The organism is Pseudomonas quasicaspiana, from assembly GCF_021147825.1.
In the GTDB taxonomy this organism is placed as follows: Bacteria; Pseudomonadota; Gammaproteobacteria; order Pseudomonadales; family Pseudomonadaceae; genus Aquipseudomonas; species Aquipseudomonas quasicaspiana.
Map to the genome: position 1 here is coordinate 1 of NZ_JAGTPI010000046.1, position 47,789 is coordinate 47,789.

General features: G+C 57.3%; 42 protein-coding genes, 4 tRNA genes and 1 riboswitch. Of the genes, 29 read left to right on the top strand and 17 right to left on the bottom strand.

The features are described from left to right. Window positions 1-170 precede the first annotated feature (170 nt). The 3 genes from KDX30_RS21730 to KDX30_RS21740 form a co-directional block, all read right to left on the bottom strand. On the bottom strand, window positions 171-2,648 hold the full coding sequence (locus KDX30_RS21730) for a type III effector HrpK domain-containing protein (protein WP_231677466.1): 2,478 nt from the start codon (window positions 2,646-2,648) through the stop codon (window positions 171-173). A gap of 185 nt (window positions 2,649-2,833) precedes the next feature. Continuing rightward, on the bottom strand, window positions 2,834-4,174 hold the full coding sequence (locus KDX30_RS21735; RefSeq protein ID WP_231677467.1) for a PipA/GogA/GtgA family type III secretion system effector: 1,341 nt from the start codon (window positions 4,172-4,174) through the stop codon (window positions 2,834-2,836). A 132-nt stretch (window positions 4,175-4,306) separates the two neighbouring features. Then, window positions 4,307-5,086, bottom strand: a complete 780-nt coding sequence (locus KDX30_RS21740; RefSeq protein WP_122396619.1) for a hypothetical protein — start codon at window positions 5,084-5,086, stop codon at window positions 4,307-4,309. 73 nt (window positions 5,087-5,159) lie between these two features. Here KDX30_RS21740 and KDX30_RS21745 point away from each other — a divergent pair, with 73 nt between their 5' ends. Further along, window positions 5,160-7,322, top strand: coding sequence for a hypothetical protein (locus KDX30_RS21745; RefSeq protein ID WP_231677468.1), 2,163 nt, complete (start codon window positions 5,160-5,162; stop codon window positions 7,320-7,322). 46 nt (window positions 7,323-7,368) lie between these two features. Here the strand turns inward: KDX30_RS21745 and KDX30_RS21750 are convergent, their stop codons facing one another. Together KDX30_RS21750 and KDX30_RS21755 are read right to left on the bottom strand one after the other, a co-directional pair. Continuing rightward, complete coding sequence (locus tag KDX30_RS21750) at window positions 7,369-7,779, bottom strand: PA2817 family protein (protein ID WP_095094636.1); 411 nt, start codon at window positions 7,777-7,779, stop codon at window positions 7,369-7,371. A gap of 90 nt (window positions 7,780-7,869) precedes the next feature. Then, window positions 7,870-10,317 carry an acyl-CoA dehydrogenase gene (locus KDX30_RS21755; protein WP_231677469.1) on the bottom strand — a complete coding sequence of 816 codons (2,448 nt, stop codon included), beginning with the start codon at window positions 10,315-10,317 and terminating at the stop codon, window positions 7,870-7,872. Between the two features lie 494 nt (window positions 10,318-10,811). Between KDX30_RS21755 and KDX30_RS21760 the strand changes: the two genes are divergently transcribed. The 4 genes from KDX30_RS21760 to arfB all read left to right on the top strand — a co-directional run bounded on the left by KDX30_RS21760 (window position 10,812) and on the right by arfB (window position 13,815). Beyond that, a complete protein-coding gene (locus KDX30_RS21760; protein ID WP_231677470.1) occupies window positions 10,812-11,435 on the top strand; it encodes a glutathione S-transferase family protein in 624 nt (207 codons plus the stop codon). Window positions 11,436-11,590: 155 nt separating this feature from the next. Beyond that, window positions 11,591-12,523 carry an ABC transporter ATP-binding protein gene (locus KDX30_RS21765; RefSeq protein ID WP_027897901.1) on the top strand — a complete coding sequence of 311 codons (933 nt, stop codon included), beginning with the start codon at window positions 11,591-11,593 and terminating at the stop codon, window positions 12,521-12,523. Then, entirely contained in the window at window positions 12,520-13,311 is a 792-nt protein-coding gene (locus tag KDX30_RS21770) for an ABC transporter permease (protein ID WP_027897900.1), read from the top strand. Before KDX30_RS21765 ends, KDX30_RS21770 begins: the two co-directional genes overlap by 4 nt. A gap of 90 nt (window positions 13,312-13,401) precedes the next feature. Continuing rightward, window positions 13,402-13,815, top strand: coding sequence for an alternative ribosome rescue aminoacyl-tRNA hydrolase ArfB (gene arfB, locus KDX30_RS21775; RefSeq protein ID WP_231677471.1), 414 nt, complete (start codon window positions 13,402-13,404; stop codon window positions 13,813-13,815). Here the strand turns inward: arfB and KDX30_RS21780 are convergent, their stop codons facing one another. The 5 genes from KDX30_RS21780 to phhA all read right to left on the bottom strand — a co-directional run bounded on the left by KDX30_RS21780 (window position 13,816) and on the right by phhA (window position 17,066). After that, window positions 13,816-15,024 (bottom strand): MFS transporter, encoded by a 1,209-nt coding sequence (locus KDX30_RS21780; RefSeq protein ID WP_095094626.1) that lies wholly within the window; start codon window positions 15,022-15,024, stop codon window positions 13,816-13,818. It lies immediately after the preceding gene. A gap of 165 nt (window positions 15,025-15,189) precedes the next feature. Then, on the bottom strand, window positions 15,190-15,372 hold the full coding sequence (locus tag KDX30_RS21785; protein ID WP_122704439.1) for a hypothetical protein: 183 nt from the start codon (window positions 15,370-15,372) through the stop codon (window positions 15,190-15,192). Between the two features lie 78 nt (window positions 15,373-15,450). Further along, window positions 15,451-15,591, bottom strand: a complete 141-nt coding sequence (locus KDX30_RS21790; RefSeq protein ID WP_164706047.1) for a hypothetical protein — start codon at window positions 15,589-15,591, stop codon at window positions 15,451-15,453. A 284-nt stretch (window positions 15,592-15,875) separates the two neighbouring features. After that, a complete protein-coding gene (locus tag KDX30_RS21795) occupies window positions 15,876-16,232 on the bottom strand; it encodes a 4a-hydroxytetrahydrobiopterin dehydratase (protein WP_231677472.1) in 357 nt (118 codons plus the stop codon). A 15-nt stretch (window positions 16,233-16,247) separates the two neighbouring features. Then, window positions 16,248-17,066, bottom strand: a complete 819-nt coding sequence (phhA, locus tag KDX30_RS21800) for a phenylalanine 4-monooxygenase (protein ID WP_231677473.1) — start codon at window positions 17,064-17,066, stop codon at window positions 16,248-16,250. Between the two features lie 264 nt (window positions 17,067-17,330). Between phhA and KDX30_RS21805 the strand changes: the two genes are divergently transcribed. Next, the gene (locus KDX30_RS21805; RefSeq protein WP_231677474.1) at window positions 17,331-18,899 is read left to right on the top strand and encodes a sigma-54-dependent transcriptional regulator; all 1,569 of its coding nucleotides are present in this window, start codon (window positions 17,331-17,333) and stop codon (window positions 18,897-18,899) included. 230 nt (window positions 18,900-19,129) lie between these two features. On the opposite strand, the gene KDX30_RS21810 is transcribed toward KDX30_RS21805, so the two are convergent. Next, window positions 19,130-19,396: a DUF2790 domain-containing protein gene (locus tag KDX30_RS21810; protein WP_087273874.1), complete on the bottom strand. Its 267-nt coding sequence runs from the start codon at window positions 19,394-19,396 to the stop codon at window positions 19,130-19,132. A 374-nt stretch (window positions 19,397-19,770) separates the two neighbouring features. Between KDX30_RS21810 and acs the strand changes: the two genes are divergently transcribed. From acs to astE, 14 genes are all read left to right on the top strand, one after another. Next, entirely contained in the window at window positions 19,771-21,726 is a 1,956-nt protein-coding gene (acs, locus tag KDX30_RS21815; protein ID WP_027898010.1) for an acetate--CoA ligase, read from the top strand. 643 nt (window positions 21,727-22,369) lie between these two features. Then, window positions 22,370-23,146 carry an ABC transporter substrate-binding protein gene (locus KDX30_RS21820; protein ID WP_099267398.1) on the top strand — a complete coding sequence of 259 codons (777 nt, stop codon included), beginning with the start codon at window positions 22,370-22,372 and terminating at the stop codon, window positions 23,144-23,146. A gap of 85 nt (window positions 23,147-23,231) precedes the next feature. Continuing rightward, a complete protein-coding gene (locus KDX30_RS21825; protein ID WP_231677475.1) occupies window positions 23,232-23,921 on the top strand; it encodes an ABC transporter permease in 690 nt (229 codons plus the stop codon). Further along, complete coding sequence (locus tag KDX30_RS21830; RefSeq protein WP_231677476.1) at window positions 23,918-24,616, top strand: ABC transporter permease; 699 nt, start codon at window positions 23,918-23,920, stop codon at window positions 24,614-24,616. The genes KDX30_RS21825 and KDX30_RS21830 overlap by 4 nt, the downstream gene beginning before the upstream one ends. Before the next feature lies 1 nt (window position 24,617). Next, a complete protein-coding gene (locus KDX30_RS21835; RefSeq protein WP_122396612.1) occupies window positions 24,618-25,730 on the top strand; it encodes a succinylglutamate desuccinylase/aspartoacylase family protein in 1,113 nt (370 codons plus the stop codon). Between the two features lie 22 nt (window positions 25,731-25,752). Then, on the top strand, window positions 25,753-26,517 hold the full coding sequence (locus KDX30_RS21840; protein ID WP_027900073.1) for an ABC transporter ATP-binding protein: 765 nt from the start codon (window positions 25,753-25,755) through the stop codon (window positions 26,515-26,517). A 161-nt stretch (window positions 26,518-26,678) separates the two neighbouring features. Further along, window positions 26,679-27,659: a transcriptional regulator ArgR gene (argR, locus tag KDX30_RS21845; RefSeq protein ID WP_231677477.1), complete on the top strand. Its 981-nt coding sequence runs from the start codon at window positions 26,679-26,681 to the stop codon at window positions 27,657-27,659. Window positions 27,660-28,171: 512 nt separating this feature from the next. After that, window positions 28,172-29,392: an aspartate aminotransferase family protein gene (locus KDX30_RS21850; RefSeq protein ID WP_027900075.1), complete on the top strand. Its 1,221-nt coding sequence runs from the start codon at window positions 28,172-28,174 to the stop codon at window positions 29,390-29,392. Between the two features lie 147 nt (window positions 29,393-29,539). Continuing rightward, on the top strand, window positions 29,540-30,571 hold the full coding sequence (gene aruF, locus KDX30_RS21855) for an arginine/ornithine succinyltransferase subunit alpha (RefSeq protein ID WP_027900076.1): 1,032 nt from the start codon (window positions 29,540-29,542) through the stop codon (window positions 30,569-30,571). A 74-nt stretch (window positions 30,572-30,645) separates the two neighbouring features. Further along, window positions 30,646-31,671, top strand: a complete 1,026-nt coding sequence (astA, locus tag KDX30_RS21860; RefSeq protein WP_027900077.1) for an arginine N-succinyltransferase — start codon at window positions 30,646-30,648, stop codon at window positions 31,669-31,671. Continuing rightward, the gene (astD, locus tag KDX30_RS21865) at window positions 31,668-33,137 is read left to right on the top strand and encodes a succinylglutamate-semialdehyde dehydrogenase (protein ID WP_231677481.1); all 1,470 of its coding nucleotides are present in this window, start codon (window positions 31,668-31,670) and stop codon (window positions 33,135-33,137) included. The genes astA and astD overlap by 4 nt, the downstream gene beginning before the upstream one ends. Before the next feature lie 207 nt (window positions 33,138-33,344). Beyond that, complete coding sequence (gene astB / locus KDX30_RS21870) at window positions 33,345-34,691, top strand: N-succinylarginine dihydrolase (protein WP_122704459.1); 1,347 nt, start codon at window positions 33,345-33,347, stop codon at window positions 34,689-34,691. 63 nt (window positions 34,692-34,754) lie between these two features. Then, window positions 34,755-35,039: a hypothetical protein gene (locus KDX30_RS21875; RefSeq protein ID WP_027900080.1), complete on the top strand. Its 285-nt coding sequence runs from the start codon at window positions 34,755-34,757 to the stop codon at window positions 35,037-35,039. A gap of 32 nt (window positions 35,040-35,071) precedes the next feature. Then, entirely contained in the window at window positions 35,072-36,079 is a 1,008-nt protein-coding gene (gene astE, locus KDX30_RS21880; protein WP_231677478.1) for a succinylglutamate desuccinylase, read from the top strand. Window positions 36,080-36,269: 190 nt separating this feature from the next. On the opposite strand, the gene KDX30_RS21885 is transcribed toward astE, so the two are convergent. Continuing rightward, window positions 36,270-36,779, bottom strand: coding sequence for a 6,7-dimethyl-8-ribityllumazine synthase (locus tag KDX30_RS21885; protein WP_095094594.1), 510 nt, complete (start codon window positions 36,777-36,779; stop codon window positions 36,270-36,272). A gap of 126 nt (window positions 36,780-36,905) precedes the next feature. Then, a riboswitch (FMN riboswitch) is annotated at window positions 36,906-37,051 on the bottom strand. 181 nt (window positions 37,052-37,232) lie between these two features. Between KDX30_RS21885 and ltaE the strand changes: the two genes are divergently transcribed. The 7 genes from ltaE to KDX30_RS21920 all read left to right on the top strand — a co-directional run bounded on the left by ltaE (window position 37,233) and on the right by KDX30_RS21920 (window position 43,181). Next, window positions 37,233-38,237 carry a low-specificity L-threonine aldolase gene (gene ltaE, locus KDX30_RS21890; protein WP_231677479.1) on the top strand — a complete coding sequence of 335 codons (1,005 nt, stop codon included), beginning with the start codon at window positions 37,233-37,235 and terminating at the stop codon, window positions 38,235-38,237. Window positions 38,238-38,381: 144 nt separating this feature from the next. After that, window positions 38,382-41,006 (top strand): alanine--tRNA ligase, encoded by a 2,625-nt coding sequence (alaS, locus tag KDX30_RS21895; RefSeq protein ID WP_231677480.1) that lies wholly within the window; start codon window positions 38,382-38,384, stop codon window positions 41,004-41,006. 96 nt (window positions 41,007-41,102) lie between these two features. Then, window positions 41,103-42,335: an aspartate kinase gene (locus KDX30_RS21900; RefSeq protein WP_027900085.1), complete on the top strand. Its 1,233-nt coding sequence runs from the start codon at window positions 41,103-41,105 to the stop codon at window positions 42,333-42,335. Between the two features lie 170 nt (window positions 42,336-42,505). Next, a complete protein-coding gene (gene csrA / locus KDX30_RS21905; protein ID WP_002554426.1) occupies window positions 42,506-42,694 on the top strand; it encodes a carbon storage regulator CsrA in 189 nt (62 codons plus the stop codon). A 62-nt stretch (window positions 42,695-42,756) separates the two neighbouring features. Further along, a tRNA-Ser gene (locus KDX30_RS21910) sits at window positions 42,757-42,847 on the top strand. 108 nt (window positions 42,848-42,955) lie between these two features. Next, window positions 42,956-43,032 (top strand) — tRNA-Arg (locus tag KDX30_RS21915). Window positions 43,033-43,104: 72 nt separating this feature from the next. After that, window positions 43,105-43,181: transfer RNA gene (locus KDX30_RS21920), tRNA-Arg, on the top strand. Between the two features lie 43 nt (window positions 43,182-43,224). On the opposite strand, the gene bamE is transcribed toward KDX30_RS21920, so the two are convergent. Beyond that, entirely contained in the window at window positions 43,225-43,743 is a 519-nt protein-coding gene (bamE, locus tag KDX30_RS21925; RefSeq protein WP_122396608.1) for an outer membrane protein assembly factor BamE domain-containing protein, read from the bottom strand. A 318-nt stretch (window positions 43,744-44,061) separates the two neighbouring features. Between bamE and mgtE the strand changes: the two genes are divergently transcribed. Beyond that, the gene (gene mgtE, locus KDX30_RS21930) at window positions 44,062-45,504 is read left to right on the top strand and encodes a magnesium transporter (RefSeq protein ID WP_027900087.1); all 1,443 of its coding nucleotides are present in this window, start codon (window positions 44,062-44,064) and stop codon (window positions 45,502-45,504) included. Window positions 45,505-45,659: 155 nt separating this feature from the next. On the opposite strand, the gene KDX30_RS21935 is transcribed toward mgtE, so the two are convergent. The 3 genes from KDX30_RS21935 to KDX30_RS21945 form a co-directional block, all read right to left on the bottom strand. Beyond that, entirely contained in the window at window positions 45,660-45,989 is a 330-nt protein-coding gene (locus KDX30_RS21935; protein ID WP_027900088.1) for an Arc family DNA-binding protein, read from the bottom strand. A gap of 421 nt (window positions 45,990-46,410) precedes the next feature. Then, window positions 46,411-46,596 carry a PA3371 family protein gene (locus KDX30_RS21940; RefSeq protein WP_027900089.1) on the bottom strand — a complete coding sequence of 62 codons (186 nt, stop codon included), beginning with the start codon at window positions 46,594-46,596 and terminating at the stop codon, window positions 46,411-46,413. Between the two features lie 49 nt (window positions 46,597-46,645). Continuing rightward, complete coding sequence (locus tag KDX30_RS21945) at window positions 46,646-46,897, bottom strand: hypothetical protein (RefSeq protein WP_099267518.1); 252 nt, start codon at window positions 46,895-46,897, stop codon at window positions 46,646-46,648. Window positions 46,898-47,212: 315 nt separating this feature from the next. Between KDX30_RS21945 and KDX30_RS21950 the strand changes: the two genes are divergently transcribed. After that, window positions 47,213-47,289, top strand: a tRNA-Arg gene (locus KDX30_RS21950). A gap of 84 nt (window positions 47,290-47,373) precedes the next feature. Here the strand turns inward: KDX30_RS21950 and KDX30_RS21955 are convergent. Beyond that, window positions 47,374-47,697, bottom strand: coding sequence for a hypothetical protein (locus KDX30_RS21955; RefSeq protein WP_231677482.1), 324 nt, complete (start codon window positions 47,695-47,697; stop codon window positions 47,374-47,376). Between the last annotated feature and the right edge of the window lie 92 nt (window positions 47,698-47,789).

Sequence of the window (47,789 nt, forward strand, 5' to 3'; positions counted from 1 at the left end):
AGTGGTGGGGCAAGAGCGCTTTGGTTACTTTCGCGCTCTTCGAAAGTGACGCGCTGTAAAAGCGCAACCAATATCAGCCGTTACCGCAATAACGGATATGTACACAAACATCCCTCCCCATGGAGAAGGAAAAGTTGTGCTGATACCTACGCCGTCACCGCCTCAGAAGATCAATGCGCCTTGGGAATACCGAACTGGTCCAGCGTTGGATCGACATTGTGATCGAAAGCCTTCTGATCCTGTTTTTTGTGCACCGCATCGATAATCGCTTTGATGCCGAAACCTATCGCCATGGCCGCATCGGCGATCCAGCCAACGACCGGCACGGCGCTTGCGACGGCGCTGGCAGCCGCCATGCCTGCAACACGGCCGGCAACCGCGCCAACGGCACGCCCCGCGATTTTACCGGCGATCTCCCCACCAGCAGTGCTTGATTTGGTTGCCAGGTCATAGCCAACCCGCGCAGCGGTGCCCGCGCCACGGATACTGTCGTAGATCGCTTTACCTGCCTCGGCATCCTTACCCTGAGCCAGCAATCCGGAAACGGACGTCATGGCATACACACCGCCAGCCGCGCCCAGAGCGCCACCCGCCATGCCCTTGCCGTCAAGGGCAGTATTGGCACGCTTTTCAGCTTCGGCTTTCAAGTCCTTTGCGGTGATGCTTTGTGGATCTTTATTGCCCAGCCCGGCAGTGGCGTCCTTGAAGTCGGTAATCATGTCGACGCCAGCCTTGGTGGTCTTCAAGGCGGCCAGCGTGGCCTCGGTGTAGGCGTCCTGGCTGGCGGCGGTAATTTCTGGCGGCAACACAGCGTCGTAGGCTGCTTTCTGGCCGTCGACGTCGGCCAGTACTTTTTCCGGCTTGGCGTCCTTCGACTTCATTTGCTCGTTCATTTTGCCGCCCTGGCCAAAATTCTGTTGGTAAGAGAGTTGCAGTTCGGCGCTCAAATCCGGACGGTTCGCCACTACATCGCTGGCTGTGGGAACACCTGCGTCAGGGCCGCGCAAATCTTTTTGCATTTGCAATTCGGCGCTCAGGTTGCCGACCGAAGCACTGTAATCAGGAGAGGATGGATCCTTGATCGGCTTGCCGTCTTTGTCTTTGGTCACCGCATCAAAATCGCCCCGCATATCGGTTTCCAGTGAGTTACCCGAGGTCAGGCTTTGGTAACGCTGATTGACCGCTTGTTTCAGAGCAGGGTCGTTGCTGATCAACTTCCTCTGCTGTTCGGGAATCGATTTGTCGAGGAAGGCTTGTACGTCTTTATCGCCTTGCAACTGTGCGATTTTTTCCTTCAGAGCCGTTTCAGTCTTCTCGGTCTTGCGCAGACTTTGTCCGGCTTCCACGCTCTCCAGGGTTTTCTGCAGTTTGACCATGACCGCTGCTTTCTGGTCGCCGCTGTATTTGTCAGGATTGGCAAAAACGTCTTCGTTCAGCGCGCTGATATCAACGCCTGCTGTAGCGTTGAGCGTCGCGGCGCTGCTCATCATGGCCGCGAATTCGCCGCCGTTTGTAGGGGCCTGTTTCTTGATCCAGTCTTCTATGTTCCGGGTGCTGATATCGCCGTCGGCGCTTTTCTTCGCCAGTGCCTTGCCTTCCAGTCCGCCCTGGTCGAGCAAGTCAGAGAAGCCTGGCTGGGCAAACGTTTTCGCTGAGGTTGTCAGCAGGCTGGACAAGCCAGGGTTGCCAGAGGACAACGCCTTGAGGTCATCGACCGTGGTGTACTTGCCAACTTTTTCATCACCCCCAGCAGCTTTTTTCGGATCGGCGCATTTGGTAATGGGTTCGTTGGCCCGCAGCAGCGCCGCATTGGTCACCATCTGCAGCGACTGCGGATCAGCCGTGGGATTGGCTTTCACGTACTCATTGACGGATTTCGCCCCTGCGTCCCGTGCTTTCTCGAGATTTTTTGCCAGCGACTTGTAATCACCATCAGTGGTTTTTCCGTCAGCCTGACCACCGCGCTTGCCGACATCCGCTGCGGTCTTGAGCACCGGATTGGCATCGATGAATGCTTTGGCTTTTTCTGCGTCCGGACCGCCCGCAGCGGCCATCTTCGCTGCCGCGATGGGGCGGTTGAGTTCTTTCGCAGCCTGCTCTTGCTGCGCGGGCGGCAAGTTGGCCACCATCGGCCCGAATTTCTCCAGATCTTTTGGTGTGGAGTATTTGGAGTTATCGAGAAACTCGGCATCCTGACCCGTTCTGGCCGTGGGAGCTGCGCCTGTGGGGGCATGAGTAGCCTTGGGGGCTGTCACACCGAAGGTTCTGTCAACGCCGTCTGGTTTACCGGTGCGCTGCGCACCTGTGCCTTGCGGCTGAGCTGGCTTACCGAATGCTGTTTCCTCAGGTTGATCACCGCCGGGTGTGCTGAGGCGTTCCAGTACTTCCTTGAACAACGAGATGAGCGCCGAGGGCGAGGGCGCGTCTTGAGTCTTGCCGGCTGCAAATTGGCTGTTTGGCTGGCGGGGCACTTGTGTGGTGTTGCCTTGGCCGAAGGAGATGCCGCCACCGCCATTACCGGCCACGAAGGCTTTCATCGGCACTACCGCGCCTTTGACTCCCTGGGCCGGAGCGTCGTTTGAATGCATCCCCTCCTGACCGTTGAGAGGGATCTGGCTGGGCATATCAGGGGAGACGCGCATATTCATGTTCATTGCCTTCTGTGTGACAACTATTGATACATCTGTGTGGCGAAGCAGTTGAAACGGTTCCACTGAGCGTGATTTTCAAGCAGCGTTGCCCACGGCTTACCGGTCCAACGATGCAATCTCTGGATGAGATTCAGACTACCGAGGCGCTGCAGGCTGCGTAGCCAGGGTGTCGGCGCTTTCGGTCAGGTACGCATCAGGTAGCGGTTCTGGTCTATGCCATACCAGGCCGGGTTCACTTGTTGCCCGAACACCGGGTCGAAGTATTCGCGTTGTTCGCCTTCGCCGCGTTGCAGGATGGTATGGCGAGCCATCATTAGCGCTGCGCCAGGCTTCGCCCCGGCTATTTCCGGACTTTGCGAAGAAAGCTGCACATGCATCTCGCCGTCCATGCTGAGCAGTTCCAGCCCTGTTATTCCCGCTGCTTCGCCTAGCAGCGAAAACAATCTGGCAAATGATGTGCAGTCGCCGTCGCGGCTGTTGATCATTTCCAAAGGGCTACGTTGCTTATCGATCCGGTAGGCAAATAGCTGTTGTCTGTGATTTTGCGCAGCGATCTTTTCCAGCAGTGCCATAGGTTTTTCATCCCCACGGACCTGGCCAAACAGGCGCATCAATATTTCCGGTAGTTGTTTGCTCGCCTGGGTTTCCTCGCGCACCAGTGCTGTGAGCTGACGCCGATTGGGGCGTTGGGCGATGAGTTCCAGATGCCTGCCGGCGAAAGCATTCAAGTGTGTTCTGACACTGTCCTTGAAAGTCTTTCCAGTCGTCGAGGGGCTGGGCCCTGAGTCGATGTTCAGCATCAAACGGTTGAGCGAGGTTTTAGCGCTGACGTCCTGAGCTGAATTTTTGATGACTGCCGGTTGGTTGGGCAGGGCAATCTGTGCAGGGTCGCGCTTGCCCATTTCTTTGAGAATGATGTTCACATATTCCGGATTGGGCCCGCGGGGGTGCCCCGGCTCTTGCTCGGGTAGCTGAGTGAGTTGGCTGACCACCTGACCGAGCAGGATTCGCTCCTGGGAAGCTCTCTCCGGGCCATGCGCTGCGGGATATTTCGGTCTTGGGCCGCGGGTGAGTACATCGGGTAACCGCAGGACAGACTCTTGAGTGTTCGTTAGATCGCCCTCGATCTCAACCAGGCAGCGCTCCGACGGAGTACGCAGGCGTGTAGCCCAGCTATGGTTGAAAAGCCTGCGGAACGTCGCGCTCTTCTGGTACGCCGTCGTGATCGTCTCGTTAAGCGCTCCCAGCGCGGCTCTGTGTTCAGCAGATTTCCCCTTTGTGTCCAGTGCACCTTGCCTGAGTAGATAATCGCGCAGTTGACTCAAGGGCAGGTGTCCACGCTCATCAATGGCATGGTTATCATGGGTTTTGCGCAAAGAGCTGGGGTTTTTGAATTGCGCGACCATATCCCGATGTTTCCCTGCCAGAAACTGGTCCGGGCTAGCGTTGCCAGTAGTCGGGGCATTCACGCTCGCCGTGGTCTGGCCCGGGCGGGGGAGAATGGCAGAAGTATTAAATATCACGGACAGGGACCTGGGTGGGTTCTGGAACCTTTGAGTGGTTTCAGGCCGAAATACGGTTCCTTTGACGCGAGACCTGGCGATGCTTCTGGTTTAAATCCAGGCAGGATGGATAGGTTAAAAAGACTGATATCGCTATCGATCTGGCTGCCCTGTTTGAGTGGCGCTGTTCTTCGACAGTTCTGTCGAAGGCTTTCGGCGGCTCGTGCCCGTCTCCGTCGTCGCAGGGGGATGCGGTGCTTCAACTCGCGGACCCTGGGAATCGACGTCTGAGTTGACATTGGCACTGGCATCTTCAAGGGGCGCACGAGTTGGTAGCCGCTGCGCTGTGGCAGAGCTCTGTTGTGGCTGGTTCATGGCGTTATTCACCCCGGTGTTTTGCCGACCGTGACTCGAGGTTTTATTTAGCAAGTTTCCCAGAATCGTAGCGCTCAGGTTTCCGCTCTTCAGAAAGTCCTTGTGCGTGGACTTCGCAGGGCTTTCAGGCTGTGGAGGGGTAGGCGGAGGGGATACGGCATTTGCCATCTTCGTGCCCAACGTCAGCAGGGCTCTACCTTTGCCGTCACTCATGCCCAGATAGTCCAGCACCTCGGACATGGGTTTTTCCAATCCGATACTGAGAGTGGTTGCACCATGGGCTGGCCGATCCAGCTCGATCTCGCGACCAGTTTCAGAGGCCCGGACGGACTTTGGGCGTTCTTCGCCGCTCAATACCTTCAAGGCCACGTCGAACATTTTTTGCTGCAAAGGGCTGAGTGATGCCCGTTTCTTATCCAGCCATGGGCCGGGAAAATGCATCTTCGCGCCCATGGAAATGTTATCGGCTACGTGAAGATTGGCCGACACTGAGGGCTTGTCCGGTTTACCGACTTTCAAGGCGACCGATGTCAGGGATGGATGAGAAATATTGATCATGAGGTGTACTCAGCAGAACGGTATCTACCTGAGTGGCCCGTGTGCTTATCCAGTTCCCTGGCGTTGTGGCAGGGTGTCCGTCACGGCAAGGAACCGGGCAGGCTGGAATCACCACAGAGGGGAATGCCATTCAGAGGATTTCATCCCCATGCCGTTAAATCATTTTCTTGGTTTGCCCCTTCGCCCGGTTGTAAGGCCGCGCCCTGAGAGTAGTAGCCATACACGCCAGCCGGAGACCTCTTCTTCCAGGACGCGTCGTCCGAAGGCCAGCGGATCAAGGCCTCAGCCTCGTAACAGGCAGGACCCGATCAAACCCGGCAAGGATGAAGTCTATCTCTCCAGTAAACGTGGCCCCATTGTTGATTTGAATATGGAAGTCACTCGGCCACTGGCGGTATGTCGTCATCTCGCTTTCAACTATCTGTTTGGTGACGAGCCTGCCGACATGCGCGGTGGCAAGGATTTCCTGGACCGGGCGGCCAAATCCAAAGCCCACTTGCAGGCGTTCTACGATCACCCCAGCAACCCCCATGCACGCGCTGACTCTGGAACAGACGCGTTGGAGCTCATCGTCGGGCGTAACAACCCACTCCTTATTCCGGACAAGTTTGGACGCTGGCTGGACGACACGTTCCGTCAGGTGGTCGACAAACGGCTTCCTGAGGCGCGAATCATGCTGCGCACCCATAACCATGATTTGCCCATACATATTCAAAATAAAGGGGGTCGCATTACCCTGGCTTTTTACGACCCCAACGATTCCAACGTTCACCGTCGGCTTGAGCGTTATCCGGATCAGAGCGTCGCGGATATCACCTTTGATAAAGCCTTTCCCGACAACAGTGCTTACTTTGAACAAGGCCGTTATCCGTTCATACAAGCCGTCAGCAGGGATGTTGGGCATCCCGCAGACGACATGAAGTACTTCCGCAAGGGTTCCAGATTGCCCATGGAGGCTGACAGGTCACTGCTCAATACGCTTTGGGCAGTTAGTTCTCTGCAAGCGTTTTTGGGGCTGTGCGACTACATGAAGCGCAAGGGGCTGGTTGGCAGCAAGGCCACGCCTTATCTAAGCGCACCTAAAAAACGGCTCAGAGATTTTGCGCAAGGTGTCGATCCGAAAGGCTTGAACCATGAAAATCAGCGCTTGAGTTTGCGGGTTTTTGTAACCGGCATGGCGAAGTTGAAAGTACCCAGTTCAAGTGCCAGAAAATTGCTGGCGCCCAGTATTGAAAAACATCGCAAACCACTGGGGTATTCCCTGCATTTGCCGTCCCGGAACCCTGATTTCGTCGCCGATTACCTTGCGTTACTAGAGACTGCTCGTTTGAACGACGCCGATTTTTTCGATGTTATCCGTGGCGACCCTAACGATAATAATCTGACTGTGGCGATGGAGAATCAGAACGCCGAAGATTTCCATCTTCTTTTTGATCAGTTGGAAACCCTGCAGCCTGGTAAAGGAAGGCTGGCGAGACTGCTTGGCGCCACCACTGCAAATGGCCAGACCGCGATGGCGGATGCTGCTTCTTTCGGCCATGCCGACATGATTTCGGCCTTCATCGCGCGCGTCAGCAAATGTGATTTGCTCGATACGCAGGAGAAATACCGGCTGCTGCAAGGCAAGGACTCTGAGGGCGACACTTGCCTGCAGGGCGCGGCCAGGTATGAAGAACCTGCCTGCATCAAGGCCTACCTCGATGCGTTGGCAAGCAGTGGCCTGCGCTCGCGTGAGGTGGTCAAACTGCTTGGCAACCCCGAGCAGGACCAGCCCAATATCATCCCGGACATTTGCGTGCCCCCTGATGGTGGCTGGACAGCAACATCCATCGCCGTCTGCAATGCCATGCTTGCAGGTTACTTTGAAGGTATTGCAGCACTGAACCTGAGCCCGGCTTCGTTACGCAAGGTGCTTGCACCGGAACAGGGAAATGCCCTTGCAGCCTCTCGTGTCATCTTTGCTGGCGATCTGCAGGTCACCGTTGCGTTCAATAAAATCCTCGACGGAATTCCGGCGGCGGACGCTATCGAGCTGATCAAGGGGCCTGCGAGTCCAGGCCATAGCACACTGGAAAGGCTGCGCAGTTCCAACCACCCGCAACCGGATCACGAGGCGCTTTACTTCCGCTTGCTCGACCGCCAGCGACGACGAACCCCTCCCGTGCCAGCGCAGCGCAGCGGCAGTCAGCAATACGCCCAGTACCAGTCAGATCGATTCAGACGTCAGCACGGTTGAGTGCGTGGCGTCAGGGGGATCGATGTCTGGCGATTGTGAATCACGATCAGTGCTTACTGCCCTGAGAAGGCATGGCCAGCAGTTGCTTTTCCATGTTCCAGTCAAACGGCTCGTCGTTCTGCTCGGCTTCGTAGCGACGCTCTTCCAGCGATTGGTACAGCTCGATTTCTTCGTCAGGCATGAAGTGCAGGCAGTCACCGGCGAAGAACCACAGCAGGTCGCGTGGCACCAGATGGGCGATTTGCGGGTAGCGCTGGATCACCTGACACAGAATGTCCTGGCCCAGATACTGGCTTTCGATAGGGTCTTGCGGCAGCAGGGTCAGCAGCTCGTCGAAGCGCTCCATGAACAACGCATGGCTTTCTTCGGGAACCTGCTCGGCCTCGCCCAGTGCGACCAGGATGCTGCGCAGGTGCGCCAGCAGGTTCAGTTGGTGGTCGAGATTGGCGTCGGCCATGGGGCAATCCTCAAAGACAAAAAAACAGGCGCGAGAGTATAAAGCTCTGCGCGCCTGCTGTGGGGTTGAACTGAACAGTTCCGCCAGTCGTTAGCGAATTTTACCTTCGCTCAGAGTCAGCTCTTCCTTGGCAAAATCATCCACGTCGATGACTTTGCGTCGTGCCGCCTCGGCTGCCCGCAGCGTCTCGGCCTCGGCCGGTTGAAGCACACTGGCGTTGAGCGCTGCGTCGATCACGTGCTCGCCTGCGGCCGGTTTGAACTGGCCGCCCTTGAAAGCCACATGCAGCTTTTTGTGCAGTGGTTTCGCGGCGTTCAACAGATCGCTGGCATGTTGCAGGGCGCCAACAGCGTCGTCCGGCGATTGCGGGCGGTAGCAGCCCGCCAGCAATTCTTCCAGGGTCGGATCGCCTTTGGCGCGGCCCAGTACAGCGGCAACCTGTGCATCCAGCGCATCGGACGGGCCTTTGTGGCGACGTCCGAACGGAAACACAACAACGCGCAACAGAGCGCCCAGCACACGGTTCGGGAAGTTGCTCAGCAGCTCGTCCAGTGCGCGTTCGGACTCACCCAGTGCTTCTTCCATTGCCCAGCGGAACACCGGTTGCAGATGTTCAGGGTAGTTCAGGTCGTGGTAGCGCTTGAGGGCTGCCGACGCCAGATACAGGTGGCTCAATACATCGCCTAGTCGCGCAGACAGACGCTCGCGACGCTTCAGTTCGCCGCCGAGCAACATCATGCTCAGGTCGGCCAGCATGGCGAAGGCCGCGGCCTGGCGATTCAGCGCGCGGTAGTATCCCTGACTCAGGCTGTCCCCCGGAGCTTTCTCGAAGTGACCGAAGCCCAGGTTGAGGATGAACGTGCTGGCAGCGTTGCTCACGGCAAAACCGATGTGCTTGAGCAGCAGGCTGTCGAACTCGAGCAGTGCCTGGTCATGGTCTGCGCGACCGGCCAAGGCCATTTCCTTGAGGACGAACGGATGGCAGCGAATCGCGCCCTGGCCAAAGATCATCAAGTTGCGCGACAGGATGTTTGCGCCTTCAACGGTGATGAAGATCGGCGCACCTTGCCAGTTGCGGCCCAGATAGTTATTTGGGCCCATGATGATGCCCTTGCCCCCATGTACGTCCATGGCGTGGGTGATGCATTCGCGGCCGCGTTCGGTCAGGTGGTATTTGAGGATTGCCGAGAGCACTGACGGTTTTTCGCCAAGGTCCACAGCGTTAGCGGTGAGCATGCGGGCGCTGTCCATCAGCCAGGCGTTGCCGCCGATCCGCGCCAGGGATTCCTGAATACCTTCGAAGGCCGACAGCGGTACGTTGAACTGTTCACGTACCTGGGCGTATTGGCCTGTGACCAGACTGGTGAACTTGGCGGCGCCGGTGCCCACAGCTGGCAAGGAGATGGAGCGTCCCACCGACAGGCAGTTCATCAACATCATCCAGCCTTTGCCGAGCATTTCCTGACCACCGATCAGGTACTCCAGCGGGATAAATACGTCCTTGCCAGAGTTGGGGCCGTTCATGAACGCGGCGCCTAGCGGCAGGTGGCGACGGCCGATTTCAACGCCCGGTGTTTCAGTCGGGATCAGTGCCAGGCTGATGCCCAGATCGACTTCTTCGCCCAGCAAGTGCTCCGGGTCGTAGGCCTTGAACGCCAGGCCGAGTAGGGTGGCGACGGGGCCGAGGGTGATGTAGCGCTTTTCCCAATTCAGGCGCAGACCGATCACTTCTTCGCCCTGCCATTCGCCTTTGCAGATAATGCCGGTGTCCGGCATGGCGCCTGCGTCGGAGCCTGCCAGCGGCCCGGTGAGCGCAAAACACGGAATGTCATCGCCGCGAGCCAGACGCGGAAGGTAGTGATTGCGTTGCTCGTCGGTGCCGTAATGCAGCAGCAGTTCCGCAGGACCGAGTGAGTTGGGGACCATAACCGTCGAGGCCAGGTCGCCGCTGCGGGTAGCCAGTTTCATCGCTACTTGTGAGTGGGCGTAGGCCGAGAAACCTTTACCGCCGAACTCTTTAGGGATGATCAGGGCGAAGAAACCGTGTTGTTTGATGTGCTCCCAAGCGCGGGGCGGCAGGTCCATGGCCTGGCCGATTTCCCAATCGGTGACCATCGCGCACAGCTCTTCGGTCGGGCCGTCGATGAATGCCTGTTCTTCGTCGGTCAGTTGGACTTTCGGATAGCTGAGCAACAAGTCCCAGTCAGGACGGCCGCTGAACAGCTCGCCATCCCACCAGACCGTGCCCGCGTCGATGGCATCGCGCTCGGTTTCCGACATGGGCGGCAACACTTTCTTGAACCAGGTGAACATCGGCGCAGTGAAATGTTTGCGCCGCAGGTCCGGCAGCGCCAGCGGCAATGCCACGGCCAGCAGCAGGATCCAGAAGATCACCATCAACCAGGTCGGCGCATGGCTGATGATGCCCATCGCCAGCAGGTAAGCAGCCACCACGCCCAGCGCAGGCATAGGTGCAACGCGGCGGTGCGCCAGCCAGGCGATGCCTACGACCAGAACCACAATCCACAACAACAGCATAAGTAATCCTCCGTGATGACAGCAGCGAGAAGCCACTATCATGAGCCGGGGCGTGTTTCGTCAAGAAGGTCGCCCGAGCGGGTGCATGGATAGTGACCCTGGCGGGGGGAGGGAGTTTCACGGCTAGAACGCGATCCCTTGAGGGATTCAATGCTGGCCTGCAACCCAATTCCCCGTGGGAGCGAATTCATTCGCGAAGGAGCCGGTACAGACAACACATATTTAGGTTATAGCAATAAGTTTCCCCGAATGGAGTGGAGCGCCACTCCCGGTCGGCTCCGCAGATGAAGCGCGTTTCCCCTGTGTGCGAGGCTTGGTATAGGCGGCATTTGCAGTGTGTCAGTTAAACCGGGTCGAATTCATCGCGAGCAAGCTCAGCTCCTACAGGGCCGTGCCCAACCATTGCGCTTGCGGGCCAACATAGAATGTCCCACATGAAGCCCGCGTTTCGCTGTAAATGGCCTATCCTGTCGGCCATCTTCAAGGAGAAAACAATGCTTAAAATCTGGGGTCGGAAAAACTCTTCCAATGTGCGCAAGGCACTCTGGATCGCTGAGGAACTGGGTCTGCCGTACGAGGCGCTGGACGCAGGCGGGGCGTTCGGGCTGGTGGATGGCGCTGAATATCGAGCGAAGAACCCCAACGGGCGTATTCCGATGATCGAAGATGGCGATTTTGTGTTGTGGGAATCCAACGCCATCGTGCGTTATCTGGCGGCCCGTCATGCGCCTGACTCAGCGCTGTATCCCTCCGATGTTCAGAAGCGCGCAACCGCAGACAAATGGATGGACTGGACCACCTCGACCTTTGCCGGTCCTTTTCGCGATGTGTTCTGGGGCGTATTACGCACCCCGGCCGAGCAGCAGGACTGGGTGCAGATCAACGGCGCGATCAAAACCCTGCAGAGCCTGTTGATCGTTGTCGATGAAGCGCTGCAGAAGCAGCCTTATCTGTCCGGTGCCGAATTCGGCATGGGTGACATCCCGCTGGGCAGCTTTATTTACGCCTGGTTCGAAATGCCGATTGAACGACCTGCCATGCCGCACCTCGAAAGCTGGTATGAGCGGCTTAAAGCCCGGCCTGCTTATCAGGCGGCGGTCATGACCGCGCTCACCTGACCGAGTTAGATGAGCCGCGTCGATAGGTACTATCAATAGATCGCGCTGTACTTGAACGGTCCGGCCGAGCACCATTGCGGTGCTGGCTGGAGTTGTAATCATGTGTGTCAGCCCTCATCTACATCCCCTATTTCTTCACTGGTAATTTTTCCGACATGAGTTCTGCTCTATCCATCCGGCAGCTAACCAAAACCTACGGCAACGGTTTCCAGGCCCTGAGTGGTATCGATCTGGACGTCGCTGAAGGTGATTTTTTTGCTTTGCTCGGCCCGAACGGCGCCGGCAAATCCACCACCATCGGCATCATCTCGACGCTGGTCAACAAAACCAGCGGCACGGTGAATATCTTTGGCCATGATCTTGACCGCCAGCCCGCTGCGCTGAAGCGCTGTATCGGCGTGGTGCCTCAGGAATTCAACTTCAACCAGTTTGAAAAAGCCTTTGATATCGTCGTGACCCAGGCCGGTTACTACGGCATCCCGATGAAGATCGCCAAGGAACGCGCCGAGCAATACCTGACCCAGCTAGGGCTGTGGGATAAGCGCGACGTGCCTTCACGTTCGCTGTCTGGCGGCATGAAGCGACGTCTGATGATCGCCCGGGCTCTGATTCACCAGCCACGTCTGCTGATCCTTGATGAGCCAACGGCCGGGGTTGATATCGAGCTGCGTCGCTCCATGTGGTCGTTCCTCACCGAGCTGAACGAGCAGGGCACCACCATCATTCTGACCACGCACTACCTGGAAGAGGCCGAGCAGTTGTGTCGCAACATCGGCATCATCGACCACGGGGTGATCGTGGAAAACACGGGCATGAAGCAATTGCTCAACAAGATGACCGTGGAAACCTTTCTGCTGGATCTCAAGCACGAACACCATGTCGCGCCACAGCTGATGGGTTATCCATGCACGCTGATCGACAGTCATACCCTGGAAGTGCAAGTCGACAAGAACGTTGGCATCACCGCACTGTTCAGCCAGTTGGCGGCGCAGAATATTGAAGTGCTGAGCCTGCGCAACAAAACCAATCGCCTTGAGGAGTTGTTCGTGTCACTGGTGGAAAAAAATCTGGCGAAGGTGGCGGTATGAGCAACGAAACGACTTCCGAACTGCGCCCCAATCTGGTTGCCCTGAACACTATTGTCTATCGCGAAATACGTCGTTTCATGCGCATCTGGCCGCAAACCTTGCTGCCGCCAGCGATCACCATGGTTTTGTATTTCGTGATCTTCGGCAACCTGATCGGCCGACAGATTGGCGACATGGGCGGCTTCACCTACATGCAATACATCGTGCCGGGTTTAATCATGATGTCGGTGATCACCAACTCGTATGGCAACGTGGTGTCGAGTTTCTTTGGTGCCAAGTTCCAGCGTTCGGTTGAGGAACTGATGGTTTCCCCGGTCTCGCCCCACACCATCCTGATCGGCTACGTGCTGGGCGGTGTGCTGCGCGGTCTGGCGGTGGGCTTTATCGTGACACTGCTGTCGATGTTCTTCACTGATCTGCAGGTTCACCATCTGGGTGTGACCATTGTGGTGGTGTTGCTGACGGCGACGATCTTCTCGCTATTGGGCTTCATCAACGCTGTATTTGCGCGCAACTTCGACGATATCTCTATCATCCCGACGTTCGTGCTGACCCCGCTGACTTATTTGGGGGGCGTGTTCTACTCCATCAGCCTGCTGCCACCGTTCTGGCAAACCGTGTCGCTGGCCAACCCGGTTCTGCACATGGTCAACGCTTTCCGTTACGGCATCCTGGGTGTCTCCGACATCCGCATCAGCATTGCCATGGCGTTCATGGTGATCGCGACCATCGTGCTGTATATCGGCTGCGCGCGGTTGCTGGTCAGCGGGCGCGGGATGCGCTCTTAATAGACTCGGGATTGAAGCATTTTTTTGTGGGAGCAGACCAGGCTCTGCTCCCACAGGGTATGCATCGTTCCAAGGTAATGTGAAAACACCATGCTGGTAATCTCCAACAACGTGCACCTTCCCGATGCCGAAATCGAATTGACTGCCATCCGTGCCCAGGGCGCGGGTGGGCAGAACGTCAATAAGGTTTCCAGTGCGGTGCACCTGCGTTTCGACATCAACGCTTCATCGCTGCCGCCTTTCTACAAAGAGCGGTTGCTGGCGTTGCGCGACAGCCGGATCACCAGTGAAGGCGTGCTTGTGCTCAAGGCCCAGCAGTACCGCACTCAGGAACAGAACCGCACCGATGCGCTTGAGCGGTTGGCCGAACTGATCGTCAACGCGGCCAAGGTCGAGAAGAAGCGTCGGCCGACCAAGCCGACGCTGGGTTCAAAGACCCGCCGTCTGGAATCCAAGACCAAGCGTGGCTCGATCAAGGCGGGTCGCGGCAAAGTGGATTTCTGATCAAGCGCTCTGTTGGCGCGCTGCTTTCGCTTGCTTGTATAGCCAGACGCTCAGGGCCAGACCGCTGAGAGAGGCTAGCGCTGCAAACAGGAAGATTGAGGCAAAGCCAAAGCCTGCCGCCACCGCTCCGGCCACAGGACCGGTGATCCCCAGCGACAAGTCAATGAACAGGGAATAAGCGCCTACCGCTGCGCCTCTGCTCGAGGCGGGCACCAGATTTACGGCTTCTACACCCAGGGCCGGGAATACCAGCGAAAAGCCAAAGCCAGTCAACGCCGCGCCTGCCAATGCCAGCTCCGGGGACGGGGCCATCCACAACAGCAGCAAGCCAAGGCTTTCAACACTCAGGCAACCGATTGCCACTTTGAAGCCGCCAATCCGGTTGATCATGTTGCCGAACAACAGCCGCGCCCCGATGAATGACGCGCCGAACAGACTCAGACACAGCACGGCGTTCGGCCAGTTATGGCTGTTGTAATACAGCGTGATGAACGTAGCGATGGTGCCGAATCCGATAGACCCCAGCGCCAGACCCATGCCGTGGGGAAATACTTTGCCCAGCACGTGAATGAACGGCATGCGCTCGCCATGGACGATCGGCACTGCTTCTTTGTTCCAGCCCAGTTTCAGCCCGAGCAGGGCGAGCAGAATGATGCTCACACCCATACTCCAAAGCCCCAGTGTGCTGACCAGCATCACCCCCAGCGGCGCGCCGATGGCCAGCGCACCGTAACTGGCGATGCCATTCCAGGAAATCACTTTGGCGGTGTTCTGCGATCCAACGCGGCCAATGCCCCAGCCTATCGATCCGGAACCCACCAGACTCTCGGCACTGCCCAGCACCAGTCGGCCGAAGAACAGGCTGATCAGGCTGACCATGGGCCACGCCTGCAACCAGCTCGACAGCAGCATGAACACGCCACTGAGGCCGCAACCGGCCAGACCGAACAGCACGGCTTTTTTGGGACCGAGGTTATCGATGATGCGTCCGGCATACGGGCGGCTGAGCAGGGTGGCCAGATACTGCACGCTGATCACCAGCCCCGCAGTCACTGCGCCAAACCCCAGATCGGTGTGGACGTATCCTGGTAGTACCGCCAACGGGATACCGACGTTCAGGTAGCCGATAAAAGTGAACATGACGATGGAGACAACTTGCAGAGTGACTGCCATGGGGCGTTGGGAATCACTGCGGGGTGTATCAGGCATGGGTAAGCGGTCCACTGTTGCGGCGGGAATCAAATGGGGGCTGCGGGTCGAGTCGAACCCTGGCAGGCAAACAAGTGCTCAATGATAGCGGCGAACGAGCGTTGGGCTGGAGGTCTGGTCAAAAAAAATTACAGCGAGGGTATGCGGTCAGGAAGGGGTAGAGCCTTATTGAGACTGTTCAGGCGCGACCAGTTGGGTCGTCACCAGCGCGGCGAGGGCGTTTTCCTGATTGCCGAAGCGGTCGAGCAGGGCTTGCTTCTTCTCCGGGCTCAGCTGTGCCCAGATTTTGATCATGAGTTCGGCGGTGCCGATAAGGGTATTGGCTTGTGCTTCGTTGAAGTCTTTCATGTGCAGCCTGTGGTCATCGGCAATCAGACGTATGAAAACACAGCGAGGCTGGTTTCCGATACGTCTGAAAAATCACCCTCAGTCTTCGCTGGAGGCTTGCTGGCCTTGTTCGGCCTGTACACCGGCTTTCATGTCGACCGGTTGACCGAGTTCCAGTTGAGCCAGTGTCGATTGCTCAGGCTCTTTCTGGCCAGGGGGAAAGTTTGGAATTTCATGCATTTTCGATGCTCCTTGCACAAGTTTTTTAGTTGCTGGGCAGAACCAGTGCTTCTAAAAAGCTTGGGCAGGATACAGCAGAGATAATGACAAACAGATTTTTATCTTGACCGTTGGTCATGTGCGGAAACAAAAACCGGGTTTTATTGTCCTGCGTCATGGCGCATGGGGTGCATTGCTGGCGAGCGTCGTAGGACCGGCTTTAGCCGGGAGGAGGCCTGCACATACTGATGCGGATGCATCGTCGATAAAATCCCCTCCCGGCTAAAGCCGGTCCTACGGCGTGATCATTTCCGCCCCTCAGCGCCTTTCGCCACCTCATCCGTGCGCGCCGCCATGATGAAGTCGTTGCGGTGCAGGCCTTTGATGGAGTGGCTCCACCAGGTCACGGTGACTTTGCCCCACTCGGTCAGCAGACCCGGGTGATGACCTTCTGCTTCGGCTATCCCACCCACAGCATTGGTGAATGCCAGCGCGAACTTGAAATTCTTGAAGAGGTAGATTTTTTCCAGCTGCATCACACCGTCGCGGACCTCGATGTTCCAGTCCGGGATCTGCTTCAACAGCTCAGGCAGTTCGGCTTCGCTGACTTGTGGGGCGTTGGCGCTGCAGGCTTCGCAGCTGGCTTGGGAGAGATTGGTCATCAATAGGTTTCCTGTTCAGGCCACTTGGGAGGGCTTGGATGAGGAGCTCGATGAAGAGCGCGGCGGGAATTTAGGTGCGTGCAGACCCAACTGCATGGCTTGCTCGACCATCCCCATGATGTCTTCCTGAGCCAGGTCGAACAGCCGCTTCAGGTCGGGCAACACAAAATACACGGGTTGCAGGATATCGATACGGTAAGGCGTGCGCATCGCTTCCAGAGGATTGAACACCTGATGTTCCGGTGCGTTCGAGAGACTGTAGACCGCTTCTTTGGGGGAGGAAAGAATGCCTCCCCCGTAGATTTTCCGACCTTGCGGCGTGTCGACCAGCCCGAATTCAATGGTCATCCAGTACAGGCGCGCCAGATACACACGCTGTTCTTTGCTGGCGCTGAGGCCGAGCTTGCCGTACGTATGGGTGAATTCGGCGAACCAAGGATTGGTCAGCAGAGGGCAATGGCCGAAGATTTCGTGAAAGATGTCCGGCTCTTGCAGGTAGTCCAGTTCCTCCTGGCTGCGAATGAATGTCGCCACGGGAAACTGCTTGTTGGCCAGCAGCTCGAAAAAGGTCTGGAACGGAATCAATGCCGGCACCCGCGCCACTTGCCAGCCGGTGGTCGCACCCAGAACGCTGTTGATTTCCGAAAGTTGCGGAATGCGGTCATGTGGCAGAGCCAGTTGTTCGATGCCGTCGAGGTATTCCTGGCAGGCACGGCCTTCAATCACCTTCATTTGCCGGGTGATCAGCGTGTTCCATACCTCATGCTCGGCGCTGGGGTAATCAATCACCCCATGATCGTCGGGTTCCCGTGCCACGTATTTCGCAGGGCTCATACAGCTCTCCTCGGGGTTCTTTTTATTGGGTTTGTTGCGAACGCCCAAGGTCATCAATAGCGCATTTCAGGCTTGCAGGCTGTCGGCGTTTTGATCTGACAAAGGCCGGTAATGGCGAAATCCCGTAAAGAAATCTTTACGGGATGGGCGAATCCCTGATTATCTTGTGGTGGAGTAAGTTTTACGGGGTTCTGGTGTAACGAATTCTTGACGCTAAACTTCGCCTCATCACAAAAATAACAACAGCCACAGGACTCATCTGCCATGCGCATCAAAGTGCACTGCCAGAACCGCATCGGTATGACCCGCGACATTCTCGAGCTCCTGGCCTCGTACGGCGTTAACGTCGCCCGGGGTGAGGTGGGCGGGGAGCACGGCGACGCCATCTATCTGCACTGCCCGAACCTGATCAATCTGCAATTTCAGTCATTGCGCCCGCGCTTCGAAGCTATTGCCGGTGTCTTTGGCGTCAAGCGTGTCGGGCTGATGCCCAGCGAACGACGGCATATGGAACTGGATGCGCTGCTGGGTGCACTGGAGTTTCCGGTGCTGTCCATCGACATGGGCGGTTCGATTGTCGCGGCTAACCGGGCCGCCGCTCAGTTACTGGGCGTGCGTGTGGATGAAGTGCCAGGTATAGCGTTGTCGCGTTACGCCGAAGACCTTGATGTGCCAGAGCTGATCCGCAGCAACAAATCCCGGATCAATGGCTTGCGAGTGACCATACGGGGCGATGTGTTTCTTGCGGATATCGCACCATTGCAGTCGCGTCACGACGACAGTGAGGCGATGGCGGGGGCAGTGTTGACCCTGCATCGTGCGGATCGGGTTGGCGAGCAGATCTATCAGGTTCGCAAGGAAGAACTGCGCGGATTCGACAGTATTTTCCAGAGCTCCAGAGTCATGGCCGCAGTGGTGCGTGAAGCCAGGCGCATGGCTCCGCTGGACGCACCTTTGCTGATCGAAGGTGAGACGGGCACCGGCAAAGAACTGCTGGCCCGCGCCTGCCATCTTGCCAGTCCGCGTGGGCAGTCGCCGTTGATGGCGATGAACTGCTCGGGCCTGTCGGATGCCATGGCCGAGACCGAGCTGTTCGGTTATGGCCCTGGCGCATTCGACGGCGCGCGAGCCGAGGGCAAGCTGGGTCTGCTGGAATTGACGGCGGGAGGCACGTTGTTTCTGGACGGCGTCGGCGAACTGAGTTCGCGCATGCAGGCCAAATTGCTGCGTTTCCTGCAGGACGGCTGCTTCCGGCGAGTCGGCAGTGACGAAGACGTTTTTCTCGATGTGCGCATCATGTGCTCGACTCAGGTTGACCTGTCCGAGCTGTGTGCGAAGGCTGAATTTCGCCAGGATCTCTACCATCGCCTCAATGTCTTGACCCTGCACATCCCGCCGTTGCGTGAATGCCTGGACGGGCTCGGTCCGCTGGTTGAGCATTTTCTGGATCAGGCCAGCCGCCAGATAGGCTGTCCGCTACCGAAACTGGCAACTGCCGCCATGGAGCGTTTGAGTCATTACCAGTGGCCGGGCAATGTTCGGCAACTGGAGAATGTCCTGTTCCAGGCGGTTTCGTTGTGTGAGGGCGGGACGGTTAAAGCCGAACACATTCGCTTGCCGGATTACGGCCTGCGCGATCCGTTGGCACAGTTCTCCATGGACGGAGGGCTGGAAGAGATAGTCGGTCGTTTTGAAAAGGCGTTATTGCAGCGTTTATATGCGGAATATCCCAGCAGCCGACAACTTGGGAAGCGGCTGGGTGTTTCCCATACAACAGTGGCTAACAAGTTGCGGGATTATGGGGTGGGTTCTAACAAGCCTGATCGTGTGTAAATCGAATTTTAATGGTCGGCGTTTTATTAACGCCTAAACGCCTAATGGTATTAATTATCAGGCAGCACATGTCTTTCTGAGTTGAAGAGGGATTAACTGTGGGAGCGAATTTATTCGCGAAGGCGGTCGTTCAGGCGATACACGGGTTGTGAGTGTACCGGCCCCTTCGCGAATGAATTCGCTCCCACAGAGGGTGTGCTTGACCCCGTAATAGCGTTGTCCCGAAAACCTCAACTATTGCTGCAGCCGTTACCCATGACCTGATAGCCCATCACGTGTTGCTGGCCTTTGGAGTCTTCATAGGTCATGCGCATTGGCACGACCTTGCAGACGTCAGGGATGGCGGTGATGGAAATGACTTTGGCAATATCAGGGTGGCTGCCGTAGGTGTACTGCTCGACGCGTGCTTGTTGGGCAGCAACTTTTGCTCCGGATTCTTCAGCCATTGCAAATGTGCTGAAACCACAGAGTGCCAGAACCAACAGTGAAACTTTCATTTCTGTCTTACCTTCTTGAGTTCGAGAGGGGATACACCGCCCTTGTAAAGCGATGTGTAGCCTTTAATGATTAACTCGCCGTGGGGGCTGTCAGTTATTTATCAGGTGCCTTGTTTGGCGAAGTCGATTCTATGCCTGTCACCGCACTTCATATAGAAACACTTTTGATAAACACTATTGAGCGAATTGACAACAATCCCTGAGAGCACCGGGCCAGAGGCTTATGAACGGTTGACTGCGGTCTTGTCTGTGCCTTTCAATGGTCCTAACGGGCCTGTTTATCTGAACGGTAAGACCATCGTCGAATGGTCCCGACGCCGACAGGCGGATACAACAGGGGCATAAAACAACAACTATCCACCGAGGTAACCAAGATGAGTGCAGCTTCCCTGTACCCCGTCCGCCCAGAAGTCGCAGCGAGCACGCTGACCGATGAGGCGACCTACAAGGCCATGTACCAGCAGTCGGTGGTCAATCCCGATGGCTTCTGGCGTGAACAAGCTCAGCGTCTGGACTGGATCAAACCTTTTACCTCGGTCAAGCAGACCTCTTTCGATGACCATCGTGTCGACATCAAATGGTTTGCCGATGGCACCCTGAACGTCGCCTATAACTGCCTGGATCGCCATCTCGAAGAGCGCGGCGACACCATCGCTATCATCTGGGAGGGCGACGATCCTTCCGAAAGCCGCAACATTACCTATCGCGAGCTGCATGCCGAAGTCTGCAAGTTCGCCAACGCGTTGCGCGGTCAGGATGTGCACCGTGGCGACGTCGTCACTATTTATATGCCGATGATCCCCGAGGCCGTGGTCGCCATGCTGGCCTGCGCCCGTATCGGTGCGATCCACTCGGTGGTGTTTGGTGGTTTCTCGCCGGAAGCACTGGCTGGCCGCATCATCGACTGCAAATCCAAAGTGGTCATCACTGCTGACGAAGGCCTGCGCGGCGGCAAGAAAACCGCTATGAAAGCCAACGTTGACCGGGCGCTGACCAACCCGGAAACCGCCAGTGTGCAGAAAGTCATCGTCTGCAAACGCACTGGCGGCGATATCGAATGGAACCGCCACCGTGATATCTGGTACCACTCGTTGCTGGACGTGGCGTCCGAGATCTGTGCGCCGAAAGAAATGGGGGCCGAAGAGTCGCTGTTTATCCTTTATACCTCTGGCTCCACAGGCAAACCGAAAGGCGTGCTGCACACCACGGGCGGCTATCTGTTGTATGCCGCGCTGACTCACGAGCGAGTGTTCGACTACAAACCGGGCGAAATTTACTGGTGCACCGCTGACGTTGGTTGGGTCACGGGCCACAGCTATATCGTCTATGGCCCGCTGGCCAACGGCGCCACCACGCTGTTGTTCGAAGGCGTACCGAACTATCCGGACATCACGCGTCTGTCGAAGATCATCGACAAGCACAAGGTCAATATCCTCTACACCGCACCGACTGCCATCCGCGCGATGATGGCTGAAGGCACCAAGTCCGTTGAAGGCGCTGACGGTTCAAGCCTGCGCCTGCTGGGTTCGGTGGGCGAGCCGATCAACCCGGAGGCCTGGAACTGGTACTACAACACGGTTGGCAAGAAAAACTGCCCGATCGTCGATACCTGGTGGCAGACCGAAACCGGCGGCATTCTGATCAGCCCGCTGCCGGGCGCGACGGCCCTCAAGCCTGGCTCGGCAACGCGTCCGTTCTTCGGCGTGATTCCGGCGTTGGTGGATAACCTTGGCAACCTGATCGAAGGCGCTGCCGAAGGCAACCTCGTCATCCTCGATTCGTGGCCGGGTCAATCGCGCTCCCTTTACGGCGACCATGACCGGTTCGTCGATACCTACTTCAAGACCTTCCGCGGCATGTACTTCACGGGTGACGGTGCGCGTCGTGACGAGGACGGTTACTACTGGATCACCGGTCGCGTGGATGACGTGCTTAACGTCTCTGGCCACCGCATGGGCACGGCTGAAATCGAAAGTGCGATGGTTGCGCATCCGAAGGTGGCCGAAGCCGCAGTGGTCGGCGTACCTCATGACCTGAAAGGGCAGGGCATCTACGTTTACGTGACGCTCAACGGCGGTGAAGTGCCGGATGATGCTTTGCGCAACGAGCTGCGTAACTGGGTCCGCAAAGAAATCGGCCCGATTGCTTCACCAGACGTGATTCAGTGGGCGCCAGGCCTGCCGAAAACCCGTTCCGGGAAAATCATGCGCCGCATCCTGCGCAAGATTGCCACGGGTGAATACGATTCGCTGGGCGATATCTCGACCCTGGCCGATCCGAGCGTGGTGCAGCATTTGATCGATACGCACAAGACCATGAAAGTGGCCTGATAGTCAGCGCCTCAAAAAGCCCCATCCGGTGTGAGCCGGGTGGGGCTTTTGTTTTCCAAATCAAAACCGAAGCGCTCCTATCGCGAGCAAGCTCGGCTCCCACATGAGAATGCGATTTCATGTGGGAGCCGAGCTTGCTCGCGATAGGAGCAGCACAAAAACCTCAGGCTCCACGAAATCTCAGCTTCATCCAACCAGGATATATATCGACCTGTTACCCACCCCACCGCTCAGGTAACGCCACTCCCGCTTATGGGGCAACGCACCTCACATCTGTAAGAATCTGCGGCTCAAATAGCTGGCAGATAAACATGCGGCAATCCCGCCCTTGCCGTATTACAAGGCTTTGCCAATAATGGGCGCGCATTTTGCTGCAATCACGGGTTATCCCTCTTTTCGCCTTTGCATAACCATTTTTGGTTGTCAATGCGCATGCCGTGATTTTCAGTGCATTTGTAACTAGTTGTCGCATTGAAGAAATATCGACTTCGAGCGTCCCGTTAAAATGCCGCTCACTCGCCGCAGGCTTGCAGGTCCGCATACCGGTCCCAGTCGCCTGGCGTCTATCTCCAATAGTCCTCTTCGCATCCTGGGCTCTTGCTCACGTTGCCATTTGTCGTGTTTTACCGACGGAGTCCTGACAATGAAAAAGCTCATGCTGCTTGGCGCAATGGCGCTGACCGTTCTGGCGCAGCCAGTGTTCGCAGACGAAAAGCCTCTGAAAATCGGTATTGAAGCAGCGTACCCTCCGTTTGCCTCCAAAGCACCGGACGGCAGCATCGTCGGTTTCGACTACGATATCGGCAACGCGCTGTGTGCTGAGATGAAGGTCAAGTGCACCTGGGTCGAGCAGGAATTCGACGGCCTGATCCCGGCGCTGAAAGTGCGCAAGATCGATGCGATCCTTTCTTCGATGTCCATCACCGAAGACCGCAAGAAGTCGGTTGATTTCACTGATCGCTACTACAGCACTCAGGCGCGCCTGGTCATGAAGGAAGGCACCACCGTCAGCGACAGCCTGGATGAACTCAAAGGCAAGACGATCGGCGCGCAACGTGGAACGATCCACGACACTTTCGCCAAAAAGGTGCTTGAGCCCAAGGGCGCCGTGATCAAGTCCTACAGCTCCCAGAACGAAATCTACCTGGACCTCAAGGCCGGTCGTCTGGACGGCACGGTAGCGGACGCGACCCTGCTGCAGGATGGTTTTCTGAAAACCGATTCGGGCAAAGGCTATGCTTTTGTAGGCCCGGCATTCACCGACCCGGCTTACTTTGGTGACGGCATCGGCATTGCTGTTCGCAAGGGCGACAAAGCCAACGTTGAGCGCATCAATGCCGCCATCGCTGCGATTCGCGCCAACGGCGAGTACAAGAAGATTCAGGACAAGTACTTCGACTTCGACGTTTACGGCAAGTAAACCTGTCGTCACGGATGGCGCAGCCAGAAGCCGGTTTCGGTGTTGTGGCTAGCGCCATTTTTTACACCCATGAGGACTGCACAACATGTTGAATGGCTACGGGGCTGTCATCCTCGAGGGCGCAGGGCTGACGCTGCAACTGGCCCTGTCGTCAATGGCGCTGGCAATCGTCCTGGGTCTGATCGGTGTGTCGTTGCGTTTGTCGCCGGTGCGCTGGCTGGCCTGGCTGGGTGACGTGTATTCCACCGTGATTCGCGGGATTCCCGATCTGGTCCTGATCCTGCTGATTTTCTATGGCGGTCAGGGGGCCTTGAACACCATTGCACCGATGCTCGGTCACGACGATTACATCGACCTGAGCCCGCTGGCTGCCGGTATCGGCACCCTGGGTTTCATCTTTGGTGCTTATCTGTCGGAAACCTTCCGGGGTGCGTTCATGGCCATTCCAAAAGGGCAGGCCGAAGCGGGCCTTGCTTACGGGATGAGTCACTCCAAAGTGTTTTTCAGAATTCTGATGCCGCAGATGGTTCGCCTGGCGATCCCCGGCTTCACCAACAACTGGCTGGTACTGACCAAGGCGACCGCGCTGATTTCGCTGGTCGGTCTGCAGGACATGATGTTTCTTGCCAAGCAGGCAGGCGACGCCACCAGTCAGCCCTTTACCTTTTTCCTGGCCGTGGCCGGGATATATTTGCTGATTACCAGCGTTTCGCTGTTGGCTCTGCGCCTTGTCGAAAAACGTTACTCCGTTGGAGTAAGGGCGGCTGACCTGTGATTTTTGATTACAACGTCATATGGGACAGTCTGCCGCTGTACTTCGCCGGTCTGCTGACCACCCTTGAATTGCTCGGCATCGCCCTGGTTTTTGGTCTGTTGGCGGCGTTGCCACTGGGCCTGATGCGGGTGTCGAAAAAGCCCTGGGTGAATATGCCTGCATGGCTTTATACCTACGTGATTCGTGGCACGCCGATGCTGGTGCAGCTGTATCTGATCTATTACGGCCTGTCGCAGTTCGCTGCGGTCCGGGAAAGCTTCCTGTGGCCATGGCTGTCCAGTGCGACCTTTTGCGCCTGTCTGGCGTTTGCGATCAATACCAGCGCCTACACCGCGGAAATCATCGCAGGTAGCCTCAAGGCTACGCCTGCAGGCGAGATTGAAGCGGCACGTGCCATGGGCATGTCCAAATCCAAAATGTACCGCCGCATCCTGCTGCCTTCGGCCTTGCGTCGAGCGCTGCCGCAGTACAGCAACGAAGTGATCATGATGTTGCAGACCACCAGTCTCGCGTCCAGCGTCACTCTGGTCGACATCACCGGAGCGGCCCGGGCGGTCAACTCCGAAAGCTTTTTGCCCTTCGAGGCGTTTATCACCGCAGGCGTGTTCTACCTGTGCCTGACATTCATTCTGGTGCGCCTGTTCAGGCTGGCTGAACGCCGCTGGCTGGGCTACCTCGCACCCCGGAAGGCCTGACATGCAAAGAACCGATCATGTATTGCCGTGGAGCACCCTCGGCACCGAGCGCCACCTCAGCGTGTTCCGTTTCGGCAGCGGCGAGCGCAAGGCCTACATTCAGGCCAGCCTGCACGCCGATGAACTGCCGGGTATGCGCACGGCCTGGGAGCTGAAGAAGCGTCTGGCCGAACTGGAAGAGCAGGGCGCGCTCAAGGGCGTTATCGAACTGGTACCGGTCGCCAACCCGATTGGCCTGGGTCAGTTGTTGCAAGGCGCACATCAAGGCCGTTTCGAGTTTGGCAGTGGCAAGAATTTCAATCGCGATTTCTCCGAACTGAGCGAGCCGGTGGCCGAATTGCTTGAAGGCCAGTTGGGTGATGACCCGCACAGCAATGTGCAATTGATCCGTCAGGCCATGACCACGGTGCTGGCTAATTTGCCTCCAGCTGAAAGTGAGCTGCGCGGCATGCAGCGGATTCTGCTGAGTCACGCCTGCGTGGCCGATGTGGTGCTCGACCTGCATTGCGACGCCGATGCTGCATTGCACATGTACGCCTTGCCGCAGCACTGGCCGCAATGGCGCTCGCTGACCGCGCATTTGAATGTGCAAGTGGCTTTGCTGGCGGAAGACTCGGGTGGCAGCTCGTTCGACGAGGCCTGTTCGCTACCGTGGTTGCGTCTGTCGCGGATTTTCCCTGATGCGCAGATCCCGCTGGCCTGCCTGGCAACTACCATTGAACTGGGCGGTCAGGCCGACACCGGTAAACCTGAGGCCGAAGCTCATGCCGAAGGCATTCTGGCGTTTCTTGCCGAGCAAGGTTTTATCAGTGGTGACTGGCCGCAGGCAGCCCATGAAGAGTGCGAAGGGATGCCGTTCGAAGGCACTGAATTGCTGTTCGCCCCGCACCCTGGCGTGGTGAGTTTCCTGCGTGAAGCAGGCGCCTGGGTCGAAGTGGGTGAGCCGCTGTTTGAAGTGATTGATCCGCTGTCTGACCGGGTCAGTACTGTTTGCTCGAATACCGCCGGGGTGTTGTTTGCCATCGAGCGACTGCGTTACGCCCAGCCGGGCTTCTGGCTGGCCAAGGTGGCGGGTCGTACTGCCCGACGTCAGGGTCGCTTGCTCAATGACTGACCCATTTGTGAGAACTGAAAGCATGAACAAACTGGAAGTCCAGGACCTGCACAAACGCTATGGCAGCCATGAAGTGCTCAAGGGAGTCTCCCTGACCGCCAAAGCGGGCGATGTGATCAGCATCATTGGCTCCAGTGGTTCGGGCAAAAGCACCTTCCTGCGTTGCATTAATCTGTTGGAGCAGCCCCATGCGGGCAAGATTCTGCTCAACAACGAAGAGCTTCAGCTGGTCGCCAACAAAGACGGCAGCATGCGTGCTGCGGACCCGAAACAGCTGCAACGCATGCGTTCGCGTCTGTCCATGGTGTTTCAGCACTTCAACTTGTGGTCGCACATGACCGCGCTGGAAAACATCATCGAAGCTCCGGTGCATGTGTTGGGTGTGTCGAAAAAAGAAGCGCTGGAAAAAGCCGAGCATTACCTGGCCAAAGTAGGCGTTGCTCACCGTAAGGACGCCTATCCGGGGCATATGTCCGGTGGCGAACAGCAGCGTGTGGCGATTGCCCGTGCGTTGGCAATGGAGCCGGAGGTGATGCTGTTCGACGAACCGACCTCCGCGCTGGACCCTGAGCTGGTGGGTGACGTACTCAAAGTCATGCAGGCCCTTGCTCAGGAAGGCCGGACCATGGTCGTGGTGACGCATGAAATGGGCTTCGCCCGTGAAGTCTCCAACCAATTGATCTTTCTCCACAAAGGCGTGGTCGAAGAGCGCGGTGATCCTCGTGAAGTCCTGGTCAATCCGCAGTCCGAACGTTTGCAGCAGTTCCTGTCGGGTAGCTTGAAGTAACGAAAAGCTACGTTTTGGCGATGCGTTTCGAGACGTAACCGTTCATGCTGCGCGGCAAGCAGCATGAGCTGATTGCAGTAGATTCAGCCTGGGCGTCGATGCCCGCCCCATAAGCTGTGCACACAGTATTAACAACAGCGACACGTTTCGGATTGCATGCCATGACCGCTCAACGAATTGGTTTTCTTATCTGGCCCAGCACCAAAGCCCTGACTCTGGCGCTGGCCGAGGAAGCCTTGCGTGTCGCCCAGCGCGTCCATCCGGAAGTGCTTTACGAACTGTCGTTTCTGCAAGCCGAAGCGCCCGCCGAGGGTGCATGGCAATTGCCCGGCGAGCCTTGGGCGGGGCGGCTGGAAGGTTGCCAGAAGCTGTTTTTGCTGGCTGATGAGCCACCTTCGGCGGTCAACTCCACCTTGGCCTCGGCGCTCAAACAGTTAGTGCGTTCCGGTTGCGTGATAGGTGGGTTATCGGCGGGTGTTTACCCGCTGGCTCAGTTGGGGCTGCTGGATGGTTATCGCGCTGCGGTGCACTGGCGCTGGCAGGATGATTTTACCGAGCGTTTCCCCAAAGTGATTGCCACCAGCCATCTGTTTGACTGGGATCGTGATCGGTTGACCGCGTGTGGCGGCATGTCGGTGCTCGATCTGTTGCTCGCCGTGCTGGCGCGTGATCATGGCGCCGAACTGGCGGGCGCAGTGTCTGAAGAACTGGTAGTGGAGCGCATTCGTGAAGGCGGTGAGCGCCAGCGTATTCCGTTGCAGAATCGCCTGGGGTCCAGCCATCCGAAGTTGACTCAGGCTGTGCTGCTGATGGAAGCCAATATCGAAGAGCCGCTGACCACTGATGAAATTGCCCAGCACGTGTGTGTCTCGCGTCGGCAACTGGAGCGGATCTTCAAGCAGTACCTCAATCGCGTGCCGAGCCAGTATTACCTGGAGCTGCGCCTCAACAAGGCGCGACAGATGCTGATGCAGACCAGTAAATCCATCATCCAGATTGGCTTGTCCTGTGGTTTCTCCTCAGGGCCACACTTCTCCAGCGCCTACCGCAACTTCTTCGGCGCGACCCCCCGTGAAGACCGCAACCAGCGCCGCAGCAGCAGCCCGTTTGAATTGTCGTCGGTGCCTGCAGAGCGGGGTTGAGCCGGCAGGTTTTGCGATCTTCCCCTCTGGGAGATTCTATGTCTGCCTGCAAGGCTTCTGAAAACCTGAATGACCCCTGGGCTGATCTCGGACCTGTGGGAGCGAATTTATTCGCGAAGGCAATATCAAGACTCATAAAGATGCGTCGGATGTACTGGCCTCTTCGCGAACGAATTCGCTCCCACAGGGTTTGGTGATCTGTCTGTGATTGCTTGCCTGCGGAAAGGTTGAATGCGGTTCACTTTAGATCGCGGTGTCCTTATCGCGGGCAAGCCTCGCTCCAACGGGACCCCGTTCCAAATGATTACGCATCTGTATCTGCAACTCTGCGCCCGCAACGTTTAAACTGCGCCTTTGCGATGGTTAATGTCGCATTGCCGAAAGTCACTGAAAAACCCGGTTTTGTGCTGTAACAAGTTGTCGCCTGGCGGCAAGGCCGGAGTCAAACCAGTCCTTACAATCTTCCCATCGCTCGCCAGTTTCAGGCAGGCGTTCCTCTTCAGGAGACTCCGATGTCCGTTGAGCAAGCTGCGGTGCAACGCGCCGATTTCGACCAGGTAATGGTCCCCAATTACGCTCCAGCCGGGTTTATTCCTGTGCGCGGTGCGGGTTCCCGAGTGTGGGATCAGGCGGGTCGTGAACTGGTTGATCTCTCCGGCGGGATTGCCGTCAACGTACTGGGCCACTGCCATCCGGCGCTGGTGGGTGCCTTGACTGAGCAGGCCAACAAGCTCTGGCACGTTTCCAACGTTTTCACCAACGAGCCAGCCCTGCGTCTGGCGAAGAAGCTGGTGGACGCGACATTCGCCGAGCGCGTGTTCTTCTGTAACTCCGGTGCCGAAGCCAACGAAGCCGCTTTCAAGCTGGCGCGCCGCGTTTCCCACGATCTGTATGGTCCGGACAAGTACGAAATCATTGCCGCACTGAACAGCTTCCACGGTCGTACGCTGTTCACCGTGACCGTGGGTGGTCAGTCCAAGTACTCCGACGGCTTTGGGCCGAAGATCACTGGCATCAGCCACGTGCCATTCAACGATCTGGCAGCGCTCAAGGCCGCGATCTCTGACAAGACTTGCGCCGTGGTGCTGGAGCCTGTTCAGGGCGAGGGTGGCGTATTGCCTGCCGAACTTGAGTACCTGCAAGGTGCCCGTGCACTGTGCGACGAGCACAAAGCGCTGCTGATCTTCGATGAAGTGCAGTGTGGCATGGGCCGTAGCGGTCGTCTGTTTGCCTATATGAATTACGGTGTTACGCCGGACATCCTGTCCAGCGCCAAGAGCATTGGCGGCGGCTTCCCGATGGCAGCCATGCTGACTACCGAAAAGCTCGCCAAGCACTTCGCCGTCGGCGTTCACGGTACGACTTACGGCGGCAATGCCCTGGCGTGCGCCGTGGGTAACGCAGTGATGGATGTGGTCCACACTCAGGAAGTCCGCGACGGCGTAACGGCCAAACATGCGAAGTTCAAGGCCCGCCTGGAGCAGATCGGCGAGAAATACGGTGTTTTCACCCAGGTTCGTGGCATGGGCCTGTTGATTGGTTGCGTGCTGACCGATGCCTGGAAAGGCAAGGCCAAGGACTTCTTCAACGCTGCCGAGCATGAAGGGGTGATGATTCTGCAAGCCGGTCCTGACGTGGTGCGTTTTGCTCCGAGTCTGGTGATCGAAGACGCTGACATCGACGAAGGTCTGGATCGCTTCGAGCGCGCTGTGGCCAAGCTGACTCAGGCTTGATGGCGGGCTGATCCAGCGCAACACCTTCCGGCGTTTGCCTGCACGGTAAGCGTTGGACATTTTCCTGTGCCATGTGGCGTTGATCCACGTGGCGCTTTTTTTCTGTGCCGGGTTTGCCCGGTCTGTGTTCTGGTAAGGAGTGGCACCATGCTCGTGATGCGCCCCGCGCAAATGGCTGATCTGGCCGAGGTTCAACGCCTCGCTGCCGACAGCCCGATCGGTGTCACGTCCCTGCCTGACGATGCGGGGCGGCTTGGCGACAAGATCGCCGCTTCGGAAGCTTCGTTCGCGGCCGAAGTGAGCTTCAATGGCGAAGAAACCTACTTCTTCGTACTGGAAGACAGCGAAAGCGGACGACTGGTGGGCTGCTCCGGGATTGTCGCTTCGGCGGGCTATTCCGAACCCTTTTACAGCTTCCGTAACGAAACCTTCGTTCACGCCTCTCGCGAGCTGAAGATCCACAACAAGATTCATGTTCTGTCCCAGTGCCACGACTTGACCGGCAACAGCCTGTTGACCAGTTTCTATGTGGTCCCTGAACTGGTGGGCAGTGCATGGTCGGAGCTTAATTCCCGGGGGCGTCTGCTGTTTGTCGCCAGCCACCCGGAGCGTTTCGCGGATTCGGTGGTGACCGAGATCGTCGGTTACAGCGATGAAAATGGCGACTCGCCGTTCTGGGATGCCATCGGGCGCAACTTCTTCGATTTGAACTATGCCGCAGCCGAACGTCTGTGTGGGCTGAAAAGCCGGACGTTCCTCGCCGAGCTGATGCCGCATTACCCGATTTATGTGCCGCTGTTGCCGGACGCCGCCCAGGAAGCTATGGGCCAGGTGCATCCGCGGGCGCAGATCACCTTCGACATCCTGATGCGCGAAGGCTTCGAGACCGATCACTACATCGACATTTTCGACGGTGGCCCGACCCTGCATGCGCGTGTTTCCGGGATTCGCTCCATCGCTCAGAGCCGCTTGGTGCCCGTTAAAATCGATGCTCAACGATCCACTGACACCGGTTCCGGCGGCCGTCTGTATCTGGTTGCCAATGGCTTGTTGCAGGATTACCGGGCGATATTGCTGGAACTGGACTGGGCGCCAGGCAAGCCGGTCGCCCTGAGTCTGGCAGCAGCCGAGGCCCTGGGTGTTGGTGAAGATGCCAGCGTGCGGGTCGTGGCGGTCTGATACGCCTTTGAATGTGGATGGCTGGTTTAGCGAGTTTCGCCGTTTCCCGAGGGAAGTGGTATTGAGGAGATAGCATGATCGTTCGTCCCGTAAGCAGCAGTGACCTGCCAGCGCTGATCGAGTTGGCGCGCAGCACAGGCGCTGGCCTGACGACTTTGCCCGCCAATGAAGAACGCTTGGCGCACCGGGTCGGTTGGGCGGAAAAGACCTTTCGCGGCGAAGCCGGGCGCGGTGATGCGGATTACCTTTTCGTGCTTGAAGACGATGACGGCCGCGTAGTGGGTATTTCCGCCATCGCTGGGGCGGTTGGCCTGCGCGAGCCCTGGTACAACTATCGAGTGGGGCTGACGGTCAGCGCTTCTCAGGAATTGAATATCTATCGGGAAATCCCGACCCTGTTTCTGGCCAATGACCTGACCGGTAATTCCGAGCTGTGCTCGCTGTTCCTGCACAGCGACTTCCGTAACGGTTTGAACGGGCGTCTGCTGGCCAAGGCGCGGATGCTGTTTATCGCGGAGTTCCCGCAGTTGTTTGGCAACAAGATCATCGCCGAGATGCGCGGTATGTCCGATGAAAATGGTCGGTCGCCGTTCTGGGAAAGTCTGGGGCGACACTTCTTCAAGATGGAGTTCAGCCAGGCGGATTACCTGACGGGCGTCGGTAACAAGGCGTTCATTGCTGAGCTGATGCCCAAGTTTCCGCTGTACAGCTGCTTCCTCTCCGAAGATGCCCGTAACGTGATTGGCCGGGTGCACGCCGACACCGAACCAGCGCTGACCATGCTCAAGGCCGAAGGCTTCAGCTATCAGGGTTACGTGGATATCTTCGACGCCGGTCCAGCGGTTGAGTGCGAGACTGCGAAGATCCGCGCCGTGCGCGACAGTGCGCCTTTGGTGCTGGCCATCGGTACGCCGGGTGACGATGCCACACAGTTCCTGATTCATAACCGCAAGCGTGAGGAGTGCAGAATCACTGTGGGCGCGGCGCGCTTTGCGGCCGGTACATTGGTGGTTGCCCCGGCGACCGCCAAGCGCCTGCGCCTGAGTGCGGGCGACAATGTCCGTGCGGTTCCGCTGTCCCCGGCGCGGGAGGCTGTCTGATGAGCACCTTGTATATCGCAGGCAACTGGCAGGCCGGGCAGGGCGAGGCGTTCGAGTCGCTCAATCCGGTGACTCAGCAGGTTGTATGGTCCGGGCAAGGTGCAACGGCCGCTCAGGTAGACGTTGCCGTGCAAGCTGCGCGTCAGGCTTTTCCCGCATGGGCGAGTCGCACCCTGGAAGATCGCATCACGGTGCTGGAAGCTTTCGCCGCCAGCCTGAAAAGCCAGGCAGACGCTTTGGCGCAGTGCATTGGTGAAGAAACCGGCAAGCCGCTCTGGGAGTCGGCGACCGAAGTGACCAGCATGGTCAATAAAATCGCTATTTCCGTACAGAGCTACCGGGAGCGCACCGGCGAGAAGAGCGGCCCGCTGGGCGACGCGAACGCGGTGCTGCGCCACAAGCCCCATGGCGTGGTCGCGGTGTTCGGTCCGTACAACTTTCCCGGGCATCTGCCCAACGGACACATTGTCCCGGCTTTGCTGGCGGGCAATGCCGTCGTGTTCAAACCCAGCGAGCTGACCCCGAAAGTCGCCGAACTGACGGTCAAGTGCTGGATTGAGGCCGGTTTGCCTGCCGGTGTATTGAATCTGCTGCAGGGCGGTCGTGACACCGGTATCGCCCTGGCCGCCAATTCTGGCATCGATGGATTGTTTTTCACCGGTTCGAGCCGTACCGGCAATGCTCTGCATCAGCAGTTTGCCGGTCGTCCCGAAAAGATTCTTGCGCTGGAAATGGGCGGCAATAATCCGCTGGTCGTCGACGAAGTTGGCGATGTAGAGGCTGCGGTGTACACCGTTATTCAGTCGGCATTCATCTCCGCCGGGCAGCGCTGCACGTGCGCGCGACGCTTGCTGGTGCCACAGGGCGTCTGGGGCGATGCGTTTCTGGAGCGTCTGGTTGAGGTCACGCGCAACATCGAAGTGGGCGCTTACGATCAGCAGCCCGCGCCGTTCATGGGCTCGGTCATTTCGCTGCATGCGGCCAGTGCCTTGCTGGCGGCTCAGGAGCAATTGCTTGCCAATGGCGCTTTGGCGTTACTGGAAATGACCCAGCCACACGCCACGTCGGCGTTGCTCACACCAGGCATTATTGACGTGTCCGAGGTCAGCGATCCTCTTGATGAAGAGCTGTTCGGGCCGCTATTGCAGGTGCTGCGTTATTCGGATTTTGATAACGCCATCGCCTTGGCCAATGACACTCAGTACGGCCTGGCTGCCGGTCTGCTGTCGGATTCCGAAGCGCGTTACAAACAGTTCTGGCTGCAGAGCCGGGCAGGGATCGTCAACTGGAACAAACAGCTGACTGGCGCGGCGAGCAGCGCACCGTTTGGCGGGGTAGGGGCTTCCGGTAATCACCGGGCGAGTGCGTATTACGCGGCGGATTATTGCGCGTATCCGGTGGCCTCGCTGGAGAGCAGCAGCCTGACCTTGCCCGCGACCCTGACGCCGGGTGTGCGATTGTCATGACTGTCGTGCAGTAAACATTGAACCTGTAGGAGCTGCCGAAGGCTGCGATGGCGGAGTGTCAGGATGAATGCTTCGCAGCCTTCGGCAGCTCCTACAGAAAATCCATGTCAGTTCAGTAAGTTATATGTTGTTTGATAAAGCTGCCCAAGGCTGCGAAGCGATGATTGAACCTTACGCTTATAAGAAAAGATCCACGGAGCCGAGCCGATGAAATCATACGAAGTCAATTTTGACGGCCTGGTCGGGCCGACGCACAACTACGGCGGTCTGTCGTACGGTAACGTCGCCTCGCAAAGCAACTGCCTGCAGTCCTCCAATCCTCGCGAGGCTGCGTTGCAGGGCCTGGCGAAGATGAAGGCGTTGATGGACATGGGGTTTACCCAGGGTGTCCTCGCGCCACAGGAGCGTCCGGATATCGCCGGTCTGCGCCGTCTTGGCTTTAGCGGCACAGACGCACATGTGATCGAGCAGGCTGCCAGGCAAGCCAAACCTCTGCTGGCTGCCAGTTGTTCAGCCTCGAGCATGTGGGTCGCCAACGCCGCAACGGTCAGCCCGAGCGCCGACACCGCTGATGGCCGCGTGCATTTCACCGCCGCCAACCTGGCCTGCAAATACCACCGCAGCATCGAGCACCCGACCACCAGCCGCGTGCTGGCGGCGATGTTCGCCAATTCGCAACACTTTGCCCACCACGCGGCACTCCCTTCTGTTGCCCAGTTTGGTGATGAGGGCGCCGCCAACCACACGCGTCTATGTCGTGACTATGGCGAGGCGGGGGTGGAGTTTTTCGTGTTCGGGCGCAGCGCTTTTGATTCGCGATTTCCTGAGCCGCAGAAGTACCCTGCGCGCCAGACCCTCGAAGCATCCCAGGCCGTGGCTCGCTTGCATGGTTTGAGTGACAGCGCCGTCGTTTTCGGTCAGCAGAACCCGGCGGTGATTGATCAGGGTGTGTTTCACAACGATGTGATTGCCGTGGGTAACGGCGAAGTGTTGTTCTATCACGAGGACGCATTTCTCCATACCGAGCGCATGCTGGCTGAATTGCAGGACAAGCTTGCCCGTTGCGGCGGCCAGCTCCAGCCGATTTGCGTTCCGCGTGCCGAAGTTTCGGTCGAAGATGCGGTGCGTTCGTACCTGTTCAATAGCCAGCTATTGTCCCGCCCCGATGGCACCATGTTGCTGGTCGTGCCCGAAGAGTGTCGCGGCAATGAGCGAGTCTGGCGTTACCTGCAAGAGCTGACCGCGGGTGCTGGTCCGGTCAGGGAGGTTAAAGTCTTTGACCTCAAGCAGAGCATGCAGAATGGCGGCGGCCCGGCGTGCCTGCGTCTGCGGGTCGCGCTCAATGAAACCGAGCTGGCGGCGGTCAATCCCGGGGTTATCATGACCGCGCCGCTGTACGACACGCTGACCCAGTGGGTCGACAGGCATTATCGTGACCGCATGAGCGAAGATGATCTGGCAGACCCGCAATTGCTGGTCGAATGCCGCGGAGCATTGGATGAATTGACGCAAATCCTTAAACTGGGCGCAGTTTATCCTTTTCAGCTGGCCTGAAATTCTGGCGGGTGGTGCCTGGCACGACCCGCCGTCCTTACCTATCCATAGAGAACACCGATTATGAGCGACACCCTGCAGTTGATCCTTGAAGACACCGATGGCACCCAACTGGAAACCTCCTGCACCCGCGTTGCGGTCGTCTGGCAGGGCAAGGAAATCTGGATTCAGCACGATGGCCGCGGCCAGTTGCTGATCGGCGTCGATGTCGAAGAAGGTGATGCCGAGTACGCCAACCTGTTGTTGCGTCCTCTGGCGACCAACCTGGTCAGCCTGCAGCTGGAAATGGAGCCTGCCGACGTCGGTGAAGACGAAGAGCATGTGCACGGCCCGGACTGCAATCACTAAGACTCACTTCACCCACTACGGGAACAGTGCCTATGCTCGCCCTCGGTAAACTGCTTGACCTGACTTTGGCTGGACGTGAACCGGCAGAAAAGACTCAAGTGACAGTCGCCGGAGTGCGATTGCGATGGCTGAGCGAAGGTGCGCTGGAAGTGCGTCCTGCCCAGGATCGGGACAACGGCACGGATTTGCTGTTGTCCGCCGGAATCCATGGCAACGAGACGGCACCTATCGAGCTGCTGGATGAATTGATCCGCAGCATTGCCCGCGCCGAATTACAGCCGCGGGCACGTATTCTTTTCCTGTTCGGTAATCCCGACGCCATGCGCCGTGGCGAGCGGTATGTTGAGCAGGACGTCAATCGGCTGTTCAACGGTCGTCATGAGCACAGCGGTGGAGCTGAGGCGTTACGCGCCTGCGAGCTGGAGCGGCTGGCGGCGACGTTTTTCAGCATTCCGGATCGCTACCGTTTGCACTACGACCTGCACACGGCGATTCGTGGTTCGAAGATCGAACAATTCGCGCTGTATCCCTGGAAAGAAGGGCGTCAGCATTCGCGCCGGGAGCTGGCGCGGTTGCAGGCAGCAGGCATGACGGCGGTATTGCTGCAGAAAAAACCCTCTATCGTATTCAGCGCCTATACCTACGACAAGCTCGGGGCCGAGGCTTTTACCCTTGAGCTGGGCAAGGCGCGACCGTTCGGGCAGAACCAGGAAGTTGATCTGACTCGCTTGCGCACGCGTCTGGAGCAGATGATCGAAGGCACTGAGCCCGCGGTGGACGAAAGTCTTGAGGGTTTGCAGCTGTTCAGCGTTGCCCGGGAAATCATCAAGCACAGCGATGGTTTCAGGCTGCACTTGCCCTTGGACGTGGAAAACTTTTCGCCGCTGGATAAAGGCTACGTTCTGGCTGACGACCTGAGCCATTCACGCTGGATAGTAGAAGAAGAGGGCGCAAGGATCATCTTCCCGAATCCCAAGGTCAAAAACGGGCTGCGGGCGGGGATATTGATCGTGCCGGCTACAGCGGACGGGCTGGTCTGAGCCTGACGCGATAATTGCGGCGCTCTCGCAGATTTTGCGCGATCTCAGAATTGCAGAGCACCTGTGGGAGCGAATTCATTCGCGAATAGGGCAGTACATTCGATAGATATCTGTCGGTTGTAATGCCGCTTTCGCGAATGAATTCGCTCCCACAGGTTCATCGCCAACCCGTGAGAGCGATACCAGTCAATCAGCCGACTTTCTTCTGCCCTTCACTCCGGCGAATCGCACGCACTTTAGCAACGGTATCCGCGCAGGTTTTCGCCGCTTCCTGGCCTTTGTGCAGGAAGTGTTCGAAGAAGAACTTCAGGTGTTCTTCGCCTGCGTGGAAGTGGTGAGGGGTGAGGACTACCGAGAACACCGGCACTTCAGTTTCCAGCTGTACTTGCATCAGCGCGCTGACCACCGACTGAGCGACGAACTCGTGGCGATAGATCCCGCCATCCACAACGAGGGCTGCGCCGACGATGCCTGCGTAGCGGCCGCTGTTGGCCAGCAGTTTGGCGTGCAATGGGATTTCAAAGGCGCCGCCGACTTCGAAGAAATCGATGTCCGCTTCGGTGTAACCATGATTAGCCATTTCAGCGATGAAGCCGATTTTGCTCTGATCGACAATATCCTTGTGCCAGCAGGCCTGGATAAAAGCGATACGCTCGTTCGCGTGGTTTTTGCTTTTGCTGTCGATTGCGGTGGGTTGCATCTGTTCTGTCTCCTGTCTATAAAAAAACAGGGCACTTTGGATCGAATGGGAAGGTCAGGCTAAGCCCGGCAATCATGGGAACGAAATCCGTTCGTGACGATGCGCGATGCGTTGCAGTGGTGCCAATCCCGTTCTCTCTTCATCCGGACTATGACCGTCGGCCCCGGAATCTCACCAGGTCTGCTGACCCTGCGTTTGCAGGCGCTCGCGGGCTAGACGCATTGCGCGTCATTACCGCCGGTGGGGAATTGCACCCCGCCCTGAGAACGTTGCCGCTGAAATATTTCAACGGCGCGCATTTTTTATCACAGTTTTACTGAATGTGCTTGGACGCATTCCTACAGTCGTCCTGACTTTTTCTTATAAGAAAGTCTTGGAATTCAACACCAGCGCCTTGATTATTCCTATCCGTAACCTCACAACTGAGGTTCGTCTTTTCCAGGGAGCTTTACCGTGACGGTTATCGACTTGCGCAGCGACACAGTGACTCAGCCCACTCATGGGATGCGCGCCGCCATGGCGCAGGCACCGCTGGGTGATGATGTCTACGGTGAAGATCCGACGGTCAATCGTCTTGAGGGCTGGTTGGCGGACCGACTCGGGTTCGCGGCTGCGCTGTTCGTCCCGACCGGCACGATGAGCAACCTGTTGGGCTTGATGGCCCACTGTGAGCGTGGCGATGAATACATCGTCGGCCAACAGGCCCACACCTATAAGTATGAAGGTGGCGGCGCAGCGGTCCTGGGCTCCATTCAACCGCAGCCGCTGGAAAACCGGGCCGATGGTTCGCTGGACCTGGATCAGGTGCTGCAAACCATCAAGCCTGACGATTTCCATTTTGCCCGCACCCGTCTGCTGGCCCTGGAAAACACCATGCAGGGCAAGGTCCTGCCGTTGAGCTATCTGGCGGCAGCCCGCGCATTCACTCAGCAACATGGCCTGGCGCTGCATCTGGATGGCGCCCGGTTATACAACGCCGCAGTGAAACTGGGCGTTGATGCGCGGGAAATAACTCAGCATTTTGATTCGGTGTCAGTGTGCCTGTCCAAGGGGCTGGGTGCGCCGATTGGTTCGGTGCTGTGCGGCTCTCAGGCGTTCATCGACAAGGCCCGCCGCTTGCGCAAAATGGTCGGCGGCGGCATGCGTCAGGCCGGGATGCTGGCGGCAGCGGGCCTGTATGCGCTGGAGCATCAGGTCGAGCGTCTGGCCGATGATCACGCCAATGCCGCATTTCTGGGTTCTGCACTGACGGAGCTGGGTTACTCGGTTGAACCGGTGCAGACCAATATGGTTTATGTGCACATCGGCGATCGCGCTCAGGCGCTCAAGGCGTTCTGTGCCGAACGCGGTATCACGCTCAGTGCTGCGCCGCGTCTGCGGATGATCACTCACCTGGATGTTTCCCGTCAGCAACTCGAGACCGTAATCACAGCATTTGCTGACTTTTCCCGCACTTGAAGCGCCGATAGTCCAGTAGCTTTGTTCTATCGTACAAACAGACTGTACCGTTGACGCAACGCCTATATAATGCGGCCCTTTGCCGTCGCTACGTCATATGACGTTTTGCACTTGCCTCTGGCCGCAGTCTCCGTGGAAGAACCTATGAAAAGCGCAGAAATCCGTGAAGCCTTCCTTGGCTTCTTCGAAGAGCAAGGCCACACCCGTGTAGCCTCAAGTTCCCTGATTCCGGGCAACGACCCGACCCTGCTGTTTACCAACGCAGGTATGAACCAGTTCAAGGACTGCTTCCTGGGCCAGGAAAAGCGAGCCTATACCCGTGCAGTGACCAGCCAGAAATGTGTGCGTGCCGGTGGCAAGCACAACGACCTGGAAAACGTCGGCTACACCGCGCGTCACCACACATTCTTCGAAATGCTGGGCAACTTCAGCTTCGGTGATTACTTCAAGCGTGATGCGATCACCTACGCCTGGACCTTCCTGACCTCGGAAAAATGGTTGAACCTGCCCAAGGACAAACTCTGGGTAACGGTCTACGCCAGTGACGACGAGGCTTACGATATCTGGACCAAAGACATCGGCGTACCTGCCGAGCGCATGGTCCGTATCGGGGACAACAAAGGCGCGCCTTACGCGTCCGACAACTTCTGGACCATGGGCGATACAGGCCCGTGTGGTCCTTGCACCGAGATTTTCTTCGATCACGGCCCTGAAATCTGGGGCGGCCCACCAGGCTCGCCGGAAGAAGACGGCGACCGTTACATCGAAATCTGGAACAACGTTTTCATGCAGTTCAACCGCACCGCTGACGGCGTGTTGCACCCGCTGCCTGCGCCGTCGGTAGACACCGGCATGGGCCTGGAGCGCGTCAGTGCTGTTCTGCAGCACGTGAACTCCAATTACGAAATCGACCTGTTCCAGAGCCTGCTGGCTGCTTCGGCCAAAGCCATTGGCTGCGGTAACGACAGTCAGGCTTCGCTGAAAGTCGTGGCTGACCACATTCGTTCCTGTGGCTTCCTGATTGCTGATGGCGTGCTGCCGTCCAATGAAGGTCGCGGTTATGTGCTGCGTCGGATCATTCGTCGTGCCTGCCGTCACGGTAACAAGCTGGGCGCCAAGGGCAGCTTCTTCTATCAGATCGTTGCCGCGCTGGTTGCCGAGATGGGTACTGCGTTTCCTGAGCTGGTTCAGCAGCAGGCGCACATCGAGCGCGTGCTCAAGGCCGAAGAAGAGCAGTTCGCCAAGACCCTGGAGCAGGGCCTGAAGATCCTCGAACAGGATCTGGCTGAACTCAAAGGTAATGTCGTGCCGGGTGACGTGGTGTTCAAACTCTACGACACCTACGGTTTCCCGATGGACCTGACTGGCGACATCGCCCGTGAGCGCAACCTGACTCTCGACGAGGAAGGTTTCGAGCGCGAGATGGATGCGCAGCGTGTTCGCGCCCGTTCTGCCAGTTCGTTCGGCATGGACTACAACAGCCTTGTCAAAGTCGACGTGGCGACCGAGTTCACTGGCTACAAAGCGACTCGCGGCGAAGCGAAGATCGTGGCCCTCTATAAAGACGGTCAGAAAGTCGAGCAGTTGAGCGAAGGCGAAGAGGGCGTTGTAGTCCTTGATACCACGCCGTTCTACGCCGAGTCGGGTGGCCAGATTGGTGATGCCGGTTACCTCAGCGCTGGTGAAGTACGCTTCGATATTCGTGACACCACCAAAACCGGTGGCGCTTTCCTGCACCATGGCGTTGTCGCTGCCGGCACCTTGACGGTGGGCGCTTCGGTCAACACCGAAGTCGATGCCGAGGTGCGTAACGCCACGGCGTTGAACCACTCCGCGACTCACTTGCTGCACGCAGCCTTGCGCAAGGTGTTGGGCGAGCACGTTCAGCAAAAGGGCTCGTTGGTCGACAGTCAGCGCCTGCGCTTCGACTTCAGCCATTTCGAATCCATCAAGCCTGAGCAGTTGAAAGCGCTGGAAGACATCGTCAACGACGAAATCCGCAAGAACACGGCAGTCGAGACGGTCGAAACCGACATCGAAACTGCGAAGGCGCGTGGCGCCATGGCGCTGTTCGGCGAGAAGTACGGCGACAGCGTGCGCGTGCTGAGCATGGGCGGTGATTTTTCCGTCGAGCTGTGCGGTGGTATTCATGCCACTCGCACCGGCGACATCGCAGTATTCAAGATTGTCAGCGAAGGCGGCGTGGCCGCTGGCGTTCGACGCATTGAGGCGGTCACCGGCGCAGCTGCGCTGGGCTACCTCAATGCTGCAGAAGATCAACTCAAGGAAGCCGCGACGCTGGTCAAAGGCAACCGCGAGAACCTGTTGGACAAGCTGACGGCTGTGCTTGAGCGCAACCGTCTGCTGGAAAAACAACTGGAGCAATTGCAGGCCAAGGCGGCCAGCGCAGCGGGCGACGATCTGTCTTCCTCCGCGCTGGATGTCAAAGGCGTGAAAGTGCTGGCCGTGCGCCTGGACGGTCTGGATGGCAAAGCGCTGTTGGCGCTTGTCGATCAGTTGAAGAACAAACTCGGTCGCGCAGTGATCCTGCTCGGCAGTGTGCATGAAGACAAGGTCGTACTGGTTGCAGGCGTAACCAAGGACCTGACTGGCCAACTCAAAGCCGGTGATTTGATGAAGCAGGCCGCTGCGGCCGTAGGTGGTAAAGGCGGCGGTCGTCCTGATATGGCGCAAGGTGGTGGTGTTGACGCGGGGGCGCTGGATGCAGCGCTGGCGTTGACCGTGCCTTTCGTCGAGCAGGGTATTTAAGTCGACCTTCCGGAGCAGCCACGCACAGGCGTGGCCGCCCGGCGCTTGGATTTAACGTTTAATGGGCGCCCTTAATCGGGCAGAGGCGGCTTTGAGATGGCTTTGATCGTACAGAAATTTGGAGGCACCTCGGTGGGCTCTGTAGAGCGTATCGAGCAGGTTGCCGACAAGGTCAAGAAATTCCGTGAGCAGGGCGACGACCTTGTGGTTGTGCTTTCTGCCATGAGTGGCGAAACCAATCGCCTGATCGACCTTGCCAGGCAGATCAGCGATCAGCCGGTTCCTCGTGAGCTGGATGTGATCGTATCGACAGGCGAGCAGGTGACGATCGCCCTGTTGGCCATGGCGCTGATGAAGCGTGGCGTGCCAGCAGTGTCGTACACCGGTAATCAGGTCCGTATCCTGACGGACAGCGCGCACAACAAGGCGCGTATTCTGCAGATCGATGACCAGAAGATTCGTGCCGACCTGAAGGCTGGCCGTGTGGTTGTGGTCGCCGGTTTCCAGGGCGTGGACGAGAACGGCAACATTACGACCCTGGGTCGTGGTGGTTCTGACACCACTGGCGTGGCATTGGCTGCGGCGCTGAAGGCCGATGAATGCCAGATCTACACCGATGTCGATGGTGTTTACACCACAGATCCACGTGTGGTCTCCCAGGCTCAGCGTCTGGACAAGATTACCTTCGAAGAGATGCTGGAAATGGCCAGCCTCGGTTCCAAGGTATTGCAGATCCGTGCGGTGGAGTTTGCCGGCAAGTACAACGTCCCGCTGCGCGTATTGCACAGCTTCAAGGAGGGTCCAGGTACCCTCATTACCATTGATGAAGAGGAATCCATGGAACAGCCGATCATTTCCGGCATCGCCTTCAACCGCGATGAGGCCAAGCTGACCATCCGTGGCGTGCCAGACACCCCGGGTGTGGCGTTCAAGATTCTCGGGCCGATCAGCGCCGCGAATATCGAAGTCGACATGATCGTGCAGAACGTTGCGCACGATAACACCACCGATTTCACCTTCACTGTTCACCGCAATGACTACCAGGCTGCCTTGCAGGTGCTGGAAAACACTGCGCGTGAAATCAATGCCCGTGAAGTGATTGGCGATACCAAGATCGCCAAGGTATCGATTGTTGGCGTGGGCATGCGTTCTCACGCAGGTGTTGCCAGCCGCATGTTCGAATCGCTGGCGAAGGAAAGCATCAATATCCAGATGATCTCGACGTCGGAAATCAAGGTTTCGGTGGTGATCGAAGAGAAGTATCTGGAGCTGGCGGTACGTGCGCTGCACACCGCTTTTGAGCTGGATGCGCCTCGACAGGGCGAGTGATGGTATCGGCAAGGGGCGCGGACTGACTGCGCCTCTTGCGTTATTGCCGGGCGAAAACTGTTCTTTTGCTTTTGCCGGTCGATACCTTGGTGACAGCCGCGCTACTGCCGCGGTTGTCGCCTTCGGTTTGCAGACTGTTGTTCCTGAATGTAGTGCGTGAGGAGAAAGGTATGCTGATTCTGACTCGTCGTTGCGCAGAAAGCCTGATCATTGGTGATGGAGAAATCACCGTGACCGTGCTCGGCGTCAAAGGTAACCAGGTGCGCATTGGTGTTAATGCACCCAAGGAAGTCGCTGTCCACCGTGAAGAGATTTACCTGCGCATCAAGAAAGAGAAGGACGAAGAACCAAGCCATTAATTTTTATTGAATTTTTGGTTTGCAAACGGGGAAAAGGGTGGTTATTATACGCCCCGTGTTGCGGAGAGCTGGCCGAGTGGCCGAAGGCGCTCCCCTGCTAAGGGAGTACACCTCACAAGGGTGTCGGGGGTTCGAATCCCCCGTTCTCCGCCATTATTTGCGTAGTACGTTGTATCTGGCTTTAATCGGTAAGTTGTTGAATTTACTAGAAAAAAGTTCTTGACCAAAAGATTCGACGGCCTATAATGCGCGGCAACAAATGCACTCGTAGCTCAGCTGGATAGAGTACTCGGCTACGAACCGAGCGGTCACAGGTTCGAATCCTGTCGAGTGCACCATTTAAGAGTTGTTTGCAGTAATGCAGGTGACTTTGTTGTAACCAGCGGTGATCTGGTTTATCAAGCGCTAATGCACTCGTAGCTCAGCTGGATAGAGTACTCGGCTACGAACCGAGCGGTCACAGGTTCGAATCCTGTCGAGTGCACCAAACACCAAAAAGCCCGTATCGTCTGATACGGGCTTTTTGCTTTCTAGCGTTTGCCTTTTACGCAGTCGTGCTCGTCGAATGTGACCTGGCTACTGCGGCCTTTCTTCTCGTTATACACGTATCGCGTCTCGCCATTTCTGCTTGAGACCTTGTCGGGTCTGCCCAGCAAGCTTTCTACGTCCTTGCGCGTCATGCCGGGTGGCGTCTGCTGATTGATGATCGCCCGTCGACGTTGCTCGGGGCTCAGGCGGTTGCCGCATCCGTCGTCACGCTGACCGACTATTACCAATTCTTCTGATTGAGCAGCTTTTGATTGAGCGGCTTGTGCTGATCTTCTACCGGATCTGTCCTGCTGTTCAGCGCCGGGAAGCAACGGCGTAACCGAGCCGGGCGGCGCGTTGTAAGCGTCTTGCCACTGTACGTCCTCTCCGCTTGGGCAGCCCAGGGTGGTGAAGGTGATGTTGCCGGTAGCGTCTTCGCAGCGCAGAACGCTCGATGCTTGCAGCAAGGTTGAAGAGCATAGCAGGGCGAGGCCTAGAAGGCGGGCGTGCGTTTGGTTCATCTGGGGTCTTCCGTAACGGATGTCGCAAAAGACTAGTCAAGGTCATTTGGCCGGGCAGGTGTTTTCTTGGCGGGATGTGTCGTCGAAGGTCTATTGCCGCGCAGATTATGAAGTTTGTGTTGCAAGCGCTTGTTCTGGCCAGAATTTTGTAGCGTGCAATGTGGTCAAGCGGTGTATGATTGCGCCCGTCAGCCCCGCCGGGGCTTGTGGAAAACCTCCATGGACTTACCCAGTAGTTACTCAACAGTTTCTTTAAGCAATCATGCATTAACTGATTGATCTCCCGGCGTGCTCCGCTGCTGGGAGTGGAGTTCGCCTATGTCCGAAATCGAAGTAAAAAAAACGCAGGATAGTTTGCAGGATCGTCTGGCTCAGGTTATCGAGCTCCTGCAGCGCCAGCGTATTGTTGAAGACCTGACTCATCGTCAGGAAGGTCAGAATCAAGACCGTGTAGAAAATCTGGTTCACCGGCAGAACCTGGTCGAGCTGCAACGCAAGCTCGAAGATCTTCACTCTGCCGACGTCGCCTACATCCTGGAAGCATTGCCTCTCGAAGATCGTCTGACGGTCTGGCAGTTGGTCAAGGCGGACCGCGATGGCGACATCCTCCTCGAAGTATCCGATTCCGTTCGGGAAACGCTGATCGCCGACATGGACGATCACGAGCTTCTGGCTGCCGCCAAGGAAATGGACGCCGACGAACTGGCTGACATTGCCCCCGAGCTGCCCCGGGATGTTGTCCATGAGCTGATGGAAGCTCTGGACACTCAGCAGCGTGAGCGTGTGCGTTCTGCGCTGTCGTACGATGAAGAGCAAGTCGGCGCGCTGATGGACTTCGAGATGGTCACGATCCGTGAGGATGTGAGCCTTGAAGTCGTTCTGCGCTACCTGCGTCGTCTGAAAGAGCTGCCGGGGCACACCGACAAGTTATTCGTAGTCGATTACGACGGCGTGCTCAAGGGCGTGCTGCCCATCAAGCGCCTTCTGGTCAATGACCCTGAGAAGCAGGTGTCGGAGGTCATGGCCAATGATCCGGTGAGTTTTCACCCGGATGGTGATGCCTACGAGGCCGCTCAGGCGTTCGAGCGTTACGACCTTATCTCCTCGCCGGTGGTGGACAAGAACGGCAAGCTGATCGGCCGTCTGACCATCGACGAAATGGTTGACCTCATTCGTGAAGAGAGCGAAACCGAAGTCCTCAACATGGCCGGTTTGCGTGAAGAGGAAGACATCTTTGCTTCCGTCTGGCGCTCACTGCATAACCGTTGGGCGTGGCTGGCAATCAACCTGATCACTGCATTCCTGGCTTCGCGTGTGATTGGCTTGTTCGAAGGCTCTATCGAGAAGCTGGTCGCGCTGGCAGCCTTGATGCCGATTGTGGCCGGGATTGGCGGTAACTCGGGTAATCAGACCATCACAATGATCGTGCGGGCCATGGCGCTCGACCAGGTCAATACCGGCAACACCAAGCGCCTGCTGCGCAAAGAGCTGGCGGTGGGGCTTATCAACGGTGTCGTGTGGGGTGGGGTGATTGGGGTCGTGGCGTATCTGCTCTATGGCAGCTGGTCGCTGGGTGTCGTGATGACAGCGGCCATGACACTCAATCTGCTGCTGGCAGCCCTGATGGGGGTCACGATCCCTATGGCGCTGTCCAAGCTCGGCCGAGACCCGGCAATGGGGGCGAGCGTCATGATCACAGCAGTCACCGACAGTGGTGGCTTCTTCATCTTCTTGGGGCTGGCCACCATCTTCCTGCTTTAGTTGTTTTAGCTGCATAAAAAAACCGCCCTCGCAGGCGGTTTTTTTATGGTTCGCGGATATGTCTTACAAGGTGGTACTACAAATAACTAAGCAATAAAAATCCGCGAATAAAAAAAGCCAGCAATTACGCTGGCTTGAAAAACTTGATCTTGCGATCAGTCTTCGTTGTCTGCAGCCAGCTCAGTGTCGTGTGCAATCAGTGACACCAGTGCGTTCTGCTGACGGTGGGACAATTGACGAAAGCGTTGCAGCAATTCACGTTCATGCAGGGACAGCTCAGGACTGTCGAGGCGCAGGCTAGGTTCGTCGCCCAGTGCACCTTCCTGAATCAAGCTTTGTTCGAGGCGAGCAATGATTTCTGAGTTCATGCTGCGATGGTGGTTTTTAGCTACCTCTTGCACACGATTACGCATGCCGTCTGGTAGACGTACGACGAACTTGTCAGCCGTGCGGCTGGAATAAGTAGCCTGTTTCATAGGGCTCATATATTTAACCGGTTAGTTCAGGGGGAGCGGTTCTTGCAAGTCGCCGCATGGATGTCAATCTGTGACAGCCCTTTTGGCGAAATGTTCAACCGTGTTCTCAAGAGGCCAGCATCATGCCCCAATCTGCCATATCCTTGGCGTCAATTCTGTGACAAATATTGACTCAGATAAAGGCGATTAGCCAGCACCAATTATCAGAATTGCGAGCGAATTAGCAAAGCCCTAAAGCATCCGCTCATCTGTAAGGTGCGAATTCGTACCTTTTACGAGCCCATGACTGCCGTGATGGCTATTTGTCAGCTTAGAAGGTTGCCAGTGGAATACGAATGCTGGCCGACAGACGTGACGGGTAGCCCGCCAGTCCCGCGCTTGACGCTTCGCTGGATCGCAAATGATGGATCCGCAGAGGAGGGGGTTGCAGTTAACGAAGTACCGGGTCGAATTTGAAACGGCGACCGAGGATCAGAGCGACAACAAACAGAACCGAAAACACACCAGCAGCGATCTTTGCAGCACTACTCAGCCCTTCAGCCGTTGCAGGCAACTGAAAGTCAACAGCTACAGCCAGCAAGGCAAGGAGGATGAATGACACAGCGGACTTGGACATGGCGGTTCTCTTTTCGATTATTCGTTGCATCACGGAGGCGTGGAAGACTTCAGAAAACCCAGCGAGGCTCAGTTCTCAGATTTGCTGAGCCAGAGGCTTGGGAATCGCCGTCATTGGCAAGCGTCACAGCTTGAGGCTTGTTGCTGCGATCAGTCATGACCGCCAGCTGCGGTGCCTGGCGCAGCAGGTGGTGCGGCTGAGTCTGCAGCGCGGTTTGCTCTGCTTTACCATCGTCCTGAAAATGAAAAGCCACCAGTGCAACCAGCGCTGCAGCGTTCAACACTGAAAGGGTGATGTTCATTTTCATTTACCTCCGATGGAACTTTCTTAAGGAAGGGTCTCTACCGTCAGTAATAGTGCAGTCTGCATGCCAACTTTGATTGCTAATAAAACCCTTATAAATCAATAGCTTGAAATGTCTGCAGGAGGGTGTTTGCATGCGTTTTGCAATGATGGCCATATGAAACGTTGCAAAATGCATGACCGTGCAGATTTCGGGCAAATTAAACGGATATGGACCACAGCCGTGTAAGCCAAAGACGACATGACAAAATGGTCATGTGTCGTTAACATGCACGCCGTCCTCGCTGGCACAGTTCTGTGTGCTGGCCACTGCGTCTCAGTAGCTCAATTGGATAGAGCATCCCCCTCCTAAGGGGAAGGTTGGCAGTTCGAACCTGCCCTGGGACACCATCTGACTCAAAGCTTCTTGCAGTCTCCTGGTCTCCTTTTTCTTCTGAAAACCGGCGTCTATCGGGCTACCACTATTTCCTGGTGCTAAGAAGTGACGTCTCCCAGCGACCGATACCACTCCGCGTACGGTGTATTGACGACCTTGTGCCTGTTGAAGTCCGGTGCACCGTCCTTCCACCACACCGGCCCACGTTCCCCCAAGGCCACTTTCGCCGACTGAACGGCTGATCTCGCCGCCGTCATCTCATCAGGATCACCCGACGCCTTTGCTGCCTTGACGGAGCAGCGTGCGGCCATCAGGTCTTTCACCAGGCGCTGGCGCTCATTCTCATCCAGTGCAGGATTGGAACAGCGCCACAGTTGCCCTTTGACAATGAAATAACGGCCATCCGGGGTTACGGGGTTCAGGTTGAAAGCTCCTGTCATCAACATGCGATTGGAATCAGTCTGTAGGAGCGCACGAGCACCGCGAGGCCGCGATAGCGGTTTTTCAGGCAGAT

What these genes read in the sequence shown, in the direction of transcription:
- KDX30_RS21730 (WP_231677466.1), bottom strand. Translation starts at nt 2,648, where the DNA reads ATGAATATGCGCGTCTCCCCTGATATGCCCAGCCAGATCCCTCTCAAC.
- KDX30_RS21740 (WP_122396619.1), bottom strand. Translation starts at nt 5,086, where the DNA reads ATGATCAATATTTCTCATCCATCCCTGACATCGGTCGCCTTGAAAGTC.
- KDX30_RS21750 (WP_095094636.1), bottom strand. Translation starts at nt 7,779, where the DNA reads ATGGCCGACGCCAATCTCGACCACCAACTGAACCTGCTGGCGCACCTG.
- KDX30_RS21755 (WP_231677469.1), bottom strand. Translation starts at nt 10,317, where the DNA reads ATGCTGTTGTTGTGGATTGTGGTTCTGGTCGTAGGCATCGCCTGGCTG.
- KDX30_RS21760 (WP_231677470.1), top strand. Translation starts at nt 10,812, where the DNA reads ATGCTTAAAATCTGGGGTCGGAAAAACTCTTCCAATGTGCGCAAGGCA.
- KDX30_RS21765 (WP_027897901.1), top strand. Translation starts at nt 11,591, where the DNA reads ATGAGTTCTGCTCTATCCATCCGGCAGCTAACCAAAACCTACGGCAAC.
- KDX30_RS21770 (WP_027897900.1), top strand. Translation starts at nt 12,520, where the DNA reads ATGAGCAACGAAACGACTTCCGAACTGCGCCCCAATCTGGTTGCCCTG.
- arfB (WP_231677471.1), top strand. Translation starts at nt 13,402, where the DNA reads ATGCTGGTAATCTCCAACAACGTGCACCTTCCCGATGCCGAAATCGAA.
- KDX30_RS21780 (WP_095094626.1), bottom strand. Translation starts at nt 15,024, where the DNA reads ATGCCTGATACACCCCGCAGTGATTCCCAACGCCCCATGGCAGTCACT.
- KDX30_RS21785 (WP_122704439.1), bottom strand. Translation starts at nt 15,372, where the DNA reads ATGAAAGACTTCAACGAAGCACAAGCCAATACCCTTATCGGCACCGCC.
- KDX30_RS21790 (WP_164706047.1), bottom strand. Translation starts at nt 15,591, where the DNA reads ATGCATGAAATTCCAAACTTTCCCCCTGGCCAGAAAGAGCCTGAGCAA.
- KDX30_RS21795 (WP_231677472.1), bottom strand. Translation starts at nt 16,232, where the DNA reads ATGACCAATCTCTCCCAAGCCAGCTGCGAAGCCTGCAGCGCCAACGCC.
- phhA (WP_231677473.1), bottom strand. Translation starts at nt 17,066, where the DNA reads ATGAGCCCTGCGAAATACGTGGCACGGGAACCCGACGATCATGGGGTG.
- KDX30_RS21805 (WP_231677474.1), top strand. Translation starts at nt 17,331, where the DNA reads ATGCGCATCAAAGTGCACTGCCAGAACCGCATCGGTATGACCCGCGAC.
- KDX30_RS21810 (WP_087273874.1), bottom strand. Translation starts at nt 19,396, where the DNA reads ATGAAAGTTTCACTGTTGGTTCTGGCACTCTGTGGTTTCAGCACATTT.
- acs (WP_027898010.1), top strand. Translation starts at nt 19,771, where the DNA reads ATGAGTGCAGCTTCCCTGTACCCCGTCCGCCCAGAAGTCGCAGCGAGC.
- KDX30_RS21820 (WP_099267398.1), top strand. Translation starts at nt 22,370, where the DNA reads ATGAAAAAGCTCATGCTGCTTGGCGCAATGGCGCTGACCGTTCTGGCG.
- KDX30_RS21825 (WP_231677475.1), top strand. Translation starts at nt 23,232, where the DNA reads ATGTTGAATGGCTACGGGGCTGTCATCCTCGAGGGCGCAGGGCTGACG.
- KDX30_RS21835 (WP_122396612.1), top strand. Translation starts at nt 24,618, where the DNA reads ATGCAAAGAACCGATCATGTATTGCCGTGGAGCACCCTCGGCACCGAG.
- KDX30_RS21840 (WP_027900073.1), top strand. Translation starts at nt 25,753, where the DNA reads ATGAACAAACTGGAAGTCCAGGACCTGCACAAACGCTATGGCAGCCAT.
- argR (WP_231677477.1), top strand. Translation starts at nt 26,679, where the DNA reads ATGACCGCTCAACGAATTGGTTTTCTTATCTGGCCCAGCACCAAAGCC.
- KDX30_RS21850 (WP_027900075.1), top strand. Translation starts at nt 28,172, where the DNA reads ATGTCCGTTGAGCAAGCTGCGGTGCAACGCGCCGATTTCGACCAGGTA.
- aruF (WP_027900076.1), top strand. Translation starts at nt 29,540, where the DNA reads ATGCTCGTGATGCGCCCCGCGCAAATGGCTGATCTGGCCGAGGTTCAA.
- astA (WP_027900077.1), top strand. Translation starts at nt 30,646, where the DNA reads ATGATCGTTCGTCCCGTAAGCAGCAGTGACCTGCCAGCGCTGATCGAG.
- astB (WP_122704459.1), top strand. Translation starts at nt 33,345, where the DNA reads ATGAAATCATACGAAGTCAATTTTGACGGCCTGGTCGGGCCGACGCAC.
- KDX30_RS21875 (WP_027900080.1), top strand. Translation starts at nt 34,755, where the DNA reads ATGAGCGACACCCTGCAGTTGATCCTTGAAGACACCGATGGCACCCAA.
- astE (WP_231677478.1), top strand. Translation starts at nt 35,072, where the DNA reads ATGCTCGCCCTCGGTAAACTGCTTGACCTGACTTTGGCTGGACGTGAA.
- KDX30_RS21885 (WP_095094594.1), bottom strand. Translation starts at nt 36,779, where the DNA reads ATGCAACCCACCGCAATCGACAGCAAAAGCAAAAACCACGCGAACGAG.
- alaS (WP_231677480.1), top strand. Translation starts at nt 38,382, where the DNA reads ATGAAAAGCGCAGAAATCCGTGAAGCCTTCCTTGGCTTCTTCGAAGAG.
- KDX30_RS21900 (WP_027900085.1), top strand. Translation starts at nt 41,103, where the DNA reads ATGGCTTTGATCGTACAGAAATTTGGAGGCACCTCGGTGGGCTCTGTA.
- csrA (WP_002554426.1), top strand. Translation starts at nt 42,506, where the DNA reads ATGCTGATTCTGACTCGTCGTTGCGCAGAAAGCCTGATCATTGGTGAT.
- bamE (WP_122396608.1), bottom strand. Translation starts at nt 43,743, where the DNA reads ATGAACCAAACGCACGCCCGCCTTCTAGGCCTCGCCCTGCTATGCTCT.
- mgtE (WP_027900087.1), top strand. Translation starts at nt 44,062, where the DNA reads ATGTCCGAAATCGAAGTAAAAAAAACGCAGGATAGTTTGCAGGATCGT.
- KDX30_RS21935 (WP_027900088.1), bottom strand. Translation starts at nt 45,989, where the DNA reads ATGAGCCCTATGAAACAGGCTACTTATTCCAGCCGCACGGCTGACAAG.
- KDX30_RS21940 (WP_027900089.1), bottom strand. Translation starts at nt 46,596, where the DNA reads ATGTCCAAGTCCGCTGTGTCATTCATCCTCCTTGCCTTGCTGGCTGTA.
- KDX30_RS21945 (WP_099267518.1), bottom strand. Translation starts at nt 46,897, where the DNA reads ATGAACATCACCCTTTCAGTGTTGAACGCTGCAGCGCTGGTTGCACTG.